General features: G+C 58.6%; 43 protein-coding genes, 2 pseudogenes and 1 riboswitch (1 of these 46 running past the window's edge). Of the genes and pseudogenes, 25 read left to right on the forward strand and 20 right to left on the reverse strand.

Going from position 1 to position 57,671, the window contains the following annotated elements; translation table 11 throughout:
* Window positions 1–853: 853 nt before the first annotated feature.
* The 4 genes from ACVMB0_RS00965 to ACVMB0_RS00980 all read right to left on the reverse strand — a co-directional run bounded on the left by ACVMB0_RS00965 (window position 854) and on the right by ACVMB0_RS00980 (window position 4,530).
* Window positions 854–1,621, reverse strand: coding sequence for an amino acid ABC transporter ATP-binding protein (locus ACVMB0_RS00965; RefSeq protein ID WP_461344997.1), 768 nt, complete (start codon window positions 1,619–1,621; stop codon window positions 854–856).
* Window positions 1,622–1,675: 54 nt separating this feature from the next.
* Window positions 1,676–2,371 carry an amino acid ABC transporter permease gene (locus ACVMB0_RS00970; protein WP_461344998.1) on the reverse strand — a complete coding sequence of 232 codons (696 nt, stop codon included), beginning with the start codon at window positions 2,369–2,371 and terminating at the stop codon, window positions 1,676–1,678.
* Window positions 2,368–3,159, reverse strand: coding sequence for an amino acid ABC transporter permease (locus tag ACVMB0_RS00975; protein WP_461344999.1), 792 nt, complete (start codon window positions 3,157–3,159; stop codon window positions 2,368–2,370). Before ACVMB0_RS00975 ends, ACVMB0_RS00970 begins: the two co-directional genes overlap by 4 nt.
* Before the next feature lie 210 nt (window positions 3,160–3,369).
* Complete coding sequence (locus ACVMB0_RS00980; RefSeq protein WP_461345000.1) at window positions 3,370–4,530, reverse strand: aminotransferase class V-fold PLP-dependent enzyme; 1,161 nt, start codon at window positions 4,528–4,530, stop codon at window positions 3,370–3,372.
* A gap of 206 nt (window positions 4,531–4,736) precedes the next feature.
* Between ACVMB0_RS00980 and ACVMB0_RS00985 the strand changes: the two genes are divergently transcribed.
* Window positions 4,737–5,534 carry an IclR family transcriptional regulator gene (locus tag ACVMB0_RS00985; RefSeq protein ID WP_461345001.1) on the forward strand — a complete coding sequence of 266 codons (798 nt, stop codon included), beginning with the start codon at window positions 4,737–4,739 and terminating at the stop codon, window positions 5,532–5,534.
* A gap of 684 nt (window positions 5,535–6,218) precedes the next feature.
* Window positions 6,219–6,434, forward strand: a pseudogene (locus ACVMB0_RS00990) (hypothetical protein); the annotation flags it as partial.
* Window positions 6,435–6,774: 340 nt separating this feature from the next.
* Here the strand turns inward: ACVMB0_RS00990 and ACVMB0_RS00995 are convergent.
* The gene (locus ACVMB0_RS00995; RefSeq protein WP_456709176.1) at window positions 6,775–7,230 is read right to left on the reverse strand and encodes a hypothetical protein; all 456 of its coding nucleotides are present in this window, start codon (window positions 7,228–7,230) and stop codon (window positions 6,775–6,777) included.
* 617 nt (window positions 7,231–7,847) lie between these two features.
* Entirely contained in the window at window positions 7,848–8,057 is a 210-nt protein-coding gene (locus ACVMB0_RS01000) for a hypothetical protein (protein ID WP_461345002.1), read from the reverse strand.
* A 1,652-nt stretch (window positions 8,058–9,709) separates the two neighbouring features.
* On the opposite strand from ACVMB0_RS01000, the gene ACVMB0_RS01005 reads away from it, so the two are divergent.
* The 4 genes from ACVMB0_RS01005 (at window position 9,710) to ACVMB0_RS01020 (ending at window position 12,881) form a co-directional block, all read left to right on the forward strand.
* Window positions 9,710–9,850, forward strand: a complete 141-nt coding sequence (locus ACVMB0_RS01005) for a hypothetical protein (RefSeq protein ID WP_461345003.1) — start codon at window positions 9,710–9,712, stop codon at window positions 9,848–9,850.
* Window positions 9,851–10,199: 349 nt separating this feature from the next.
* Window positions 10,200–10,475: a DNA -binding domain-containing protein gene (locus tag ACVMB0_RS01010; protein WP_456709175.1), complete on the forward strand. Its 276-nt coding sequence runs from the start codon at window positions 10,200–10,202 to the stop codon at window positions 10,473–10,475.
* A gap of 530 nt (window positions 10,476–11,005) precedes the next feature.
* The gene (locus tag ACVMB0_RS01015) at window positions 11,006–11,644 is read left to right on the forward strand and encodes a hypothetical protein (protein WP_461345004.1); all 639 of its coding nucleotides are present in this window, start codon (window positions 11,006–11,008) and stop codon (window positions 11,642–11,644) included.
* 115 nt (window positions 11,645–11,759) lie between these two features.
* Window positions 11,760–12,881, forward strand: coding sequence for a type III polyketide synthase (locus ACVMB0_RS01020; RefSeq protein WP_461345005.1), 1,122 nt, complete (start codon window positions 11,760–11,762; stop codon window positions 12,879–12,881).
* Between the two features lie 215 nt (window positions 12,882–13,096).
* Here the strand turns inward: ACVMB0_RS01020 and ACVMB0_RS01025 are convergent, their stop codons facing one another.
* Complete coding sequence (locus ACVMB0_RS01025) at window positions 13,097–13,366, reverse strand: hypothetical protein (protein WP_461345006.1); 270 nt, start codon at window positions 13,364–13,366, stop codon at window positions 13,097–13,099.
* Window positions 13,367–13,706: 340 nt separating this feature from the next.
* On the opposite strand from ACVMB0_RS01025, the gene ACVMB0_RS01030 reads away from it, so the two are divergent.
* From ACVMB0_RS01030 to ACVMB0_RS01045, 4 genes and pseudogenes are all read left to right on the forward strand, one after another.
* Complete coding sequence (locus ACVMB0_RS01030) at window positions 13,707–15,044, forward strand: hypothetical protein (RefSeq protein ID WP_461345007.1); 1,338 nt, start codon at window positions 13,707–13,709, stop codon at window positions 15,042–15,044.
* Between the two features lie 722 nt (window positions 15,045–15,766).
* Window positions 15,767–16,201: an SET domain-containing protein gene (locus tag ACVMB0_RS01035; RefSeq protein ID WP_461317432.1), complete on the forward strand. Its 435-nt coding sequence runs from the start codon at window positions 15,767–15,769 to the stop codon at window positions 16,199–16,201.
* 320 nt (window positions 16,202–16,521) lie between these two features.
* Window positions 16,522–16,728: a hypothetical protein gene (locus tag ACVMB0_RS01040; RefSeq protein WP_461345008.1), complete on the forward strand. Its 207-nt coding sequence runs from the start codon at window positions 16,522–16,524 to the stop codon at window positions 16,726–16,728.
* A gap of 2 nt (window positions 16,729–16,730) precedes the next feature.
* A pseudogene (locus ACVMB0_RS01045) lies at window positions 16,731–17,045 on the forward strand (transposase); the annotation flags it as partial.
* Window positions 17,046–17,690: 645 nt separating this feature from the next.
* Here the strand turns inward: ACVMB0_RS01045 and ACVMB0_RS01050 are convergent.
* Together ACVMB0_RS01050 and ACVMB0_RS01055 are read right to left on the reverse strand one after the other, a co-directional pair.
* A complete protein-coding gene (locus ACVMB0_RS01050; protein WP_461345009.1) occupies window positions 17,691–18,998 on the reverse strand; it encodes a type II toxin-antitoxin system HipA family toxin in 1,308 nt (435 codons plus the stop codon).
* Window positions 18,998–19,252, reverse strand: coding sequence for a helix-turn-helix domain-containing protein (locus ACVMB0_RS01055; protein ID WP_050399954.1), 255 nt, complete (start codon window positions 19,250–19,252; stop codon window positions 18,998–19,000). Before ACVMB0_RS01055 ends, ACVMB0_RS01050 begins: the two co-directional genes overlap by 1 nt.
* Before the next feature lie 183 nt (window positions 19,253–19,435).
* Here ACVMB0_RS01055 and ACVMB0_RS01060 point away from each other — a divergent pair, with 183 nt between their 5' ends.
* Window positions 19,436–19,867 carry a hypothetical protein gene (locus ACVMB0_RS01060; RefSeq protein ID WP_461345010.1) on the forward strand — a complete coding sequence of 144 codons (432 nt, stop codon included), beginning with the start codon at window positions 19,436–19,438 and terminating at the stop codon, window positions 19,865–19,867.
* Between the two features lie 647 nt (window positions 19,868–20,514).
* On the opposite strand, the gene ACVMB0_RS01065 is transcribed toward ACVMB0_RS01060, so the two are convergent.
* Window positions 20,515–23,913, reverse strand: coding sequence for an autotransporter outer membrane beta-barrel domain-containing protein (locus ACVMB0_RS01065; protein WP_461345011.1), 3,399 nt, complete (start codon window positions 23,911–23,913; stop codon window positions 20,515–20,517).
* Between the two features lie 904 nt (window positions 23,914–24,817).
* Here ACVMB0_RS01065 and ACVMB0_RS01070 point away from each other — a divergent pair.
* From ACVMB0_RS01070 to ACVMB0_RS01095, 6 genes are all read left to right on the forward strand, one after another.
* Window positions 24,818–26,149 carry an MFS transporter gene (locus ACVMB0_RS01070; protein ID WP_461345012.1) on the forward strand — a complete coding sequence of 444 codons (1,332 nt, stop codon included), beginning with the start codon at window positions 24,818–24,820 and terminating at the stop codon, window positions 26,147–26,149.
* 1,981 nt (window positions 26,150–28,130) lie between these two features.
* Entirely contained in the window at window positions 28,131–29,660 is a 1,530-nt protein-coding gene (locus ACVMB0_RS01075; protein WP_461345013.1) for a Wadjet anti-phage system protein JetA family protein, read from the forward strand.
* Window positions 29,650–30,288, forward strand: coding sequence for a DUF4194 domain-containing protein (locus ACVMB0_RS01080; RefSeq protein ID WP_461345014.1), 639 nt, complete (start codon window positions 29,650–29,652; stop codon window positions 30,286–30,288). The genes ACVMB0_RS01075 and ACVMB0_RS01080 overlap by 11 nt, the downstream gene beginning before the upstream one ends.
* Before the next feature lie 23 nt (window positions 30,289–30,311).
* Window positions 30,312–31,079 (forward strand): ATP-binding protein, encoded by a 768-nt coding sequence (locus tag ACVMB0_RS01085; RefSeq protein ID WP_461345015.1) that lies wholly within the window; start codon window positions 30,312–30,314, stop codon window positions 31,077–31,079.
* A gap of 137 nt (window positions 31,080–31,216) precedes the next feature.
* Window positions 31,217–33,721 carry an SbcC/MukB-like Walker B domain-containing protein gene (locus ACVMB0_RS01090; RefSeq protein WP_461345016.1) on the forward strand — a complete coding sequence of 835 codons (2,505 nt, stop codon included), beginning with the start codon at window positions 31,217–31,219 and terminating at the stop codon, window positions 33,719–33,721.
* A gap of 2 nt (window positions 33,722–33,723) precedes the next feature.
* Window positions 33,724–34,893, forward strand: coding sequence for a Wadjet anti-phage system protein JetD domain-containing protein (locus ACVMB0_RS01095; protein ID WP_461345017.1), 1,170 nt, complete (start codon window positions 33,724–33,726; stop codon window positions 34,891–34,893).
* A 675-nt stretch (window positions 34,894–35,568) separates the two neighbouring features.
* Here the strand turns inward: ACVMB0_RS01095 and ACVMB0_RS01100 are convergent.
* The 3 genes from ACVMB0_RS01100 to ACVMB0_RS01110 all read right to left on the reverse strand — a co-directional run bounded on the left by ACVMB0_RS01100 (window position 35,569) and on the right by ACVMB0_RS01110 (window position 38,794).
* Complete coding sequence (locus ACVMB0_RS01100) at window positions 35,569–36,831, reverse strand: ABC transporter ATP-binding protein (RefSeq protein ID WP_461345018.1); 1,263 nt, start codon at window positions 36,829–36,831, stop codon at window positions 35,569–35,571.
* Between the two features lie 58 nt (window positions 36,832–36,889).
* Window positions 36,890–37,363 carry a hypothetical protein gene (locus tag ACVMB0_RS01105; RefSeq protein WP_461345019.1) on the reverse strand — a complete coding sequence of 158 codons (474 nt, stop codon included), beginning with the start codon at window positions 37,361–37,363 and terminating at the stop codon, window positions 36,890–36,892.
* Between the two features lie 1,224 nt (window positions 37,364–38,587).
* Window positions 38,588–38,794 carry a hypothetical protein gene (locus tag ACVMB0_RS01110; protein WP_461345020.1) on the reverse strand — a complete coding sequence of 69 codons (207 nt, stop codon included), beginning with the start codon at window positions 38,792–38,794 and terminating at the stop codon, window positions 38,588–38,590.
* Window positions 38,795–39,866: 1,072 nt separating this feature from the next.
* Between ACVMB0_RS01110 and ACVMB0_RS01115 the strand changes: the two genes are divergently transcribed.
* From ACVMB0_RS01115 to ACVMB0_RS01130, 4 genes are all read left to right on the forward strand, one after another.
* Window positions 39,867–40,283, forward strand: a complete 417-nt coding sequence (locus tag ACVMB0_RS01115; RefSeq protein ID WP_461345021.1) for a Tox-REase-5 domain-containing protein — start codon at window positions 39,867–39,869, stop codon at window positions 40,281–40,283.
* A 9-nt stretch (window positions 40,284–40,292) separates the two neighbouring features.
* Window positions 40,293–40,631, forward strand: a complete 339-nt coding sequence (locus ACVMB0_RS01120) for a hypothetical protein (protein WP_461345022.1) — start codon at window positions 40,293–40,295, stop codon at window positions 40,629–40,631.
* 546 nt (window positions 40,632–41,177) lie between these two features.
* Window positions 41,178–41,525 carry a hypothetical protein gene (locus tag ACVMB0_RS01125; protein WP_461345023.1) on the forward strand — a complete coding sequence of 116 codons (348 nt, stop codon included), beginning with the start codon at window positions 41,178–41,180 and terminating at the stop codon, window positions 41,523–41,525.
* Window positions 41,497–42,177, forward strand: a complete 681-nt coding sequence (locus ACVMB0_RS01130) for a nucleotidyl transferase AbiEii/AbiGii toxin family protein (RefSeq protein ID WP_461345024.1) — start codon at window positions 41,497–41,499, stop codon at window positions 42,175–42,177. The genes ACVMB0_RS01125 and ACVMB0_RS01130 overlap by 29 nt, the downstream gene beginning before the upstream one ends.
* 11 nt (window positions 42,178–42,188) lie before the next feature.
* Here the strand turns inward: ACVMB0_RS01130 and ACVMB0_RS01135 are convergent, their stop codons facing one another.
* Complete coding sequence (locus tag ACVMB0_RS01135; protein ID WP_461345025.1) at window positions 42,189–42,587, reverse strand: hypothetical protein; 399 nt, start codon at window positions 42,585–42,587, stop codon at window positions 42,189–42,191.
* Between the two features lie 571 nt (window positions 42,588–43,158).
* Here ACVMB0_RS01135 and ACVMB0_RS01140 point away from each other — a divergent pair.
* Together ACVMB0_RS01140 and ACVMB0_RS01145 are read left to right on the forward strand one after the other, a co-directional pair.
* The gene (locus ACVMB0_RS01140; protein WP_461345026.1) at window positions 43,159–44,067 is read left to right on the forward strand and encodes a hypothetical protein; all 909 of its coding nucleotides are present in this window, start codon (window positions 43,159–43,161) and stop codon (window positions 44,065–44,067) included.
* A gap of 585 nt (window positions 44,068–44,652) precedes the next feature.
* Window positions 44,653–44,820, forward strand: a complete 168-nt coding sequence (locus tag ACVMB0_RS01145) for a hypothetical protein (protein WP_461345027.1) — start codon at window positions 44,653–44,655, stop codon at window positions 44,818–44,820.
* 176 nt (window positions 44,821–44,996) lie between these two features.
* Here ACVMB0_RS01145 and ACVMB0_RS01150 read toward each other — a convergent pair whose 3' ends face one another.
* The 6 genes from ACVMB0_RS01150 to ACVMB0_RS01175 all read right to left on the reverse strand — a co-directional run bounded on the left by ACVMB0_RS01150 (window position 44,997) and on the right by ACVMB0_RS01175 (window position 53,328).
* Window positions 44,997–47,231, reverse strand: a complete 2,235-nt coding sequence (locus ACVMB0_RS01150) for a hypothetical protein (protein WP_461345028.1) — start codon at window positions 47,229–47,231, stop codon at window positions 44,997–44,999.
* A 633-nt stretch (window positions 47,232–47,864) separates the two neighbouring features.
* Window positions 47,865–48,218, reverse strand: coding sequence for a hypothetical protein (locus tag ACVMB0_RS01155; RefSeq protein ID WP_461345029.1), 354 nt, complete (start codon window positions 48,216–48,218; stop codon window positions 47,865–47,867).
* A gap of 284 nt (window positions 48,219–48,502) precedes the next feature.
* Window positions 48,503–49,741, reverse strand: a complete 1,239-nt coding sequence (locus tag ACVMB0_RS01160) for a cytochrome P450 (RefSeq protein ID WP_461345030.1) — start codon at window positions 49,739–49,741, stop codon at window positions 48,503–48,505.
* 584 nt (window positions 49,742–50,325) lie between these two features.
* On the reverse strand, window positions 50,326–51,360 hold the full coding sequence (locus ACVMB0_RS01165; protein ID WP_461345031.1) for a ribonucleotide-diphosphate reductase subunit beta: 1,035 nt from the start codon (window positions 51,358–51,360) through the stop codon (window positions 50,326–50,328).
* A gap of 29 nt (window positions 51,361–51,389) precedes the next feature.
* On the reverse strand, window positions 51,390–52,043 hold the full coding sequence (locus ACVMB0_RS01170; RefSeq protein ID WP_461345032.1) for a ribonucleoside-diphosphate reductase subunit alpha: 654 nt from the start codon (window positions 52,041–52,043) through the stop codon (window positions 51,390–51,392).
* Window positions 51,937–53,328, reverse strand: a complete 1,392-nt coding sequence (locus tag ACVMB0_RS01175; protein ID WP_461345033.1) for a ribonucleoside-diphosphate reductase subunit alpha — start codon at window positions 53,326–53,328, stop codon at window positions 51,937–51,939. Before ACVMB0_RS01175 ends, ACVMB0_RS01170 begins: the two co-directional genes overlap by 107 nt.
* Before the next feature lie 97 nt (window positions 53,329–53,425).
* A riboswitch (cobalamin riboswitch) is annotated at window positions 53,426–53,641 on the reverse strand.
* A 1,351-nt stretch (window positions 53,642–54,992) separates the two neighbouring features.
* Here ACVMB0_RS01175 and ACVMB0_RS01180 point away from each other — a divergent pair.
* The gene (locus tag ACVMB0_RS01180; RefSeq protein ID WP_461345034.1) at window positions 54,993–55,874 is read left to right on the forward strand and encodes a radical SAM/SPASM domain-containing protein; all 882 of its coding nucleotides are present in this window, start codon (window positions 54,993–54,995) and stop codon (window positions 55,872–55,874) included.
* 956 nt (window positions 55,875–56,830) lie between these two features.
* Window positions 56,831–57,671 carry the 5' end (the start) of a hypothetical protein gene (locus ACVMB0_RS01185; protein WP_461345035.1) on the forward strand. It continues 1,487 nt past the right edge of the window, so 841 of the gene's 2,328 nt are visible here — the first part of the coding sequence; its start codon is at window positions 56,831–56,833; its stop codon lies beyond the right edge, outside the window.

The raw sequence follows: 57,671 nt of genomic DNA on the forward strand, positions 1-57,671 counted from the left end.
GCCTAGTTCCCGAAGCTGGCAGCGTACGATCCGTTCATCTCATACCGCACATGAACCGGGCAGCGTTCAGCCATGGCTAAATGATAGGCCTCACGAGCCATTTGGCACTACAAAAATGTCAGTTTACGAGTAATTAGATTTCGAAATATGAGAATTCGTTGAAAGGCAATGCCATGAACCCGAAGGGAGCCACCTTCCTCGCTTGTGTGAGGCGCTCCCGCCCATCGGCAATCAAGCTCAATCGGAAAACACGAAATCCGGGCATACGCATTTTCTATATCTTGGTTGCCCAGTTTTTCATGGTTCGCAATCTGCTCCATCGCCGGGCATCAGAGCGTCTTTCCGCAGGACAAAGCTTGTGGTTTTTAGAGCAAGCGGCGCCGACCAACGCTAAGGGACGGTCGAGGCCGAGCCGAATGGGATACCGATCCGAGTCGGCGCGATTTGCAATCACCTCGTTCATGTTCATGTTGGTCGACGTTCTCGCCCCTCTCTGGAAGACGTCCAGCGGAAATTCTCTCCGCAACACTCCTCGCGCAATTTCGCCGCAAAACCGCGCAGATTACATCGGCCTTATCCTTCTCAATATCGCCCGAGGCGCGCATTTGCCCTGGCTGCGGCCATCTTTAGGAATGCCAGCGCCTATATGAAGTTGGGAAAGTGACTAATCGGAATACCTCAGATCGAGAAATTTGCGATCCCGCGCGCGGTCTGCGGACCATAGTAGGCTTTCAGCGGGATCGTCGCCGGGCCAAGCTAGTCGCTTTCGATACGCTCTGTTGGCGATGCGTTGGTCATATCAAACTCTCATGTCTGTCATGGCATTTCAGGGAAACCCGCGTGGGCCGCGATCTCAGTGAATGATCTGATTGAGGAACGCCTTCGCGCGTTCCGTATTCGGCGCGCGAAAGAATGTGCTTGGATCGCCCTCTTCCACGATTGAGCCGCGATCCATGAAGACCACTCGATCCGCAACTTCGCGCGCAAAACCCATTTCGTGCGTGACGCAGACCATCGTCATCCCATCCTGCGCGAGCTCAACTATGGTTTCGAGCACCTCCTTGACCATTTCCGGATCGAGGGCAGAGGTCGGCTCGTCGAAGAGCATGATCTTGGGCTGCATGCACAGTGCACGGGCTATCGCGACACGTTGCTGCTGCCCGCCCGACAATTGAGCGGGATATTTGTTGGCCTGGTCATGGATCCGGACTTTCCTCAACAGCGCCATCGACCGCTGATGCGCCTCGGACTCAGCAAGGCCCCTGACCTTCATCGGAGCCAGCATGCAATTTTCGAGCACCGACAGATGCGGAAACAGGTTAAAGCTCTGAAAGACCATGCCGACTTCAGAGCGAACGTTGTTGATGTCGCAAATCCGGTCTGTCAGTTCGATCCCATCGACGACTATACGTCCGGAATCGTGCTTTTCGATATGATTGATGCAGCGGATGAGAGTCGATTTCCCGGAACCCGATGGTCCGCAGAGTACAATCTTTTCTCCTTTTGCGACTTTGAGGTTGACGTCGCTCAGGGCATTGAAGCTGCCGAACCGCTTGACGAGGTGCTCGACGACAACCATCGGGAACGGGTCAGCTGGGCTAACGGTGCGTTGTTGCTGCATGCTGATCTCCAGGTTGTGGCCCCAGGGAATGACGGGCCATCGGATTATGACTGATTATCGGCGGGCGCCCGCGATCGCGTACTTCCTGCGGAGCGAGGCGACGAATTGGGACGCGGCGCAGCCTATGATGAGATAAACAACAGTCACTGCGAGGTACATCTCGACCAGACGACCATTGAGCTGTGCAAGCTTGGAAGCCGCACCAAGGAGATCAGTGAGCGATAGAACGTAAACAAGGGACGTATCCTGAAACAGGATAATGGTCTGGCTCAGTATGATGGGGCTTGCGACCCGAAACACCTGCGGAAGGACGACATGACGATACGTATCGAACGTCGACAGGGCCAGAGCCTGGCACGCCTCGAATTGTCCTTTGTTCACGGCGCGCAATCCGACACGGATGACTTCCGAATAGTAGGCGGCTTCAAACAGGCCGAAGGTGATGAACGCTGTGTAGGTGGCACCGACTGGAACCGGGCGACCGTTGCCTGACAGGTGCCCCAGAACGATGGGCATCAAGAAGAAGAACCAAAACAGGACCAGAATGAGCGGAATCGATCGCATCAGAGCGACATAGCTACGGACGAGCTGGCTCAGAATGCGGAGCTCAAAGTGCTGCACGAGGGCGAAGAGCGTTCCAAGAAACATTCCAACCAAGAAGGCGGCTGCCGTCAATGAAAGCGAGAACAGCAATCCTGACCACAGATAGGGCCATGCCTGTACGACAATCGAGAAATCGAGACTGTTCATTTCACGACCTCCATACCGTTAGGGACGGGGCTTTCCAGCTTTACAGCGTCGAAATCTGACCCGCCGGCCTCCCTACCGGGTGCGGTACCGGGTATGCGCAGGGCTTTGTCGATAAGCATCATCGTCTGGTAGGCGATCAAAGCCAAAGCGAGATAGATGAGCGTGGCGGCACCGAATGCCGCGAAGGTTTGGAACGTCGCATCGCTGATTTGGCGCGCCTCGGCGGTCAGCTCCATCACACCGATGGTTAGAGCGACGGATGTATTCTTGTAGATGCCCATCACCTCGCTTGTCAGGCTTGGCACGATCAGGCGAAGTGCCTGCGGCAAGATAATATGGCGATACGTTAGATAACCGCTCAGGCCGAGTGCGGCAGCGGCTTCGTCCTGTCCCCTGGGCAAAGCTTCGATGCCTGCGCGAACCTGTTCTGCGATGCGCGCGGCGGTGTAGAGGCCCAGGCACCATAGGGCCGGAAGGAAAGTTCCCCAAGGCGGAGGTATTTGCTTTATCCAGTCGCCCATGGTCGTTGGAAGAAGCTCGGGCAGGACGAAGTACCAGAGAAACATCTGCACGAGAACGGGGATGTTTCGGAAGATCTCAACGTACAATCGAGCTAGGACCCGGAAGAAGGGATTCTGCACAGTTCGACCTATGCCGACGACGACTCCAATTGCGAATGCAATCGACCAGCCGAAGAAGGCAAGCGCCAACGTCCAACCGAGACCCGAAACAAGCCAGTCGATGTAACGCTGGCCATCCACGGTCTTTTCAAGGAGAACTGTGAACATCGCAAACCTCACGATTGCGGGTGCGCACGGCGACTACGCTTGGCATGGTCGCTCATCGTGCACGTTGTGCCGGTACTAATCGACCGCGTCAGCTGAATGCACGATCTTCTCCTTCAGCGTATCGGCAAGCGCAAAGCCATGATCTTCGCTTTGGCTCGATCAGGCCGTCCGCCTCGAGCGCTTTTTCTCGAGCTGCTCCCATGCCTAAACCTACGCAGCCTTGAATGACTTTTGTGACAGCCGTCCGCGGATAAGATGCACTAAGCGATCCACATCGTCGATCGTGTTGAACATGCCGAACGATATACGGATGCCGTCGCGCTCTGGGGAAACACGCACGCCATTCTCTTCGAAGTAGCTGAGCCATTCTGTCGCAGGAAGACCGATGACGTAGATGTGAGGCGACCGATGTTGCCGCTGACGCGGACCGATGAGACTGACGCCGAGTTCGTCCAGCTGGGCGAGCAGATGATCACCTAAATCGAAGCAATGGTTCTGAATGTTCTTCACCCCGATCTGCTCGATCATGTCGAGCGAGGCTCCGAGCGCATGAATTGCAGGAAGGTTGAAATTGCCTAACTCGAAGCGTCGCGCGGTGGGAGACGACGCCAAACGATCGGGACGAGCGATAAGGTCGTCAGGAATTTCCGCCAAACTGGCAGCGGCAAGATAGGCGGGCTCCAGCTCCTTCAGAGTTTGGTCCCAATAGAGCAATCCGAGACCTTGAGGGACGAGCAATCCCTTGTGACTTCCACAGCCCACGAAGGTTGCCTGGATGGCCTTCACATCGATCGGAACGACCCCGATTGCCTGCGTGACGTCGACAACGAAGTAGAGCTTCTTATCCGCGCAAAGAGTGCCGATACTCTCGATATCGAAGCGATGTCCTGCGTGGAAGGTCACGTGCGACAGCGAAATCGCGCGAGTCGTATCGTCGATGTAAGGAAGAAAAGCCTCGGCGTTTACGACATTCGTCATGGGAAGGAAGTCGATCCGGACCCCCTTCTTCTTCAAATTGAGGAAAGCATAGGTGTTGTTTGGATGATCGCCATGGATCATCAAAACGCTATTGCCGGCTCGCAGAGGCAACGCGTTCGCCGCGATGTTCATGCTTTCCGATGTGTTCTTGGTAAAGGCAATTTCGTCGGCCGACACCCCAAGGAAACGGGCTACTTTGGCACGCGTTTGCTCAACCCGGTCGAGCCACACGCCTTTCGGCCCGGCGCTCTCCAAGCCTTCACGAAGAAAGGTTTCGATGGCGGCCATTACGGGACGCGCGAGCGGCGCCTGAAAACCGGAGTCGAGGTAGACCATCCTTTCGGCTGCAGGGAACTCCTTGCGGACAGCTTCCACGTCGTAATGACGAGACATTCCCACTCCCCTTCAAAACGCTTCGCCCGTATTGCCAAATTTGCTGGGCTTGATCGCCATACCGAGCCTGTGCATTGCACAAAAACCGATCAACGACCGACGACGCCAACGATATGAGCAAACCTAAGCCTGATCCAGGTGACTTTTCATATTTCAGTAGCAATAGTTCCGAAAAATGATAATTTTCTTCGATCAGGGAGATTAGGATGGCCGACCAAAAAAGGACTGCTGGGCCCCTCGACCGAGCTTTCGCGATAGTTGGCCATGTCGCTCACCAGACAAAGGCCGTCTCGGTCGTTGAGATCGCGAGCGCCCTTTCGTTACCCGTTCCGACGGCGCATCGACTTGTCGGAAACCTGGAAGAACGCGGCCTTCTTCAGAAAGCGCTTGGATCGAAGCGCTACGTGGTAGGCAATCAGTTGGTGATGCTGTCCGCCAGAGTCATCGGCGCGGCTTTTCGCACGGCGCGACGCCATGCGGTGCTGCGCGCGGTTGCTGGCGAGATCGGCGAACAGTGCGAGATCGGTGTCGTGCGCGACAATCTCGTCACTTACGTTGACAGCGTACGCGTGTCCCAACCACAGGGGCTTCAATTCAATCCCGGCGAGGCGGCTCCACTTCACTGCACCTCGACGGGAAAGATCTACATGAGCCGACTGCCCAAGAGGCCGCGCGAAAAGTTATGCCGCTCACTCGCTCTGACCCAGTACACTGATAACACCATCGTGGATTGCGAGACGCTTCTGAAAATTCTCGAGGAGACGCGCCATCATGGATGGGCCAAGACCAATGAGGAATACGTGAAAGGCGTGGTCGGCTGTGCGGTCCCTATCGTTTCTCCGGACCGGGAGCTGATAGCCTGTCTTGGCGTCTCGGTGCCCGCGGCGCGAGTCAGCTTCGCAGAGCTTGACCGGTTCATTCCCCCACTCCAAAGAGCGGCCGTGCTCCTATCGCAAACCATTCTTCAAACCGACAGCGAGGATGAAACGCTTGAGGCTACTTGAGTTAAAGGATCCCTCGGCTTCGCACCTTCTGGTCGGCCCGGATCTACCTGTTCTCTCTGGCGGGCTCAATCCTAAGGGGACCGCGACTACGCTGTCCTCAGCACTGAAAGTTAGCGGCGACGTGACGACGCGCCCGTCGGTATCGGCGGAGCAGACACCGTCCTTTCCTCATGTCACGCGCCGCTAACCTCAGTGGCCAGCCACGGCCTCAACTTGCGATGGTAGCCATGCCTGAGGGAGGGAGGTCCTCCAGGCACGTCCAAGAACCTGCATTCTTCGTGCCAGCCGATAGTAGCGGGTTCGCTGTGCTTTTGTGTTGGCTTTGGCGATTTTCCGACATGGTCAGGTCCCGATCCCTGCACTCAGGCCTGTCCACAGCCGCGTCAATATCGATGTTGTCGTCTAGGTAAATATCGACTGCGGACGCGAACCCTCGCCGCCAGCCCTCACATGATGAAAAGCGCTTCGGTTACCGTCATCCGCGTGGTTTTCGTTCCGCTCCTTGATTGGACCGGCTTCTACGTCGGCATCGAATGCCGGCGGCGGTTCAGCGCATCGATGCTGGGACATGGTCAACGCCGCGGATCTGATCTTCTTAGAAGCTCCAACGCCAATCTCGCTTTTCATTGAGTCGCCTTTGCTCCGCCCCGGCTACTCACCAACGTCGATCGCGCTCCCGCTTCGATATGCCGAAGATTGGCGCTGAATTGTTGGTGCCTGCTCAATAAGCTCAAGAAATCGCCGAAGAACGCGCGGAAGATGCCGCACACCGAGGCCGATATTGAGGCGCTCGCGGCCAGCATCGCCGCCCGCGGCCTGCTGCAGAACCTTGTGGTGGGGTCGGAGATCGACGGGAGCAAACCGACCGGCTGTTATCCCGTAAACATCGGAGACCTCCGCGCGAAAGGCTTGGCGCGATGCGTCGCGTGAATAGAACATGAGGCGGCCTGCCCAATCAACACGCGTCCCTCGCGAAGATGCCACGCAGTACCGATGGCGACTGCGGGCGGACTATCGTTGCGGAAGGTCCAGTGCCGCTAGACCGCGCCGTTGAGCAGTTCCTAGGAACCGTCCGATCGCCAGTTGAGCCTGCGCGTGAGGACATTAACGGCCGCGCCCATAGGCTTGGCGGGCTTTCTTTCCTCAAGGATCGCAAGAAGCCAATGACCCTCAGCGAAGGGTCTATGACATGCCACCTGGAAAGGCAGAATGGTTGCTGCCGGAACATCGGGCGAACTGTCTATTGTTGGGCAAGGAGTCTGTCGAGCGCGCGAGTGAGTTCATCCACTTCGACGTCATCGTCGCACGACTCGGTCGAGATACTTGCAACACTCTCGTCATCGCTATCGCTGGTGTCCCGTGCTTTAGAAAGGTACAGTTCGGGTTTATTTGCACGCTGCCATTTACCGTCAGCATTCCTAGTCCACTTATCGGGACGCTGGGCAGGATCAAGCACCATATTGGCTTCGTCCACCTCAACAAACCCCATCGCCGCGAGGCGGGATTGCGCTTCCAGACTGACCGGAGTGGAATTGATCAATGGTCGCTCGCCATCGAGCCGAAGTTGATATTCCAGCAGAATATCCCCCGCGTTGTCGACAAGCGGATGACTAACCCGAAGAGCTGTGGTGGATGTGATTTCAGTTCGCCCGGGAAACAGGTCCCGCCACTTTTCGCCTTCGAATACCTCATTCATGCAAAATCCGGCTTCTGTTCTTAGAAGCCCAACGCTTTCGTTGCCTAACTCATAGCTGAAATATCGCGCGTCGTGTGTATGTCTTCTCGCTGTACCGGAACCTTCAGCCAGACTCGCTGTGCGCGCAGCTTTTGAGGATACGAAAGGCGAGTACTCTTGTGAATTCGCGGCGATATGTTTGATTTCAGCGCCATGAAACTCCCTCATTTTTTTCTTGAATTGAGACCGTGTGATCTCGATGACAGGAGGTCGGTGAGCGAGGAAGTACGACGGTGCTGCCGCCGCAGACGAACTGCGTTCGGATTCGGCGTCGACTGAATGCCTGCAAGCACGTCTACGAACCTGGGGGCATCTGTAACAGGTTGCGCGGTACTGTTTAGAGGTTGATCGATTTCATTAGCCTCCGTTGCACACGAGAGCGATTCGAGACTCGACGAGCTGATAGTCCGGTTATGCATGGTAAGTCGTACTCTTATGCGCGGCGTTCTTGTCGCATGGAGCCGTTCCGAGCCCGGCCGCAAACAACGAGTTGAGACTGTACAATATGACGCGACGCACGATTCAAGCCCCTGCAGTGGTTGGTTGCGTGAAAACCTGCGGCTCAACCCTGAGCGCCGTCAGTCGTCGGTGACGGTAACCGTCGATCCTCGAGCATCTTTGATTGCTTCTCCGGCGCTTAGGATGCGCCGTTGATGGAACTCCTCCTCCCACATACGGTCGGAGACAACCCAGATCCACTCCTCGAACGGCGAGACCACGAATGCAACGAAACGACGGATATGCCCGAAGTCAGAGTTAGTGCCGACCGCGCGGAAGAACTCCGCCAAGTGCAGTGCTTGAGTGACTTCTTGTCACCTCGACGATTCCCCCTCTGAAATCGTTGCGGTTTCGCGATCTCGTAATTGAAGGGCCGACCGCTCGATACGCACTCGAACAAATGCAGTTCGTCCCCGATCGTCACTACGGCGTCCAAGTTTCTGGGCGAACCGATAATCGCCTTCTGTCCTCACGTTCAGCGAGGGTAGCTAACCAGCTCCCTCAAGGAACAGCAGCTGGACGCAGGATTTAACCGTCGACGAGCCGCTCATCGCACGAATCGGGATCAGAACATTCGCTAAATTGACGGTTCTCGGTCAGGCTGATCCGCGTGGCGAGATGTACCGGACAAGGCTGGATGATGGTTGAACGGAGCTATAGGCAACGAGAAGGCATTTTCCTCAGAGATGGCACAGTACCTCAGGATGGTTTGTCAGGAGCGAGGAACGGCGGTTGCGCGCGTAAGGCACGCACAAGACGGGGCAACCGGGTCGCCGCGTTGATGGTCGCTTGGCTGTACCGCGCCGCCTTCCTCAGGCCGCGCAGGTTCGAGCAGTATCCCTCACGGCCATGGCTACGAACCGATATCGGCTTGCCCGATAAGACTGGACAATCGGCGGCCGGTCGTGCTGACGAGATGAGACTGAGGTACGGGGGATGGTTTTAGCTACTACAATTGGCTGGCAACTAATTTCGTAACTGCGCTGAAATATTCAGTCGGCCTGATCGCAAGTCTGAAAATCGTCAGCCTAACAACGTTGCTGTATGGGCGGAAGGGATCGCTTCTTCGTCGCTGTGAACGACGTTACACCTGCTTGTCCCAATCATCAGGATATAGTTGAGTACCGCACCGGGTCACACCGATCACATTGGAAATTGGGCAATTGGCATTGCGCAGCGGGTTAATGCGCTCTTCTCTCATCTCTGAATGGTCGCGTAGCTCGGCCTTCGCGCTTGTCCTCTAAAGCAGGCTAGGTTGAGCTCGTTTTGCTCTGGCAGAGGGAATGGGCGGATGGAGTAAAGGCACGCCGATATGCGATAAGAAATTCCGGTTCGTGCCTTTCCAACGGCGACCCGCAGCAGTCGCATCGATAGTTGTCGGCTCGCGACAGGCACTTGTACCGCTCCGATTCCGCGCGTTCGTATGCGGCACCGCATCGACACGTAACATCACAGATCAGCATCGGGCGGCCTACAAGGAAGTTGGGGCCAGACTAAATGGTGGCGCTTTCAATTCCAAGCGCTTTCATATACTCGTCACTCCGTACGAAGCGGACAAACGCGCATGCGCTCAGCAAGTGAATTCCTTAATATGTTGCAGTTCTACGCGCCATGCCCGCAGGCTAACGCGTGTTTCGTACGTTGCGCTAGACGTCAACTCACTTGAATTGGTGCAATCACGATCCAATGCACGATCGCACATCCAGCGATCTGTCCCGTACGGCGAGTTGCCGAGCCTGAACGGATCAACGCGACTGAGCACCATGCAGCCCCTGACTGGTCGCGATGCGACGGCGGCCGCTCTGACCACGGAGATCCGTTCGCTCTTCAGAGCGGTCGCATCTCCTTCGCATTGCTGTAGCAGCCTGCGCGCAGCGCACCAGCCGCGACAGACTCGCGGCGGCCCTTTGCACCACCAGATTTCAGACCAGGATTGAGAGCCATGATGGCAAAACAATCGCGCCGATCTGCCGGGCGCAAATTTGATAGCTCACGCGCTCGCGAACCTCTCGGCACTGCCCGCAAGTATCGCGTTCGCTTTGCGATCGCCCACCAGTATTTCCATCAACTTGAGCAAAATTGACCGCATGTCGTTCTCGGCAATGCTGCGACGATCATTTCTGCCGGGTCGGCGCCGACACGGCGCCATACCTAGCCCACCAGTTTCACTCCGCTTTTCGTTGTTTTCCCCAGCCTCGAGAATCATCACATGATCCACAAGCTCATGATCGATGGCATGCCAAACCGGCCATTCAGTGGAGTGACAATAGGGGCGTAACAGTGAAGCGTTTCAGATGTCGTTGCGTAAAGCGCATCACCTGATGTGCCTCATGCATCACCAAAACTATTCCACAATCGGAGGATACTGCGACTTCGCACCAAGCTCGCGACGATCCCTTCGTTGCCCCTAAAACTGCCCGGGAGACCTTTCAGTGCAGGAACCGCTGCTCGATTTGACCGTCGATGACATTGCACCATCGGGTGCGAGCCTGACCGTCTATGACGAGGAGCACTTGGCCACATACTGGCGGCTGCTTGACGCTGAAGCTGAGGGTGCAGATTGGCGCGAGGTAGCGCGCGTTGTTCTTCACGTTGACCCTGCTCACGACTGGGATCGGGCGCGTCGCGCTTTTGACAGCCATCTCGCTCGGGCAAAGTGGATAGCAGATGACGGTTATCGGCAGCTTCGCAGTGACGCTCGCGACTAGACGAGTGGATCACCTAGCAACCCATGACGCGTCAAGCCGGCTAAACCGCAATGTCGGCCTTTAAAGAGCCGAACTCAATCAATTGAGCTCCAATAAGAACAACAATCACCCTCCCTGGGTGCGCCCTCACACGGATGGGAATGCCTTTACTGTGAGCCCTTGCGGCCTGCACTAGGGACCTGCTCCGGCGGCGTTGCGGATAACTGATTCCTGACAGGCTCACGGCTCGTTGTGGGCATCGCCAAAATACTTGTCGACGACCGAGTCGATTTCGTTCGACATATCAACCTGCCGCGAAATCCCGTCAGTGTATCCGATGGCTGCCGGGCCTATCGACGATGGCAACACGGCTTGCCGCGACGAACCCATATGAGTCAGCACATAAGAAGACGAGCCATTCATTCGCAGAGGGGGATACATTATTTCCAGTCACCTACCAACCCTATGAATTGATCAAGAAGACAGCCACATGGCATGCATCCGGTCTGTGAACCTCTCAAGAACGTTGACCCCGGATTGGGTCGAGAAGAATGAAACGGTTGCTCCTGGGCACGATAGCCATCGTCTTGCTGGCCGCAGCTGTCGCCGGTCTGGCCGCGCGACTCTGCGAGCGAAGCGGTTCTGATGTCGGTCTCAATCGCGGCGATGGCTGTCGATGCTGGGAATTCGTCAACGCCGAAGATGTGGTCCGTGCGCCACCTCCTGCCCTGACGTGTCCTGGTGCAACAGGAAGTCCGCTCGGCGGCGAAATCGGCTTCCGCTGGCAGATCGCCAACTCGGTGTTTGGAATCGCGATGAACGGCAACTGCGCCAGTCCCAAGGGCTCAAACGCTAAACTCATTCTGCCGGGCCTTCGGGATGAACGCAAAATTGCTACCCGCAACCCCGTTAAGGATCCGCTCGGTGACGCCTGGAATGATGTCCTCCTGGACGCAACAGGCGCCACTGCGGTCGTCATCAATAAATATCAGACCTGCGACCTTGCGACTCCGCTGCCGCCCGTCAACGGCAGCGACGGCCAACAGGGCGGTGCAGCAGGCGTGGACATAAAGTCTTCTTTTCTTCCCACTTGGCCGTCAGCGCTGAGTACGACTGCGTGCTCATGGGCCCTCCGATTGTCGGCTTTTGCACAACCGGAATCGCAGGCTTTCCAACGAGCGGCTCAGTAGGAACTGCCCGCGTTGGGCAGAACATCAACGTCGGCTTGGTCCACGTGCACTAACGGCAGGATGTCGCGGGGGTCCTTGTTTGGTGTGAATCCATGTCGAGCGATAAGAGGCACTGATGTCCAGAATTTTGGCTGTTGGGACGGCTTTGCCACCGTTTCGGTTCTCTCAGACCGACCTCAAGGCTTTAGCGGGTCACCACTTCGTATCCAGAATGGAGAAGCTGAAGAGGTATCTCACCGTATTCGATCATGCGCTGGTCGATCAGCGGTTCTTTTGTGTTACGCCCGAATGGCTCCTCCGCGAGCATCGCATAAGTGAAACCAACCAGGTATATTTGGATTGGGCGAAGGAGCTCGCGTGCAAAGCGACCGTGCTCTGTCTCGACCGGGCTCGGGTTAAGCCCGAGCAAGTCGATCGGGTCTTGTTCGTCTCGACGACGGGGATAGCGACTCCTAGTCTCGACGTGGACCTGATTTTCAAAGTCGGGTTGCGACCAGACGTGGGACGGACACCGATTTTTGGCCTCGGATGCGCTGGGGGAGCATCGGGAGTTAATTTAGCAGGAGCCCTTTGCCGAGCAACCAACGAACGTATTCTCCTCGTTGCGGTGGAGCTGACCTCCCTTACATTCCAACCGAATGATCTCACGCCAAAGAACGTTGTCGCCTCAAGCCTCTTTGGAGATGGCGCTGCCGCGTTATTAATCGGGCCAGCTGAATGCGGTACTGGCAAGCTGGATATCGTGAGAAGTACGAGTTTGCTTCACCCGGACTCGACTTCTCTAATGGGCTGGCATTTTGGCGACTCGGGATTTGAAGTCGTGGTCTCCGAGCGCATTCCATCGATGATTAGCGAATTGATGCCACGTGCAATGAGCTCGTTGCTCGCGGAGGCTGGCGTCCTTCCTAGCCAAGTAAGGAGCTTTATCTTTCATCCTGGCGGAAGAAAAGTGTTGGAAGTTTGTGAGCGGGGCCTTGGCAGGTCCTCTGAGAGCTTTTTTTCCAGCTATGAGACACTTCGACTTCATGGAAATATGTCGAGCGCAACTGTGCTATTCGTGCTGGAACACGTGCTAGCGCATGAGGAGCAAGCGGCTGGATCATACGGTATCTTAGGCGCCTTCGGGCCAGGCTTCTCAGCCGAACTGACGCTACTGAAATGGGCTGATACGGAAGCAGCGCAGCCAAAGCCCGTCCACCTCGAGCCGACGGGCAACCAATTGCAGCGGTCTGCCTAGTCGTGATCGGCATCACTAAACTGTTCGCTTGGTGCTGTCGAGCGCTCGCGCGCCCGAGATGCTGCCGCTGGTCAGATCTGCTCAACGGTACCCAGCAGCGTCCGCGAGACCGCTTGCAGTTACAGCATCGCTCCTGAACCGATCTGGCTGTCCCCTGTTAGGTAACCTCAGGCGCCGATTTGATCAATTTCGAATCTTCGTCACGGTTTAGTCGCTCATGCACCGCCCTGATGGGCCTTGAAGACCGGAAAGCGCTTTTGCTCGATTTTCAGGTACTCGCCCGTTCGATGGATGACGCCTTGCGAGTGCAATAATTCAAGCCCGTTCCTGGCGACACGCAACATGTCGCACATCACGTCCACCCACACATCAGTCGCATGCAGAAATTTCTGCACTGTCCGCACCGCGACACGTGCCAAGATTGCCGGATCCGATTCATCCTTTGCGGCCAGAGTCCAGGCCTTCTCGGCAAAGCAGGCGTTCAACGAACAGGTCCGCCTCAGTTTAGGCACCATCCGGTCGGCATCGTCAGAGCACATCCCAACTCAGTACACACTTCATTTTGGACGATTTTGTAGGTCCCATGATGCTACTCAAAATAGAACCTGTTCGTGCCGGCTCCTACTCAGCCGAGCCAGTGTTCCCGAAAAATGCAATCCGGCATCCTTGGCGCGTCCCTCTGGTGAGTGTGGCAGCGGGCTGGCCAATTTGGCTCTCTCTTAAGTCTCTAAGTGCGTCAGCTTGTCGACAGCTGAACCTAATAGAGCGAGAACAGAGAGTGACACTATCTGCTCGGGATTGCGACCGACTCAACCGGGAAGTGACATGGACCCATTTAACAGCATCAACCCATTCAACCAAGATCGCGCTGCTCACAACGCCGCGGAGCCACAACCGCAGCAGCAGCAAGCGGAGTTTGAGCCGTACTTGGATGAAGTGCAGCAGCTTGATACCCGTGCCGTCGCAAGGGTTCCTGTTTCACCAGATCACTACTATCCTCGTTTGTTCGACGAAGACCGTAGAGTCACCGAGGCGTTGGAACTTGTGCACCATAGGGCCCAAGGTCCTCATCCCGAAGACGCAGTTGCCAGACGCCTCGGGGGTGCCGCCGCGCAGCGCAGCGCGCCGCGAGAAGCTCTAAGTTGGCCGAAGGAGCTGACTGCGGAACATCACGAACAGGATCCGCTGCGAGGGATGATGGGCGAAGCCATCCCAGCACCGGCTCTCAACCCAACCGCGCGCGATCACCAGGCGTCGGATCCCGGAGAAGCCGTTCGTCACTTCAACTGGAGCGACGGTTACCAGCCGGCTGCGAATGAACGGACGCGGAGCGCCTCCCTTTCAAGTCACGCGGCCCTCATGGGTGAGGATTTCAGCGGGCAGTTGAGTCCTGCGAAGAGGCAGAGGACGCTAAGCCATGCGGAACTGGATGCTATTGAGCGCCAGCTGAGCGAGCCGGGCAATTCAATGGCTCGTGTGCTGATGGAAAGCACCGGCGCACCGTCGCCTTTCGGGCCAGCGGTCGGTTCGCCATTGGTCCTTGCTGAGGAAGGTTACGATCAGGATCAGCTGTGGGCGATGGCGGAAGACGCCGGCCCATCATCGTCAACCGCGCGCCATCAGCAGCCCCTGGATTTAGGAGCGGTCGTTCGTCCCTTGAACTTCCGGCAGGGCGACCAGCACGCGTCGGCTGCGCTTGACGGTAGCAGCATCCCGCCGAGCCAGGACAGCCGACCCAACAGTTTCGTGGTTCACACTGACCGCTACACCGCGCTGTTCGTGCCCGCGGCGACGATGAGGCGAAGCAGCCCACTCAATCCGCCAGGCGCTGCCATGCGTCCCGGCTTTCGACCGGAAGGCGTTCCGCACCCCAGTGCGCAGCCGGCGAATCGGGCCTCGCAAGCGCAGCTTGGACGGTCGACGGAAACCGCCGCTCCGGCGTCCTCCAGGACTGAGACGACGTCCCCCGCGGTCCGCGAGATTTATGCTGCATCATGGGCCGTTCCCGAGGGCTTTTCCCACGGCACCCAACCCGCCCCGGGCACGATGCTCTCGAAGCTCGGCCACTGGGGCCTCTTGCCGGACGCGGCGCAGCCGGAAAAACAGTACGACATTCGTGGCGAGCGCTACACCGCCCTCTTGGGGCCCGGGAGGGCCCAATGACGTTCGGCTCATCCATCACCCCACGAATGGAGACGCCGACGGACACTCCCGACGCTAGGAGCCCGTCCAGATAGCTCTGGTATCGGGCTTGTTCATGGACGATAGCTCGCTCCAGCGACTCTTACGAGCTTGGCGACCTTTGTGGGCGATGTAGATGAGCGCTACCCGTCCCGATGAACTTGCGCGCATCATCGCTCAGCGACTCCTCGTTCAGCCGAACGGCTATCGCCTCTTATTATTGAAGAGCCGGCCGCCAAAGCTGCGAAGAAAATACCTACGGTGTTCTTGACGGCACGTTTGGCGGCATTGCCCTTTGTAAGGCCCTGCTCAAGCCCCGAAATAAAGGAAGCATCCTCGGAGTAAAGAGGCTGCTTCCTGCGTTCCATTGAAACCCTGGTCGACTGAACTGTTGACAACTGATGACGGCGGGCCTGGTGGTCCATCACCCCCAGATGCGCATCCTGGTCGTGGCCTTGCGTAGCTCCTTCTGGCCAACGCCGTGTGCGGCGTCGTCGATCCGCATCGAGTCTATCAGTGCCGTATCTTCGGGATCAGCAATAGCCGGGATCCGACAGCAGTAGCACCGAAAACAATACAGAGATCGAAGAAAAATCGAAATTGTGGCGGAGGCGCGATTAAACAGCCCTCCCAATTCTTGGAGGAGATTTGCGGGACTTAGGTCAGTTAGCTTGCTGGGTGTTAGTCACCTTTGGAGAATTTCAGTGTTGATTGTTGAAACCATTTTGAAGCCAGACCGCTTTGGCGGCATCGGACTTTTCTCTGCTAATTTTTTACCTAAAGGCACATTAGTTTGGATTCATAATCCAATCGTTGACATTGCCGTGACGCCTCAACAGTACGAAGCCTTACCTCCAACATTTCAAGCTTTACTTGACAAGCATGCCTATCCAAGAGACCGCGATGTTGATGATGGTGTTGTAGAGTACAATGCTGACAATGCCCGTTTCATGAATCACAGCAGTCAGCCAAACACATATCAAGGGGATCATTGCCGAATTTTCACAGCCCGTAACGTACAACCCGATGAAGAACTGACTTGCGATTACTCGTCTTTCGATCCACGGTGCGACTTATCGTGGGTTAAAGAGCTGGCGCCGAATCCTGGAGCCGGAAGGCGCCTGGCAGCGTTGGATTGAGTCTGCGGTCTGGCGACGTTGATTCCGTCGGCAAATTTACACCGGGCAGAGTTTCGGCAGCGGTGTCCCCTTCGAGACGACGCGAGTTGAAGATCATCGTGAGCACGGTCTTGTTCGACGTCCTTGGACGCGCACGAAAGCGCCTTCGATGACGTTGGTAACCCCCGACGTGTAGTTCACTACATCTGTAGTACCAACTTAAGGCTTCGTTACTGATTCGCTTTTTTACTCGCTAATGTCCGCAACGCGTCCTGGCAGCGAAAACACTGGGCTGCTGTTACGATTCCCCCGTGAGTCTTTAAGGAATTGGTGCGGCGTTCATGCAGAAGCAGATCGTGGGAGCCGGACGCTGCTGTCCCGAGTGCCTCGACGACTTGATTGACGAGAGCAGCCCGGTTCGCGTGATCGACGTATTTGTCGATGCGCTCGGTTTGGCTGAGATAGGCTTTGAGGTTGCGGAGCCGGCGGCGGTTGGCCATCGTACCATCCCTCCGGTGCTCATCAAGCTTTACCTTACGGCTATCTAGACCGGGTGCAGTCGGGCCGGCGGCTGGAACGAGAGGCCGGGCGCAATGTCGACGTGATGTGGCTGCTGGTTCGGCTCGCCACCGATCACAGACGATTGCGGACTTCCGCAAGGACGACGGCCTGGCGTTGCGCAAGGCGTTTGCGAGCTTCGTCGAACTCTGCCAAAAAACGGGTCTTCTGGCGGCGGCCAGCCGTCGCCATCGATGGTAGCAAGTTTAAGGCCGCGAACAACCCGAACAGGAACTTCACGCACGCGAAGATGGAGCGACGGCGTGCTCTGTTGGAGGAGAGCGGCGCGCTACCTGAGCCAAATTGACGCGGCCGAAGCCAGGAGCCGACAAGCCGCCGACCACAAAGGAGACGAGGCTTACCCACAAGCTCACAAAAGCTGAAGGAAGGAAATGGACATGCTTGCTTTCTGCGAGAAGCAAATGCTTGCTTCACCGTGCCACTGAAGTTTGATCCAGCAGCGGTTAGGTGCGCCAAGTGGGCTTGCAGCGAGACCGAACTTTGGACCACCCAGAACTAGAGTTTTGCGCCTTAGCACGGTGGCGGGCTGGTTGCGGCCTTAAGCTGGTCTGCGATGTGATCGGAGATGTCGCCGATTTCAGCTTGCAAGTCGGCCTGGATGTTCGGAAACCGAGCCCGTAATAGCGAGACTCTGCCCGTTCGTTGAATATCTAAAGTGCGGCCCGAATCGAGCTCCTCTGGAGCGATCGGGCCATCATAGCGGCAACACCCTGGAGCGCGCGGGGCTGGCGTTGCTGGTGACCATGATCATCATCGGCGCGCCGATCATCGCGTTCCGGCAATTCTGGCGCCGGCGCCGCCGACGGCGATCATGGGCGCGATGATCGCCTGTCGACATTGATGCCGACGCCGACGATCTTCATCCTGCTGGTGCCGGTGTTGGTGCCGCCAGCGCTGGCCCGCTCGCACGCAGCCCCTTAGGCAGAAAGTGTCAACGGTCGTTTATAAGACCGATGCGGCGAATAGCGGCGACTCTTATCGAGTCTGCCAATTCTTTGGGAAAGCCTTTGGGGAGGTCCTTTATCACTTTCGCAAAGGCTGCCTCGAAGTTTTCGACGAGATCCTCAAAGATTGCGTGGACTACGGCCGGCCCAACGCCGGAGATTTCGGCGGTCTGTAGGAAATGACGCGGCAAAATATCAGTCATTCCATAGTGGCGATTCTTGCCGACCGACATTGCAAGTTTAAAAGCTTTGCGCTGAATTTGTTCGGCGTCGAGGCTTGGTTGCGCGCTCAAGACATCATAAAGCGGCGTGAGCCGGAAGCGCCCCCCGGGGCTCAGGAATAGGCTAAAATTCTTGGCGTGCCCGTCGGTTGCGCCGATGAGCCAGAACACGATGCTGGCCCGCAAAAATGTCGCGATGTCTTCGGTCGGTTCATCGCTACCCTTGAGCAGTTGCAGGATGTCTTTCATGCCGGGGCCGCCATCCGATTGATATTTCCGGGTGGTGGGTACGGATAGAGCCTGGCAGCAATCTTCCTGAGGAAGGCGCAGCAACCTTTTATCATTGGTCCAGCGCCTATCGAAGCGCTCGACAATCAACGTGCGGCGACCACCAAAATCGGCGATCTCGACGTTCGCCGTTGGTACGCCAAGCGCGGCCAGCAGCTTAAGGCAGAAATATTCGTTCTCGACGCTGTTCGAGAGATCGATCCCGTTCGGCAAACGACCGATTTGCGGTTTGAGAATGTGCGTCGTCGCCGTGGTACCAGTCGGCTTGTACCATTTGCCATCTCGCCGCAGCAGGGCGGTCTTCTCCTGGGCACCAGCGATGGAAATCCGGAAATCGTCGTCTTCCCCCATCCCAAGTGGAGCGCTCGCAAGGTTCTTGATGATGGCGGCGACATCGCGGTCGGTGACAGCCTTCCCTTCGATCGTACCGGCAGGTCCAGGATCGACACGCTGTGGAAGAAACTGGAGTGCACCAACGCAATCATGCCCGAGTGCAGAGAGCATGCTGTAGGCGTCAGTACCTTTTGCCCCCACCCGCTCCGCGACTCGTTTGCGTATCTGTTCGCTATCGGGCAACAGGTTGTCAAACACGGCGATTACAGGTGCGCCGATATAGCGGTCTTCGCGCAAGGGCAGCGATAGCGAGATTGGGAAGGTCGATTCCCAGGAGAGCCATTGCGGAGTGTAACGAAAGTCGATCGCACCGCTGGACTCGCGCCGGAGCATGCCTGCCAGGCGTGCGTTGACGAACACATTCAGGGGCGCGTTTGCTGGAGGCCGGCCCATCAGAAAATGTCCTCGATGTCAGTCGAGGTGGCCTTGCTGCGGGTACGGACCACCAGTTCAAGATTGAGCGCGGCCAGCGCCTCCATGAGGGTGTGGAGCTGAATGGCAGGCTCGCCCGCTTCCAGTCGGGATACGGTGCCCTGACGCAGATGGATCTGCTTTCCTAAGCCTGACTGGGTAAGTCCGGCCTGTCGGCGGGCCCGCCGTAGAATGGCGCCGAGTTGCTTTTCCGTACGAGCAATATGCTGCGTCATGTGAATCTCCGCGTTCAATATACGCAAATCCGTATAGATTGTCAATATACGCGAATCCGTATATTTTATTAATATACGCGCATGCGTATACCAGACAGATATACGCGATCGCGTATCGGCTATTCTCGATTGCGGGCCGTGCGGGGTGGTGCTTGGCAAGTCAGTGTTCGGCAACATTCCAAAATGTCATCGATCGCCGCCATCAATGCTGCCGTACTCGATGTGTGCTTATCCGTCGTGCCAGATGGTCGCAAAGACGCATCCGCCGTTGGGATCGAAAAATGCGGCTTGCTCGTCCTTCTTGATCTCCTTGCGCTTGGCCCGAAGCAACTGAGCGAGACAGCGTCCCTCACCCGCATTGACCAGAAAGTGGCCGGTCGGTTTGTCCTTGGCGCCGCGTTCGGGTTCGACGACAGGAAATTGCAGCATGCCGAGGATGCGATACTGGCGGCGAGAGCTTCGACTTCAGCCTTTCGAATTTGGCATCTTACGAGCATTCTTGGGCGACTTCTTCAGTTTGCCGCGCGGCACCACCACGACGGGCTGCGACGGAGGTCTTGGTTCTGTTGTTTTTCTCTTAAGGCTGAGGTTGTGCCCGGCAAAAAGCCGCCATAACCCCTGCCTCGCAGCGCGTAGCGAGGTGTGCAAGGCGCAAGCGCTGAAGGAAGTTGGAACAACTTTTTTGGGGCACCGCGGACCGTGGGGGAAGCCAAAACCGAAGGCCTGTCCTTGCGCCGCGCCGAGGGGCGACGCCCCTAAGCTGCTGCCGCGGCAGCGGCAATACAATGCTTTATAGAACTAAAGGCGCGCAGGGCTGGGGAATAGAAGTATTTCCAAAGCCTCGGGGAGAGTGGTGCTCCGGCGGCACCGGCCTTTGAGCGGCACCCGTCTGACGCGGCAGCGATAGCGACGGCGGCTGACCGCCGGACCGCTTCAACGAGTGCCCCCAGCGAGGAGAACCTTATGTCTTGCGCGAGTAATCGTGACCCGAGGCCGAGACAGCATGCTCGGTGAGCTGGCGCATAGACGAAGTCGTCACCGCGTGTAATGGCGATCTGCGCAGCGCGCTCAAGGTCCTCTTGCTCGGGCGGCGCCGCGACGTCGTGGCATGTCTTCGGCTGATGGCGACGGCAAGACCGCTGTGAGGCGCCGGCGGCGGCATTCAGGTGAGCTCGATGGCCGGCCAACTTTTTGCCGACGAGATGTGGACGGAATCAACATGGTTCACTGCACAGCGGCGCCGGAGCCAGCATCCCCATTCATCAGAACTTCACGTTGAAGGTGGCATTCAGTCCGTTCTGGGTGATGCCTGAACCGAACTGACCCTGGTAGGCGATGCCAAGGGTGCTGTTGTTCGAAAGCTGGAAATCCAGACCGGATTCGACGAGTGCCACGTCTTTGCCAATGGATAGGCCTGAAGCTGCAAAAGGGCTGGATCCAGCAGCAAAGCTGGCTGTCGACAGCGGAATGAGGTCGCCTACGGCATGACGCCAGCCAATATCGGCTCGCGCAGTCGTGGCTATCTGGCCAAGTTGAAAACGGGTGGTCGCGTAGACGCCGAGCGTGGAGAGCGTCGTATCCATCGTGCCAGGGTGAACACTAAGCGCTGCTCCGTTCAATCCCCTCTCGCCAAAGCTGTCCGTCGCCGCGCGAACATGGGCGAGATTGGCATAGGGCTCGATCACCGAAGACTTGCCGAGAGGGACTTTGTAACCCAGTTCTCCAAAAATCTGGAAAGTGCCTGCATCGTAATCCGAGATCAAGTTGTCGTTGAAGCCCGGGAACCGAACGTTGCGGGTCATCTCAAGATCGTGCCATGTATAGGCAAGGCCTGAACGGAAGGCGATGGCCCCGTCTGGCACGGCCCACTCGGTGCCGGCATAGGTCCCGAACGTGTAATTGTCGCTGCGGCTTGACGAGGCAGCAGCAGCGACTTTGAAAATGGAACGGCTATAGCCTGCAAGAACACCGACCCGCCAGTCGTCAAATGCCGAGGTGTCGATCCCGGTCATAAAGCCGTTGATGGAGGATCTGGTGCTCGCACCATTGCTATCGCCCGATTGGGTCGTCCATCCGCCAAAGGCAGAAGCCCACGCCGCATAACCTTGCAGGTCATAAGAGGGCAGGTCAGAAGAAGCCGGGCCGACCAGGCCGGTGGCAGAGGCAGAATTGCCGCGCGACCTGTTCTGATCAGGACCATAACCCATCACCGCCATCGCCGAGGTTGGCGCGCCGCCAAACGCCCGTTCCAGACGGTTGTAGACTGCCGAACGCGCATAATAGCTGTCATTGACACGTCTGCCCTGCTCCGAGGCATAGATGGACGGAGAAAGTTGGCGCAGCCCAGATGTCACCGCCGTGCCGTCCGGCGCAGAAAAGTCGAGCGCCGCGAGAAGCGGGTGCAATCCTACAGCCGCGTTGCCAGCTACTCGATCGAGCGCCGTGCCCACCTGTCGGCTGTTGGCATCGGCTCCATAACGCGAATAGGCATCGGATGGGCGGGAGAGTGTCAAGGCGTAGGTGTTGTCGCCCTGAGCCGCTGTACTCGCCAGCAACGTTGGCGATTGCAGGGCTGTCGTCACGTTCGCGAACGAGCCTGTAAGATTTGTTGCGTTCAGCCATTGATTTGAGGAGACGTTGAAGCCGCTGCCATACCAGCCGCGCTGCGGGGTGATCGTGAGCGTACCGTCGACCGTTGCATTTCCGTTCACGATGAGGCGGCTGAACCCGCCAGCATCGTTTACGGCGACCTGCAAGCGACCGGTCGAGGTTTGCAGATAGTCGCCATACACCTTGATGCTGTTGTCAAGGCCGCCGATGAGGGGCGCGACAGCACCGCTGTTGGTGAAGCGACCACTCGCATTGAGCAGATAACTGCCGTTACCGGACAGGGTTGCGCCTTGCGCAACCGTTGCGTCGTACACCTCGTGATTGCCGGTAAAAGAAACGACGCCGCCGGAAACCTGCAGCGAAAGATTGTTGCGTCCAACGATATTGCCGTCATAGCGGGCTGCAAAGCTTGCGTCCGGCTGTTGCGTTGAGTGACCGCTCGCGTCAGGCGTCAAACCGAACGTTAATTTGGTCAGACGCGGAGAACCGTTCTCGTCGACCTGGTTGTAGTCAGACAGGATGTCCCCTGACAGCATTGCGCCACGCATCACATTGATCTCGCCGACGTAACCATTGTTCGACATGTACATTGCCGCATGATTGCCAGCCAGGCGACCGGTCAGATCAAACTTGCTGACGAGCGGACCTGCGATTTCGTCCAGCATCTGGACCGGGTTGTTGCCAATCGTGCGAATATACGAGCCACGATATTCACTGTCATTGCCCAACGCATTGTTGCCAAAGTCGAAACTTGCTGCGATGCCACGCTCGCCGAGAGCCTGCACGTCCCCGCGCTGAGTCAGTGTGTGATCCTTGCCATAGGCGAACATAACCCCGCGCCCATGCGCGCCGTCGGCGTACACGCGGGTCCCGGGCGGAATTATGATCTGATTGTTTTCGCCGTCGACGCGGATGCCGGCGCCACCTGCTCCCCTCGAAAGCAGGTCGGCGCGCTGGACCACAGTGTTGCCGCTGCCATAGACGTGCAGTCCCAGTCCGAGCGTAGCTGTATTGTATGTATTTGGCAGATAGGCGGTACCCTCAGCACTGCGACCGAAGAACGGATTGTCGTTGACCAGATTCTGACCATTGCCGTAGATGGAGTAACCGAAGAGTTTGCGCCGGTCGATGCTGTAGCCCAGATCCTGCAACGCGGCGATCTCCGCCTCCATCAGGACGGTGTAGTTCTCGTATCCCTGATGGCTCATCGTGCCGTTCTTAAGCTCGCTATGCCCAGCGAAGGGGTCATCCAACCGGCCGTCCTCAGTCATCACTCGAACGGGAATACCTGGCAAGGCACCGGCCAGCACTTCACTCACATGCTTCCCGGCGAAATAGCCCCGATCGCGGCGCAGGTCGAAAACATCCTCAGCCGGCAGGTTCACGCACAGCGAGCAATAGATCTTCTGTCCGGGCTTGGCTTGTTTGCCGTTGTCGTCATGCAAATGTTCCGTCCAGGCATTTAGCTTTTCAGGGAAATACGCTGATAGCGACCCGTCGGGATGTAGTTTATAGCTCATAGTGCTGAGCATACCGTGCGCGTGGCCGAGTTCGTGGATCACGACGGGTGTAAGACCAATCTCGGGAGTCCTTGGCAATTGCGAAGGAATGTATGCTTCGGACGAAAACCCCATCTGGCCGATTGTAACCATGCCATGTGCGCCGTATTGCAGCTCACCCGGCTCCTGGCCCGTGAGTGCCGCCTGCACCTTAGTGAGGCCACCAGGGGACGTACCACTATCGGCAAATGCGTTGCGCTCGCTATCTCCACCGATGTTGACAATGGCCGGCAACTGCCCCGGAACAACCTTGATGATTTCCGCCCAATACCGAATCGCCGCCAGTGATTGATCTATTTCTGATTGTGGCAAGCTCCGCGTTGAACGCTCGTCATCTTCCCAATAAGCGCCATCGCCGGGACCAAATATCCGCGCCCGCATGAAGGGCATGCCATTCGGATCCCTGACGTCGTAAGTTTCAACCGCTCTGCTGGGCGTATCCAGCAAGGCACTAGCCGCAAGCACGATGGTCGTTATCGTCTTCGTCTTCATTTACAGATTCTGTCCGGGGTCTTGATTGCCGGCGTGCTTCGCCGTCCAACTTCGAACGCGCGTGCACGCAGATGCGCCAGCGAAGCGCAGCCGTCATTGGTCGGACATCGGCCTTGTGCCTTCGTAGCCCGAGTCTGACGGTAGAACTTCAATTCAAAAGGAAGGCTAGTTCTCTGGAGGGAAGTCAGCCTTGATGAAGTCAAGTCAACTCACAAGTATGTCCCTCATTTCTGGTGGCTTTGATTTCAACGTCCTCAAGCTCAAAGTCTGGCACTTCACGCTTGCCATTTGCGATCCGCCGACCCGCGGCTCGCCTGAGCGAATATGACCGCCCGATGCTTCGCGGCCGTGGCCGATGTCAGCGTTTTCATGGGCCCCGTTAACAATGCGAGCTCCTCTTTTGATCGCAGACAGATCCTGCATTCTGTAGCGCCAATTCCGACAAAGCAGGCGGCTGCACGCAGCTAACAAGCAGCTGAGCAAAAGCCGGGCCAAATCGTGATGCCTTCGCCGTGCGCAACAAGATGAACGCGGCAACGCTGCGCGGCGGCCCTTCGGCGTGAAAATAGGCGATGCCCATTCGTCGCCCTCCAATGTTGTCGCAAACTCGCCAATGCGCAGGAGCAAAACGACTGCCTCGTCCGACAATTGCAGCGCGCCTTGTTCATCTTCGCTGGCGATCACCGTCTTCGATTCAAGGTTTGAATGGGGCGCAAGAGGCAGGCATTTTTGTTGCACTCATCAGCGTGAGCTTCGTCCTGGCATGCGTCAGGCATATGTAAATACCCGGGACGCGCGACCGGCCGCCTCATGCTAGACGGCGTGTAGAGCAGGTCGAATTCAATGCGCGCGACCGGCTGCTCGAAATGCTCAGGACGGCGATCGCGACTCAGACGGATCGAGGATGGTCAAGCAATTTACTCAGGAGAAGGCGGACCCAGTCCTCAATGCCGCAGACGAACGCTTGACCCGCCGTGCCGTGTTAGGTGCAACGATCGGGAATATTCTCGAATTCTACGACTTCGGAACCTATAGCTTTTTCGCGATCCAGATCGGACAAGCGTTTTTTCCGGCAAGCGACCCGTTCGCCAGCCTCATGCTATCACTTGCAACCTTCGGCGCGGGTTTTGTGACCAGACCGATCGGGGCCATCGTGCTCGGCTCGTACTCGGATCGGGCCGGCCGCCGACCCGCGATGACCGTCAGCTTTGCCATGATGAGCGCCGCGATCCTATTGTTGGGTATTACGCCCTCGTACGAGACAATAGGAATTGCCGCCCCGATGCTGGTCATTTTCGCACGTTTGGTGCAGGGCTTCGCGCTGGGCGGTGAGGTTGGTCCGACGACCGCCTATTTGATGGAAGCGGCCCCGGCCGAAGGGCGCGGTCTTGCTGTCTCGTTTCAGCCTGCCAGCCAACAGATCGCTGCGACGGCCGGAGCGCTTGTTGGAGAAATACTCTCGCTGACTATGACAACCGAAGCACTCAACGTGTACGGATGGCGGATCGCGCTGCTGCTCGGCGCCGCTACGCTGCCCTTCGGACTGTGGTTGCGGAACTCCCTGCCCGAAACGTTGCACCGCCCTGAGCTGCCTGCTCTGGCCGTCCAGACTGTAGGGAAATCGCCTGCCGCGCGCCGCATCATGAGCTTGGGATTCGTCGTCCTGGCCTGCTGCACGATTACTACCTACGTCACGGGATATATGACCACCTATGCACTGAACACCCTGCACGTTTCCGCGCCTCTCGCCTTTGGCACTACGCTTGTCAGCAATACGGTAGGAATTGCTGCCGCATTGCTGGGCGGCTGGCTCGCAGACCGCGAGGGCCGCCGGCACATCATGATATGGCCGCAGATCGCTGCATTGTTGATGACCTATCCGGTGTTCTTCTGGATCTCAGAGAGCCGCAGTGCCCTCGCACTTCTCGGGGGTCTCGGCGCGCTCACCCTCATCGGAACGATTCCGTATAGCGCCTTCTATGTGAGCATGGCCGAAGGTTTGCCCAAGAACATTCGTGGTGGCGCCTTCGCGACGATCTACGCCTTTGCCATAGCGATCTTCGGAGGCACAGCTCAACCCGTCGTCACCTGGCTGATCTATCTTACCGGCAGCGCGCTGGCGCCCGCCTGGTACATGCTAATCGCTAGCACCGCCGCGCTCTGTGCCATGCTCACGATGCCGGAGACTGCACCGCTCAAGAATAATAGCGCTGTAAACAAGCAAAGCCCGCCATAACGCTGGACAATATGATCACGAGTGTCTTTCTGCCGATCGCCCGACGCCTCATGCCGCCTGACGAGAACGTCGGAATGCTGCCTTTTACGCAGGTCGATCGCGCGACCATCGAGAGCGCCGATAGCGCGGAGTAATCCAAGAGCACCCATGACCTCGTCGATGGTTACCAGGCCCATCAGACTGTCGGTGCCAGCAGCCCTTCACACGACGCGATCGACGAAGCACCTGGCCGCCACGAAGCGAGGATGGGCTGTTTGTCCGAAAGCCAAGCCAGGCTCCGAGCAGCGGTCCTCAGGTGGTCAAATGATCCTGGTGAGGTCGAATTCGTCAAGGATCTTCGGTTAAGCGTCTCGATCCCTGCGCTGTGCCTGGTCCATTGATACGATCGCACTTGTCAGAAATTCCAGGCCGCAGGTGACCGCGGCAGCCGGCCAAAGCTTGGGTTCCGGCTCACCTCAGGGTTGCTTGGATGGCCATTCCAACAGGCGCCAACGCAAGAAGCGCGAGAGCATTCCGCTAAGGCGGCCGACTATTTAGTCCAATGGGACAACACTTGACGCTCGCAGAGCAATTGACCGTTCACCTAGCCACGCTTCAAACGGGCGGCCAACCTATGGTCGACCCAAAGTGCGACGACACCGTGGGCATCTAGATACCCCTCGCCCTTCCTTGGTCTCGTCGCTGATGGCTGATGAACTCATAAGTGGTCTCGCCACTTGAGCCGCATCGACCGCGAACGCGACCTATATTCTAAGTCCCTCGACCATTGTCGTTAATTGGATCGATCAGGGCGTTCCAAGACGGCTTGGAATTTCAAGGAATGATCGATCTCTCGGGACGACTGCTCGCCCAAATCCGATGCGCAGATTCACATATTACAATTGACTTGCATGCCGATGGCGGGCCCAATTGGTGGATTGCAACGGCTTGTAGAGAGCACCGGTGAATTTTGAAACGCCTGCGCAGGCCAGATTCCTCGTTCGAATGGGGACCTCTGGATGGATGGTTTATGATCGGGAGCGCAAAGGGCCAGCGCTGACCAAGAATAGCCGCCTAGCCGAGAAACTGACGAGGGAAGAGGCGGAACATATAAAACAGACCCTGGCGAATACTCCGCACAACGACCGAACATAGTCGTTGGTCGCGGCATGAGTGTTCTTTCGCGCTCGCAATCTAGTGAGGTCAAGTCCTTGCGCCTCGATTGGGCAAAAGCAGTCGCGCTTCTCATGATCGCTGCTGGCACCCTGCTGGTGCTTGTCAGCCTCATGACCAGAGCGCGGCGCCGACGCTCTGACGGAAGCCGTGAAAACGCAGATGTGTCCGGATCAACAAGCGCCGTAAAGCGTCCTAAGAAAGCGCCATCTACGGAAGAAACGTCCCCGGAGAACCAGGAGGTTTCAACTCGACCGCGAGCCCGGCCGACCAATGAAGAACGAAGTTAAGCGGCGCAAAATATCTAACCTCAGAGCCGAGACCGCCCGCCCCTCGCAGACTGCAGGGGGACGTAGCTCGCAATCGTAGACACCACGATTCTCCAGGGTGCCTGAAGCCAGCCCCGATCCTGGTTAATCGCCGCACGGGTACAGCCCGCGCCACTTGACCTGACCGGATGATCGACGGCGGCCAGCAGATTGCCTTTTTGGTGCTACGCCGGCCGGCGGCGTCAGTAACGTCCGATCTAACAGCTTTTCAATGAGGAGAGCTTGGGCAGCGGGGCTTTTGTCTCATTGGACAACGTAGCTTGCCGAAGCTCTTAGAGCTGCCCTTCTCCGAAGACTGAACCCTGCCTCGAAGCGCCCCCACCCTCAGGCTCGACAGCTTCCCTTCGACAAGCTATACATGAACATACAGGGAACAAAAACCTTCTAGTTGCGAGTGCCTTGAGATACATCTCGACTGAATTATTTCTTTGGTAGATCATAAGGTTATGGACAACAGATCGCCGCCCTTCTGGATGACACCGATGCAGGAGCAATAGCGATTGTCCTTGTTCCGCCATTTGCATGACGAGGCTTTTTTGGCCTTCTCGCGCGATCACAAGCACCTGTACGCGGCTTGTCTGCTCGACCTCCTTGAACGCTTCTTTTCAGGCGCGCCGTCGTTCCCGACTCCGCAGCAGGTCGTCCACGCGATCTATGACGTCATGCGCGCCAACCCGGCCCTCTGGAGCGAAGGCGACGACTTCGGCACCCTGCCGGAAATGATCTCGGCAGGTCGCCGCCGTATCCGGAAGGCCGACGTCGCGCTCGCGTCCGAGAAGGGCGACAAGGCGCTCGGTCTGGCGCGGCAACTCTACGCGCGGCTGCTCGCCTGGGGTTGGCTTGAGGAGGAGGAATACGGGCTCCGTGTCACGGTCGACATGGCTATGGGACCGCTGCTCGTGATCCAGCGGCTCGCGAGCCTCAATAAGGATCTCTCGCAGCGGTTCGGCGGCTTGATCGTGCAGATCCGCCTCAATCTCGAAGCCGTCGAAAAGCTGAGGCCCGAGATCACCGACCGCAAGCAGCGCGAGGCCGCGCTCGCCGTCCGCGAAGCACGCAACCAGGCCGACCAGTTTACCAAGAGCCTGCGCGCCATTCTGGCCGACCTGAAGCGGATCCGACGGACCGTCATGGAATCGAAGACGGTGGCTACCCGGCTGGAAGCCTTCTTCGAGGAGTTCGTCGACCAGCTCCTGCTGAAGGATTTCGAGTCCATCCTCACCGTCAACCATCCGTACCGCTTCCGCGATGCCATCGTCGATCTCGCACGGCGGATCTCCTATACACCGGACACTATGCAAGTCCTCGCCGAGGAGTACACCGCTTCCAGCATGGCCGCCGACGTCGAGGACGGTCGAATGGCGGCGGCGGACGATCTGCTCGCAATCGAAAACATCTTCGAACAGATCGGCGAGATGTTCGAACGGATCGAGGCCTTCCGCAGGCAGCTCGAAGCCCGGGTCCGCAACACCATCAAGTACGCCGAGCGCGGCGGGCAAGGACTAGTCGGCAGGGCCGGCGACCTGGTGCGGCGGCTGGACGCTCTGCTGCGAGACGGCAGGCACGACAAGTCGACCGTCGAGTGGAGCATCGAGCCGCTGCGGTCGCCCTGGTCGGAGCACCATCAGGCGCCAGCCAGGCAGCCGCGCCGCCCGGTCGAGGCAAGGGAGCTCGCCGGCCCGCCCTCGGACCCATTGTACGAGCTGAGGAAGAAGCTCCGTCTCGAGTACATCGCTCGCATCGCGCCCCGGCCCGAGGATGTCAGACGATTCCTTGAGGGCCAGGTGCCGCCATTCGCGACCAAGGAAGCTCGCTTCATGGAAATCGACAGCGTGGACGACTTCCTCGCCTTCGATTGCGCCCGCCGCTATGCGCTGACGGGCGAGGTTCCGCCGCAGGTCGCGGCCGGATTCGATCTGGAGCCGCGCCCAGACACGCCGCCACACGACAGCGAATGGCTTCGTTGCGCGAACTTCCTGGTCAGGCGGTCCGGTAGGCTCCGGAAAGCGGAGGCGCCCCATGCTCAGTGAGTTCGAACACGTCGAGCGCTCCTTCGGTGCGGAAAAGGCGGCCGACCTCCGCAAAGCGCTGCACTTCCTGCTGCGGCGGCAGTTCGTGTTCGCGGGAGATCCCAGAACCGGAACCGTCTACAACATGATCATGGACGGCCGCTTCCGCAATGTGGTCGATGGCTTCTTCGATAGTTGCGGATACCGCCTCCATCGCGATCCGGAGGCGCAGTGGGCCGGCATCGTCGCCATGGACGAGGACGTGCCCCTGCCCCGGATGAAGCTCGACGAAACCATCGTCATTCTGGTGCTGGCAGCGTACTGGCAGCAAGAGGTGAACGTCGGAGCGGTCGAAGACCGGGCCGTCGTGGTCGCCACCTTGAATGACCTGTTCGACCGCTACCGGGAGATGGCGCAACACGGCGGCGGAGGCGCGATCTCGGCCGCCCGCTTCCGCGATATCCTGCGCGAGGCCGCCCAGCGCAGCCTTGTCGAGATCGGGGACTTCGACGACAAGCAGCAGGACTGCGAGGTCAGAATCCGCCCGATGATCAAGCTGATCAGCGGCGGCGACGCCCTGCAACGGCTCGAGCGCTACGTGCGGAGCGAGGAGGCCCGCTTTCCGCAGCAGGCGGGAGACGAGGCATGATGGAGCTACGCCACCTTACGATGGTGAACTGGCACCTGTTCGACGTCGCGGACATCGACGTGATGGGGCACGTCGGCGTCCTTGGCGAGAACCGTTCCGGCAAATCGACGATCCTCGATATGGCCCAAGTCGTGCTCACCGGCGGCAGCCGGCGGTTCCTGCGCCTGAACGCAGTCGCCGGCGACAGCGGAAAGTCGCGTGGTGGCTCGAAGCGCAGCGTCGTCGACTACTGTCTCGGCACGCTCGGCGAGGACCAGCGCCGGCGCGACGAGGCGCGCACTTACATCGCGCTCGGTTTTGAAGACACGGAAGGCGCGCGGCCGCCGGTCACAATCGGCATGGCGCTCGAGGCGCGGAAGTCAGACAGCAGGGAAACCGTGCTGGCGCTGTTCGTCACCGTCGGCGCCGTTCTAAGCTCCAAGGACTTCATCGAACAGCGCGGGAAGTTGCAGTTCCCGGCGCAGTGGGAAGACGTGCGCGCCCGGATCGTCGCGGTGGTTGGCGAAGGCAACTTCGTGAACCACCGCGATCGGGCCGGCGACTACGTCCGCGAGTACATGCGCCATCTCCTGCCGCATTCGCCCTACGGCGAGCAGAACGCAAGCGCGCTGCAGAAGTCGATCGTCAATGCGATGACGCTCGATCACAACCAGACGGCCACGCAGTTCGTGCGGAACTATATCCTCGAGGACAGTCCGATCGGGATCAAGGAGCTGCGCGAGTCGATCCAAACCTACCGCAATATCAGCGAAACGATCCGGAAAATGCGCCTCAGGCTCGAAGCCCCCTGAGGGCACTTCGGGAGGTTCTCGCCGCACTCGAAGAGGCGCTCGAGACCAAGTTCAGGGAGGAGTGGATCGCCAAACGCGCGGCCTGGCTCGCGGCGCGGGCGATCAACCTGGACTTTAAGACAAAACGGCGTACCGAAATGGCGCGCCGAGATGCCGCAGCAAAAGAACTCGAATTCATCGAGGAGGACGTCAAGGCCATCGATCAGGAGATCGAACGCCTGACGGCAGCGATCGCCGAGCACGATGCCAAGACCGGAAGAAAGTCGCTGCAGCAAAGCGCCGATGTGGCCGCGCAGGCGGCGCACCGCGCCTCGGCCGACTTCAAGGCACGCCTGGATAACATCCGCAGCCTGCATCCGCTCCGGGCGATGTGCGCGGACTCTTTCGAAGACTTCGTCCCTGCGCTGGAGCGTCTTCTAACCGCCGCCGTCGGGGCCGACATAGCGGGCGTCTCAGACGAGCTCTCCGCGGCCGAGAAATCCTTCGCGACCAGCGGTGCGAAATGGCTGCCGAAGATCGACGAAGCGCGTCAGGCGATCATCGCGGAGCTTTCCGGGCTGCGAGGCCGGCGCGACGAGGTGCTGGAACGGGTCCGACAGCACGCCTCCGGAGGGGCGCGGGCCTATCTTGGCGACGACACTGAACTCCTCTGCCGAAGGCTCCGGCAGAAGGGAATGGCCCCGCGCGTGCTCTGTGACATCATCGAAGTCGCCGAACCCGAATGGGTGGGGGCCGCCGAGGCGCTCCTCGGCCGCGACCGGGAGGCGGTGTTCGTGGACAGAGCGGACATCAGCGCCGCCACGGCGATGTTCAAGGAAGGCCGCCGCGAGTTTCGCCACGCATCCCTCGTGAGCCTGAACAAGCTCGAGCAGTTCAGGGCCAAGCCGGAGCGCGGCAGTTTCCCCTCCATCTTCCGGAGCCAGGATCCGGACGCGATGGCGTTCATCATGCGCCGCTACGGCACGGTCCGTCTCGCCGACACGCTCGATCAGTTCAATAGGCCCGGCCGGGCCATCATGAAGGACGGCCTCTACGACGATGGACTCGTCAGGACCCATCGCTGGATCGAAGCCGCGCAGCACAAGATCGGAAAGGCGGCCCAGGCGAACGCCCTGCGCTCCCTGCAAGATCAGGCCGAGGAACTGGATCGGCTCCTGGCCGACAAGAGCAAGGAGGCCCAAGCCGCGGAGCAGGCCTTTGCCGCTCTGAAGAACATCTGTGAGGGGCGTGACGACCTGAAGGCTTTCGCTGCGGCCTTCGCGACCGCGCAGATCGAGATCGGCGAAGCCCATGCCAGGCTCCATGCACTCGATGGCGCGGGCGACGGCGGCCTTCGCGACAAGAAGCGAGCGCAGCAGAAGCTGAAGGACAAGAGGCTCGACGAGAGAAAGACCCAGCAGAAGGCGTTTGGCGAGCATGACGGCGAACTCAGATCGGCCGAGAGGAGGCTCAAAGATGGGGAGAACGTGCCGGGCTCCGAGCTCAACCTCCGGGTCGCCCGATCGATCTACCGCAAGACCTTCCCGCTCTACTCCGCCGCGAAAGGCAGGCTCGTCTACCGCGAGCGCCTCGATGCCGCAGCAAAAGGCGGTTTTGCCGAGAAACACCGTGCCATCGCAGACAAGGCGGTTAAAGATGCCGACGCCTCGGAGGTCGAGCGCGTCCGGATCGAGCGCCGGGTTCGCGAGTTCCTCTACGATTACTTCGACCAATTCGGGATGAGCTCGCAAGTTGGCGCCGAAAGCGAGCCGCTACGCGAGGTGAAGCCCTGGATGGAGCAGCTCATCTCGGATATCGAATCCAATGAGCTGCGCCAGTACGAACGGCAGGCCCGAGAAGCGGCAGAAAAGGCCTCGACGCTGCTCCGCGGTGAGTTCATCAACGCGCTCACGGCCCGGATCGGCAAGATGGAGCGGGAACTGCAGTCGTTGAACCGTAGCCTCTACGCACATCCCTTCCACAACGAGAGATATTCGTTCCATCGCACCCAAGTGGTGGAATTCCAGCCCATCCTGAAGATCATCGAGATCGCCAAGACCTCTCCGGAGGCGCTCGACATGTTGTTCCGGGGCGATGTGCCCGATGATTTCCCGCACAAGGATACGATCCTTGCACTCGAGGCGCTGCTCGAGGATCCCGACAAGGACTTCACCCAGTTTGAGGACTACCGCAACTTCTACACCTTCGAGATCCACATGGAGGATGTCGCTACCGGCCGCTCGACCCGCTGGGAGCAGCGGCGCGGCACCGGATCGGGCGCCGAACAGCAGGTCCCCATCTACGTCGCCATCGGCGCTTCGCTCGCCGCCGTTTACGGCAGCGCCGAGCGTCGTACGGGCAAGCCCGCCGGCTTCGCTCTCGCCATGTTCGACGAGGCCTTCTCGAAAATGGATGGCAAGAACCAGCGGCAGATGATGAGCTTCTATAAGAATCTCGGGCTCCAGTTCGTGATCGCAGCGCCGTTCGAGAAGCGGGTCGCCGTGCTCGAGCACATGGATACGATCGTGGAAGTGGACCGCATTGGCGAGCAGTCCAGAGCCACCGTGGTGCAACTGAAAGAGAAGGCCAAGCGCGAGCTGATGGCTATCGATCCGGATCTGATGTCCGAAGATGAGCTCGCCAGCCGCCTGGCCGCCGAGTAGCCATGGCGCGGCGTTTCACGGACGCGAACGGCCTCTTGAACGACCTGCTCGATCGCTTCGAGGCCGGCGCCGCAAGCCCGATCGCCCACCCGGATTATGCCGCCTTCGCCTCGGTCGTCGCGGCGGACGCCTTCCTCAAGCAGATCAGAGAAGCCGAAGGTACCGCCGCGGTGTCCGTTGGCTGGGGCCGAGGCGCCAAGCGGGATCAGGTCGCACACGTGCGGCTGGCCTCGGCGGAGATCCTATACCGATATCTCGACCGCACCCCCGCGTCGCGGATTGCGCAGGACGCTGCGGCAAGGCTTGCCGCTGGATCAGCGCTGCGCGACTCTCTGAAGAACAGCGCTTCCCAAATCGCCGAGGTCTGGGGACGGGGCAAGACGTGGCACGGATTCGCTTCGTCCGACGTCGAGATGCTGCGTGACGCCTTCGTTCTCGCCCAGGCCATCCTGGATAACAAGCATCTCGACGTCGACTACAAGACCTTCTCGCGACGGACAGTGGGTCACAGCAAGACGCTCGAACGCATCGAGGGTGCGGTCGTGCGGCTCCTGAGCGGCATCCTGGAGTTTCCGCCCGGCGCGCGGCCCCGCGAGGCACTGCGGGCAATCGGACTGGAGCGCTTCGCGCCACCGCTGCTGGTCGCGGGAAAAATCGACCTCGAGGGAGCAGACCTCTCCAGGATTTCTCCACATTATCTTGGAATCACTCCCAAGGAAGCAGATCGCGTCCGTTTTCGGGAGCCGCCGGCGTACATTCTGACGATCGAAAACTTCGCAAGCTTCAACCGGCACATTGCCGAGGCGGACCCTCGTCGACTGGGAGCGACGATATACGTCGGCGGTTACCCCTCGCTGGCCACCCAGCAGGCGCTGCGGACGATCGCAGGGTCGGTATCCGAACAGACGCCGATCTTTCATTGGTCGGATATCGATCCCGACGGGACCTGGATATTCCACACCATCGAGCGCGCCATCGGCCGACCGATCCACCCCCACCTGATGAGCGTCGAAATTGCCGAGCGCTCGGGACAAGTGCCGTCCAAAAAATCCGCACCCGCCAGATGCTCACCAGAGTCCGGTATCGCGCGGCTGGCAGCGTACCTGGCAGAAGATGGAGCCAAGACGCTTGAGCAGGAAGAACTCGATCCCGTTTTGCCAGAGCTTCGTTAGAAAATCCGTGTGGGTGTGGGGCCGACATCGCACCGTCCGCAGTTCAAGGATCTCGGCCGGCGATGGTTGAACAACACCTGCGATCCGCAAAGCGGACGCCACGAGTAAGGCGGCTGCTTGTCGGGACAAAAAACGCCGTCGGCACGCGCTCGGCACGCCCCGAAGCACCGCCGGCCCTCCGGAACACATCGCGTCCACGGCTTTTCCTGAGCTGCATACCCACCCTCGTGGTCAAGCGCATGCGTGCAAGGGCGGCAGCTCCGATCCGGGTGACGGCGCAGGACCATGGCCGCCTCGCCAATGCCCGCGAAGACATCGTGGCCGATGTTGGCGTCCGGACGCAAGTATTGGTTAGTGGGTCGACGTCTGCCTTGTCGACGAGCTCATCAATCGCGGCACATAGAATTCCGGTCTGGTGCAGCCTGATTCAGGACGAAGGAGCCTGCTCCGACCGCAAAGCGATCGCCAACTTACGCCCGCCCTGCCGCCTGGCGTCGCAGATTGCCAATCGGCACCTAGAATGCTTCACGTCTATCGGAGCACAGGGCCCCGATTCCTTCATAGATGCCGAGGATCGTCTCTATGACGTGGGTAGCTCCTTGAACGGCGACTGCATCTCGTCCGGCGATGCACCTTCTGTGCGGCGTCAACGCGCCGGCCAATCATTCCCCTCGCCTATGTCACTGACAAGCCGCAGTTGGTCAGATCGACCACGACGTCGCTTGTAGAAACGACGCCCTTGCGGTGAGTGATCGCCAGCACGGTCACGTCTTTGGCTAGCGTACGGATATGGTTCATAATGTCCTGCTCGGTTTCTTCGTCGAGCGCGGAGCTGGCCTCGTCAAGAAGAAGGATCGCCGGCTCGCCATAAAGCGCGCGGGCAATGGCAATACGCTGGCGCTCCCCGCCGGAAAGCTTCAAACCACGTTCTCCAACGGCTGTTTCAAATCCTTCAGGCAAGGCCTCGATCAAGGGGAGAATAGCGGCTTTTTCCGACGCAGCGCGAAGGCGCACTTCGTTGCGGGGCCGCCCTAGCAGGATGTTGTCGGCTAGCGACTCATTGAGCAACATCACGTCCTGCGGTACGACAGCAACTGCGGTATACCAATCCGCGCGTTCGATGCACGCTATATCGGTTCCATCTACCAGAATACGACCGCGGTCCGGTTCAATCGACTTCAAGACAAGCTTAAAGATTGTCGATTTTCCCGATCCCGATTCACCGACAAGGAAGGTGATCCCACCCCGCCCAGCCACAAACGAGACGTTCGTAACACCACGACCGTTGTCGTAGGCGTAACCAATGCCCTCGAAAGAGACCTGGCCAGCGGAGGGCGTGAAATCTTGAGCGTGAGATGGTCGCCGCTCTTCGGGTGCGGCCCATAGTCTAGCCAGGGGGATGAGGTCGGCTCGCGAGCGCGCCGCGTCAGAGATGGCACGCGCAACCATCTCGAATGGCATATTGAGCTGGAGTAGAAGCGTGTTGAATAGCACCATATTCCCGATGGTGACCGCCCCGACCTGGTATTCAGGTATGAGAAGGAGAAACGTGACCGCAAATTGTAGCGCGACGGCAGGGCCGAGCACAGCGATGTAGGCAACGCGTTGCAACACATAGGCGCGCCAGTTATCACGCACCTCCCGCGCCGTCATCGCAAAGCGCTGGCTCATCCAGGAATGACTGCCGAAATAGCGCAGGGTGTCCATTGAGCTCATGACGTTGCCAACGAAGCGCGCATTGTCTTGTCCGGCTTCTCTGGCCCGTTCCAGGAACACGTACGCCCGACGCGTGGAACTCCACGTCAATGTAATCAGGACTGCCCCATAGACGACGACGATTGCAGCGATCTGGATATTGAGGAGCGCGCCGAGAGTAACGAACGTAAGTAGAAGTTGTGTTGCAGCAGGGATGAAGACGACGATCCCAAGTTGGACCAAAGCCGTCAGGGCGCTGCGCCCGCGCGCGGCCGCACTCTGTATCTCTACGGGATTGTGCTCAAGGAAAAAAAGCCGCGGTTTTCCTCAGAATGCGATCAAAGAAACCCGTTGCAGCGATGAAGCCCAGGTTCTCGGCTGTCATGAAGGACAGATACTGCAGCATGCGCTGCAATGCGGAGGCGACCCCGAGTAGGACCGCATAGCCTGCGACCCCCCACGCAAGCACCGACATGTCTTTCTCGCGCGGGAGACGGTCAATGAGAGAGGAAAATACGTAGGGCGCTGCGACGCTGGTCGCGCTTGAGACCAGCACCACTGCGACAACGACGAGAAGCAGCCACCGATCGGAGCGCCAGTACGCATGCAAAATTTCGGAAACCGGTGATAACGTGCTGCCGTTCGACATATCTAGCGGATAGATGAATGGGCTTTGCTTTGGGAAAGAGCCGACATAGCCCTGTTCGCACGATGCTTCCGTGCGAGCGCACATGAAGATGCTCGATGAGGGCTCGCCGGACTTTCCGTTTACCATTGCTTGGCTTCAAATCAATCGATCCAGCACGGTCATTAACTCACCAAGGCTGGTAGGTTGTCGTCCGCCTTCTCCCATGAGAGATCATGGTTTGTGGCGGGGTGGCCGAACGCCGCTGCGAATTTTGCGAATTTTGTTTGGCGATCGTGAACTCGACGGACCGCTATGAGGGCTCAACTTGAAGCGCGCCGAGGCAACATCAGGCAGGAGGTTTGAACTCCGCGATTTTGGTCGCGGTTAAGTCTCGTCCCGGCCTTGGTGACAAAGTGGAGTTCAGCAGTGGGCGTTGCCTGATCGTAGTTAAGCACCCTGTCCTTCCGCGCGATCCCAAATGCTCCCCGTGGCGGGCTTGAACAGCTTCAGAGACCGGAACGCAACGGCTATTGATCAAATCGCAGTTGGTTTGGGCTCTGAACAGATCGGGACGCACACATGTGCTCGGTCAGTTTTGATCTTTACCGGCAGGCGCGCCTTGGAGGCTTACAGCGAGATAAATGTATTCGGGCGTTCTGAAGTTCGCGGCTATATTGGAAAGTAAGGCACCACGAGCGCTCAATCGGGAACACCGAGTAGCGACGTCCGCCTACATCTTCCGCCTGCATCCTTGCCTTTGCCGGACCGATTTCGGAGTTGTCGGGATGCTCCAACGCAATTCTTTTTCCTGTCGACAGTGCTGGTCACAGACCGGCTGACTGCGTCACCAAGGCAGATCCAGCCAGCTCGACCAGGCGAAGCCTCATATGGGAAGCGTCGAGTCGCCGGCGCGTCCCTCGACCAGACCGCGTTCAGCCTCTCAGATGGCTTTGGAGTGCCTGCCGATTGACGACGAGGTTCCTAAGGTTCAGGTCTGGCTGCGGACCTGCCGCTAATCGACTGACCAGTGCCCAGGTGCCATCAACCACGAAGACGCCGCAGTCATACTCATTCCTCTGCTTGCTTATGGGCCCGTCTTGCAGGTTGGCCCCAACTCGTTCAGCGAGCATTGCTGCGGCTCTATCATTATATCTTAAAACTAAGTCATAGTGACAGACAACCAGCCGTCCTCGAACGCGGCGATCGACCAGCAGAAACGACCAATGGGAGCCACGGCGATTGAGGTAGACCTAGCATCATTCACCGGCAAGAACAGTAAGTCGGCTGTAGCAAGAGGAGAAGGACGCGGCCGCTGTTCAGCGAGCGGTCGGCGCCCCTATCCTCGCTCTATGCTTGGTTTGTCTTCCGTCGTTAGTGCCGCACGCACGACGGATCGGTCAAACAGAAAAATAAGTCGCAGATACCATCCAACGGGTCATCCGCGCATTGAGGATATGACGTATCGGCTACCTGCACCTTGGTGGCGACCGGTTGGGCGGCAACCTCAGCAACAAAGGTCGGCACCGCCGCCATTCCCAGCGCGAGGGCGCTCGCAGTCACAATCACGAATTTTTTCATTCTAGAGTCGCTTCCCTAGGTTGGCCCCAGCCGTCCACCACGTCTATATGACCGCACCGCAAGTGGTAAAATTGATTTTCTTGATTGGGTCTATCTACGGAATGGATACGTTCGGATATCTTGGCAAGACCTCGCCTTAAGCCAATCGGAGTCAGCGAGGCTGTTTATGCTCGAGCTCGCGCCCAGCCATCGAAGCTATCGATGCATCTGTCGAAGCAATCGAAGCACCGCGCGTTTGTTGATCATGGCACACTGTGCGTTGCCATGGTTGGGACCGCCTGGGTTTCCCGACGGCCCCTGCATCCCCTTCCGATTAGTGGATACGCGATTTCTTCACCGCCGATACGACCGATTGCGGAGATCGCTCTACTAGTTCCTTTTTCTTATGGCTGCGCTGCAGGCCACACCGCAAGGCTTTCGCCGCTGTGGTGCCAAGTCTGGTGCAGCACCGGGCAAGTTAGTCCCTACGACCTCATCGACCGAATGAAATCGTTGAGGCCAAGATTCACGATCGCGAGGATTGAACGACCGATCCGGGCAAAGCAGATGCCTAGGTGGTGCGGACTCTAAGGATTCCCTTTTGAGGGCAAATCAGATTCAAGGCGTCTTTTTGGGAGGCAGTCTTGGGTGTGATGGATCGTTTTGTGTTGAGTGCGTATTTCGCAAAAACGGGACAGCGGTTTCGCTAACCGACGGACAGCAGTTTCGCTAAATCGCGGACAGCGTGGCGGGGCTGGCTTTTGGTTGCCTGGTTGTTGAAGTCAGTTGGTATTCGTTTCGCTGTTTTCGACGTCGGTCAAGGCGCGCGCGGCTTTTTTCCTTCGCATGCTGTCGCCTTCGAGGGCGATACGGTGGGAGTTGTGGATGATCGGCCCAAAGCGCGTCGATCATTCAGGACCTCGAGACAAGCTCAGCCACCACAGAATTGTCGGCCCCCCGAGCGGCCATTGATACGGCCGCGCATCGTGAAAGCGCGCCCACCGCTGCGTACCCACCCTTTCCGTGCTGCAGGCGTTGGAATTGCCGCTGATCGCGTTGGACGCGTCTGGCGCAGACCAAGGCCGGCGAAGCAGTGGCAGCCGAAGTCGACGAACGGGAAGATGAGAGCAATTGCCCGCCGTCAACGCCCGTCAGTGAATCGATGTCGGCCCGAGCGGCTGCGTACCAGAAGCAGATTACCGGCCTTGATCTGGGTTCGGCCGTGGTGCTGAACAACGACAAGTTCGACGGATGTCGGCAGAGCGACGGTACCATGCTTGAGGCCAAAGGGCCTGGCTACGCGCAATTCATCGTTGCCAGCGCCGATGCGGTTCAAAGCTGGTACCAAGGCGGGACCAGCATCCTTGAGTGGACGGAGAGGCAGGCCGAAACCGCCCTCGCGGCCCGCATATTGGAGTGGCATTTTGCGGAAAAGCTTGCGAGCGAATACTATGCCCGGAAGTTTCGGGCCAGCCCGTATGCGAGGACAATGTACGATCCACCCCTTTAGAAGATGACGATGGACAGGCACTCCTTCCAGATTCGAAGTCAATGGCGTCAGCGGCCGGAAACCGCGCTGCAGGCTGCAACTCATCTTGCGAGATTGCTGCTGGCTCTGTCCAACCTTCATCCAGGACTCAAACGCTGGTTCAAGAAATCCTCAAACCGGCCGTCTCAGGTAGCGTTTTGCCCCATGCCGCCGGAGGCGAGCGAACTCGAAGCCATTCTCAAAGACGGCGCCCAGTTCAGGGGCACAGTCCCGCCAGAGCCGTGGCCGGAGCGCGGTTTCCATGCGAGCGCCTGGAACGGCGTCCGTGGAGACGTCAGCGAGTTTCAGCCTCAAAATCGGTGCGTATGACGGCAAGCTCGCGGCCTCCAATCGTTTCGAACTCGTTTTGACGGACGCTCCAGTCGAAGGTTCGCTAATTCCAGCAGAGGTCATCAGGGTGTTGCTTCCGCTATCATTGCAGAAATGCAGAAATGGAGCCATCCTGGCTCGATGTGATGAGCAACAAATGGGACCTTACCTGCCCGCCGGCGGCTGGATGTCGTACGTGAAAGGCTGACGTGATTTCGATCCTCCGGAGGGCATGAATGTCGAGTCCATGGGGGATGGCATCGTGGTGTCCGTAACCTCCGAAATTTTCTCAGATGCCCAGCCGGAGCACGTCGACGCAGCAAATCGGCTGAACGAGGCTGTTGTTTCAGTGCGGACGGCGGAGAATGAATTAGCCTCCCAACCGGACAGCCGGCGGGTCAGTCCTATCCGGTGAAAAAAGGCGTCGGCACCGGCGAGTTGGCGGAACCTGCCCAACCATGTAAGGGGCCCAAAAGGGCCAAAAACGGCGAAATTTTAACCTACTAGGCCTCCAATGGTCGACTAATCGAGAGGAAAGTCTATATTTTGTCGATGGCTTACGTAGCAACCGAGGAGCACAAGACTGGTACGGCGGGGGGCGTCTCGGCCGTCGACAAGCTTGTTTTGGCCACGGTCAACGCACCGTTCAAGCGGGATATCAGCGCGGCAACGCTCCAGCACTGCATTGCGCGGGCGGAGCTTGGCGAGTGGCCAGTCCACGTCGCGACGTTCTTCACCGACGTTTCGCCGCACTTGATTTTGAGTTTTGCTGCCGGTCACGGTATCTCCAAGTCCAAGCTTGCCGAAGCGTACGTGGTCATGAAGACCAAAACGGGCGAGCAAAATCTGGATTTGGAGAGCGATCTTGTCCCACTGGCGACTGTTGCTCGATAGAGCAATTACCGGTTTAGAGCGCTTTCGATCCAACGGACAGCCTGTTCCTGATTGGGTGCTTGGAGGCGGTACCGCTCTGATGATTCATAGCGCGCACCGCCTCAGCAAAGACGTCGATGCTTTCATCGACGATCCGCAGTTCCTCACGTTATTGTCGCCGCGTCTCGGTGGTGAGGATATCTGGTCGTGTGATGCCTATGACGAAACAAGCCACTATCTGAAACTGATCTATCCTGAGGGTGAAATCGACTTCATTGTTTCCGGCTCGATTACAGACCTCCCGGTCGAGGCGAAAACCATAGACATGGGTGACATCCGGCCCGGTACTTCGCATACGGTAAAGGTCGAGCACCCAGTCGAGATTGCGATCAAGAAGCTGTATTATCGCGGGGCAATGCTCAAAATTCGCGATGTTTTCGACATCGCAGTGGTCGACTCGTTATTTTCGAAAGAACTACACGAAAACCTCCGCCACGTTTCTCATCTGAAGCATGGAATTTTGGAGAGACTGTCGGCCATCTCGGAAGACTTCCTGCGACAGCAGCTCGATGAACTCGCTATCGAGGACAAATGGCGCGAGCTTGCAGCGACATGTCTCCAGCGGGTCAAAGAAATCGCGGACGCGATTCCTGAGCCGAAGTGCGTTCCCTGATAGATTCGACATCAAGCCCGTTCTAAATCTGACTTGCGGTAGAACGTCGCCCCGATCTTCTTCGGATCGAACACGGGCTCCACGCCGGCGTGCAGGAGCTCTTTCTTGACCGCCAAAAAATGCCGTCCTCGCTGCTTGGCGAGCGCGAACAGGGAGACATACTCCCGGGCGAAGCGCTCCACCTCGTGGGCAGGCACGACCACGGTCGGACAGCGGTTGATCGGGGTGATCACGGTGATCGATTTGAGGTTCCCGAGCTTGATGAGGGCGGCGGCGACCTCGGCCGTGGTGGACAGCTTGTCCTTGATCTGGAGTCCGCTCAGACCGCCGTGATCGGGCCCGCGGACCAGCGCACCTCCTCGAGGTCGAGCAGCAGGGACATGAAGCCGCGCTCGGAGGCGAGACGCCATCTGCGCTTGGGCTTGTCGCTTCCACGCAACGCCAACCGGTCACGAGCCCGATGGCTGTGACAAGATCGGCTATTCCGACCAGAGCCAGCGTCTCGAGTGGCACTTTCGGGCATCGATTCACGATCGATGCAAGCCTGGCTCGGCAGCCTTCCTTACGCACCTCAAGCTCAGGATCGTTGCGCCTCCGCCGGGCTGCGTCTGCCAGACTTTCGCACTGCCGGATTTAGCGACGATGGCGCCATGTCGCCAAAATCAGCTCCGCGATGAACAATGGACGGCCAGCACAGTCGCAAGTGCTTCACTTTCTTCAAGCGATGAAACTCGTCAGCTGATCGACAGCTAAACCCTCTAGCATGAGACCGTCTATATCCGGACAAGGCTGGGCTTGATGGGCTCAAAATCTGGAACGGAAGAAGGAGCGGGATCCCCTCAACATACCGCCCCGTCGAGGACCAGATCCGCTCCATTTTATAGCCGTTTGTGCATGTCTCGGTTTCCGACCCTCGCGGCTCGCTCAAATCGGATCAACTTGTCCGATTGATAGCGACAAGGCTACCAAAGGGAAAATGGAATGAACCCGTTTGACAATATCGGCCCGTCTGCGGCTTTTACGAATTGCGTCGAGCAGCAACAGGAAGAAACCGGGCAAGCAGACTTTGAGCAGCGGCTTGGAGAGCCTCAACCGAGCCTCCAAACATCAGATGCGCCCGGGGCCAGATCGTCCCGGACTGACACGGAAGGCAATTTGAGAGCGCAGGCTATTCAGGGGGACGAACGGTGCGCAGCTGCATCCTTTATGAGGACGCGCGCTCAGCTTGCCGCGACGCTGACCTGCGCAACGGTTGCGGAACTCAGAAGAGAAATCGAACTCGCTGCGCAAAAATCGGCACGATGGTCAAAAGCAACTGGGCCATCAGCCGGCGGCATCGATAGTGGCCGCGTTTACGACGAGGTGGTGGCATCGTCGTACGCTGAGCTGCAGCGCTTTCAGAATCACGCCAGCCATTGCAAGCCACATGTACTGGACCGTCAAAGCGCGATGGACCATTTGCGTTCCATGGCGGCCTTGCGTTACGACGCCGCCCCCTGGAATATTTGGGGTGGCCAACAACTTGATCTGGGTCGCGCAGCGGCAGCGCACATGAGAGGGGACACCTATTCTTCGCCTTTTGTATCGCTGTCCGAGGAGGCCTCGCAACTGCTCCTGTCGCCGGACGATGACAACGAGTATGGCGCCAAAGCAATTGCGGAAAGAGCGAACGAGTTGCACACCTACACGGTGCCACGGGTCACCACCTGGACGGCCGAAGAGATCGTCAGTATCCTTGAGGACGGGACTGAGAATGATGAACCCAATCTTGCATGGGTGAGCGATACCCCAACCGAGGAGCGCGAGGTACTGTTTCTGGGCGGGAATCTGGATGACTATCGGACCGCTAGCGAATCGAATCCATACAGAAAGTCAGAGACGAGAGGCTAAGGCTAGAGGGTGCGAGAAAGCGCGACATCTCTTGTTGCGCTGCTCGGAAAAATCGGAAGCAGCGTTCGCGGAATCTATAATGCCTGATCGGAGTGGCCAGCGGGGGAGCTGGTCGGGTAGCGTATGTCGACCATCAAAGAGTCCGCCGAGATCTGTATCGTCTTCAATTCGTCTCACTTGTCGTCGGAGGGAAGCGAGGCATTTCGCTCGCCGATCGCCCAATATGCTCCATTATAATCGCCAAAGCACCACGCTCGAGTCTGACAGCAATGCCAGCAGAGCACGACGAGCTTCCCGCCACGCCGACGCGGTCGTGACCGTCACAGGATCAGTGTTTGCAGAGAAGCAGCTCCGCCCTCACCGGCTGGGACACTCGGAAGAGCGAAAAGCCCCAGCACCTTCTGGGGGGCCTGGAGGCCGTCATGCTGGGGCTTTCGTCGCCTTATCCAAGAGAAGCAAACGGATAGGCAGACTCATTGTGCATTGCGAAGTCGATTCGTCAAACCAGAGCGCATAGTTTTCTATTGGCATGCCAACCATCCGAAGCAATCCCTCGTGAGGTTTACTTGTCAGTTGGCGGCGCACATGCAGGCCTTTCGCGACGAGCGCGACGACATCCGACCGTATCGTCATCGGGATCACGCACATGTTTCTCCGGCTGCCGCGCTCAGCGGCTGGCTTCGTGCCCACGCGCCGATTTTCGGCGTCACCAATGGCCTCATAGAGAGCTTACTTGCCCGTGATCGAAAATGATCCGGCTCTCCGGCCGACGAGCCTCTCGTGGATTTGGTGCGTGTTCTCTTCCTCCGCGCTCCATCCTTTGGGAGATGGAGCCTGCGGAGCCCGGTGCGGCTCAGGTAATCCGCCGAGCCGACCTGGAGGCATGAAAGCAGCCATCGAACGGCATGCTGCCGCAAGACAAGAGCTCACTAGATTCCCAGTCGCCCCATCTGCGCTGACACGTGCCCAGCATCGGGAAGGTGGTGCAACGCCTGGCCGCCAGCTACGGTGCTCAACAAGGACTTGCAAAACGCAGGTGTGATCTTGCCGCGGTGGATCACGACGTTGTTGTGCCCCTCGGCGGCTCGAGCGTTCTGCCAGTGCCGATTATAGCCGCGCTGTTCATCGGACTTCACGTGGCAAGCGGCGAAGTCACGGTCCCCCAGCATTGGCAATTGCCAGGCATGTACCGGCCGCTCGGTATGGATGTGCACCCACATCGGGCTTGGCCTCGCACCACTGCTCAGCGCCTTGGGCTGCAGCTTGACCTCGAACAGCTTCCCTGGCTCTCCCTGCAAGGCGCGCGGTGGATCGACTGGCGCCAATTCCCCCGCCGCCCGCAATTGTTCAAGGTACCTTTGCGACGGAAACGCATAGGTCTTCATGCAATCGCTCGTGATTGCCGCTCTTCGCACGTTCAATGATTTCGCCTGCCCCTGCACCTCGGACTGCATCGCCTTAAGCCGAGATATTTTTTTGTGCACTTCGGGCACTTGCGCCGGCGTGAGCAGGCTCAGGCGAGGCTCCTCCAGCGCGGCTATAGCGGCTATACAGGCCTCAGTCTCGGCATCCTGTGTCTGCAAGCGCTTACTGACGAGATCCAAGACGTGGTCGGCGTCCTCGGGCTTCATCTGGCGCGCTTGCGAGACGGCACTTTGTTGAGCCGGCAGATCGAATTGCACCAGCTCGTCCAGTCGCTCGAGTAATCCCGCCAGCGCTTTCCTGGAGGGCGGATCTTGCCACATCTGGAGGTGCTTGGTAGCAGAGGTTGAGGCGCTCGCGCGTGCCTCCTCCGCGGTCACGAGTTTTTTGGTACCGAGGTCCGAGAGCACGATAACCTTGCCGGTCGGGGCCGTGGCCGCATCGGGCCTGGCGAGTTGCGGCTCGGGTGGGCGGGCCGTCGAACTCCCCTCGCCTGCGGCCGCTGCGCGCCTTCCTTTGCCCTTTCTGCGCGCTGCACTGCTTTCGCCCACCATGGCGGTATTTTCCGGCAGCGCAGGCCGAGCCGGCGGTTCAATTGTGGCCGCCAACTTTGGCTGCACTGCCAGCAACCGCATGACTTCGTTCGCCGTAAGCCACGCACCTTCCACGATCTGGTCCAGCAACTGCAACGGAAGGTCAGCTCCTGATCCGCCTTCCCTCAGCGTGGCAACCATGGAACTCACTCCTGAAGCGAATTCCGAAAGCCGCTCCATGACACCTTCCAGAACGGCGCGATGCTCGGCGTCGAGCGGTGCCCCGTTGCTGTTCAGAACGGCATTGCCGGTCGAGACGAATGCTGGAAAAACATCTTCGATGAAGGTCCCGAGCAGACGCACCTGCCCGTTCTCGTCCATGAGGGCTTCGTGCGCGTCTGGTCCCAACGTGCTCGCTTGCGAGTCAATCAAGAGCTCCGCGAGAGCTATCCGGGTTTGCAGATACATGCACTTCGTATTGAGCGCATGGCCGGTATGCAGCCTTAGTGCGGCCTCTTCGGCCTTGCGCATCGCGGGCGTAGCGCTTGGCAAGCCCGCAGTAGCCGCGCAGACGGATTGCATCCGCTCCAAGCGCAGTGTCTTCTTTCCCCACCACTCCATGTGGGCCGCATAATGTTCCGCCACGCTTGCAACCGAGCGGCTCAGCTGGTGGGGCGTAGCGATGCCTTTCAACCTCTCGAGGCATCTTAGCGCTTCTCTTCTCTTCTTCTCCACTTGGTCAACAATCTGCCTAGCCACGGTGTTACATTGGGTGGCTGCGTCAAGCACGTCATCGCGGAGAAGGCGGGCCCGATCGTCGGGCAGAATGCGACGCGCCAAATTTGGGGGCAGATCGGCGTAGTAGTCCAGAGCTGCGGAGCCTGCCCTGACGACTTGGTCGATCAGCTCTTGCGCCTCGGGCAAGTCCCGGGTCTGCATGGCCGCTCGACGACAAGTTTCAAGCTCCTCAAGGAGGCCCTCCAATCTTCGCCTTGCTGCTCTGATCTCGTCTCGCGTTGGCGCCACCACATCTGAATCCGCTGGCTGCCTCGCGAGCGACAGGGCTCGCTCGTGAGGCCCCGAGCGCATCCGCTCCACGACGGCGTCGAAGGATTGACTGCGTTCCCCAGGGACGACAACGAGTTCCTCAGCACTGTCAGCTCCTGCCGCCCCAACGTGCGAATTCCCGGATCGGCCAATGCCCGTCATCTCTTTATCTCCGATTAAGTCGACGATGTGCAGCCTGTCTGGATAGACCGCTTGGCTGACGAGTAGCTGACCAAGAGCGTTCTCCGGGGATGCCCAAGAAAGCTTATGTCGCCTGCGGTTCCATTTCCCTCGCAGCTCCTGTGTTGCTGCGGGGATAACCGCGTGAGTTGCGGGATAATCAGCTGAAGCACATGACCGCGGACTGACCTGTCCTGGTCGTGATCTGCTTTGTCGAATGCGGCAATACCGGCCGCGAGGCGATCCGTGGTCATCTTGCCTCGAGGCCAGTGGTGTGTTCACACCAACTGGACGAAGCCATCCAAATGCTGGAGAGCACCAGGCAACGCTCGCTCCTGAACAGCGAATTGTGCTCGGGCAGAAATTGGCCAGCGTAGATCGATCAAGACCTACGGCCGCCGCACGCGTCTCACGATCCGGCAAGGAAACTTCGAGCGACGAGTTTACGAAGCCAGCGGCCACGCACCAAGTTCGAGCATGTCCTGATGGAACTTAGAAAGCCGATCAGCAACAAGATTTTGTCCCGTCCGAAGCGAGCAGACCCGACGTTGCGCAGGTCCTTTTCAAACTACATCTCGCCGAAGCCGGAACCATCCAGGCTCAGTCAGATCATCCTCATAGAAATACGGCAGCGAGCGTACCAAGCGCACCGAGCATTAGCCCGATCAGCGAACCGGTTGTCGGAACGTCTCCAAAGAGGAGAAGGGTGAGTATCGGTTCCACCACCAGAATAGCTCCCACTGATATTGCGACAATGATCCAGATATTCTTCAGATGCATGTAGCCCAGCGCGTATCCGAAAACGAGGAGGATGCCACCGAAAGATATCAGCAGAAACATCGGCAGGAGCATTGTCACATCCCCGCCGGCCCTTCCAAACCGCCTTGATGCAATCAACTCGGCGATGATCGAAATCGCTTCTCCAAGGAAAATCGCTGCCACCGCTACAATCTTCAATATCAAGCTCATCGACCTTTACGGTTGCAGCTATCCAAGGCGGCCCGAAGATGGGGCTTTGAGGCGCCGTTGGCGTTGCCCTTTTCGCTTGTCATTCGCCGGCAAGGCCGCCCCGGCCCGCTACACCTGCCGCTCCTTACACGAGCTCCACAACGCCTGCCCGGTTGCCGACCGGATCCCGACATGCAGCGATTGTTTGGCGCCGATCAAACCGCCTTCGCTACCTGCGGCAACGAAAGCGGCTCAAGACAAACCCAACCGCACCGCGTGCCGTCTGCCACCGACGCGATCAGGGACTAGGCTGCAATCTGCACGGGCAGCGCGGAATAGCCGTGAACGAAGTTTGACGCGATTCGCTCGGGCTCGCCGACAACCCTGACGTCCAGCCCTGCACGCAATATTTCCTCCCAGAGGATATTCAACTGCAATTGCGCAAGATGCCGACCAACGCACCGATGGATACCAAATCCGAACGACAGATGCTGCCGCACATTCTTGCGGTCGATCACAAAGCTATCGCCATTCTCGATGACTTCTTCATCCCGGTTGCCAGAGATGTACCACATAACGACCTTGTCGCCCTTGCTGATCTGCTTTCCACCCAGAATGCAATCTGCCGCTGCGGTGCGGCGCATATGGGCGATCGGTGTCTGGTATCGAATAATCTCGGACACGGCGCCCGACACCAGCCGCGGATTGTCGCGCAGCTTTCGCAGCTCGCCGGGGTACTGATTCATGAACAGGACGCCGCCGGTCATCGAGTTGCGGGTGGTGTCGTTGCCTCCGACGATCAGCAGGATTAGATTGCCGAGAAACTCATCCGGCTCCATATGGCGCGTGTCGGGCGAATGTGCCATCAAGGAAATCAGGTCCAGGCGCGGCTCGGCATTAATGCGCTCGTTCCAAAGTCGTGTGAAATACTCAAGACATCCGGACAGGATTGTCCTTCGCTTTTCCCAGCTGTCGATGGATTGGCCGGCTCTCGGAGGTGTGACAGCTACATCTGACCAATAGGTCAGGAGCCGACGGTCTTCGAAGGGAAAGTCGAAAAGCGTGGCGAGCATCTGCGTCGTCAGCTCGATCGAGACCATATTCACCCAATTGAACGGATCATTGCGCGGCAAGCCGTTCAGAATCACCCTGACCCTCGAGCGGATCAGACTTTCAAGCTTCACCAGGTTGTCCGGTGCAACTATCGGACTTACGGTGTTGCGCTGCCGGGCGTGTTTTGGAGGGCCCATCTTGATGAAGCTCGGGGTCCAGTGCTCATCAGGCACGTCGACGATCGTGACACCCTGCTCTGATGAGAATGCCTTATGGTTTGTATCCACCGCGACAATATCGCGGTACTTCGTGACGGACCAATAGGGGCCATAGCGGCTATCTTGGCAGTAGTGAACGGGATCCTCCCTTCGCAGCCGCTCGAAGTACCCCCATATGCTGTCATCCTGAAAGCGCTTGGCTTCGCTTACATCCAGCTTGCTCAGCGGGATACTCGACGCCCCATCGGCTCTACGTGCCGATCTCGCTTTCATGATAGGCTCCGCAGATTTGCTCATTCGAGAGCATACGGGTCCGCATATTCGCCATCCCCGACCGCCCTGGTGTGTTGGTTGCGAGCATGTCCTCGCTCCAACAGAGTATCTCAAAGCGCGAGGCGGCCTCTCCTACCAATTCCGGCAGTCACAACCGCATTGACTTTCCATATCGATCTGCTGTGGCTGGCCGAGAGCCATCATCCCATGGTTCGGCGCCAGGGCTGCGCTGTAAAGGGGCGCAAGCTCAGAACGCAGCTCCGCCACCCGCATGCCGCGAGGCTAAGCTTGTCAAACTCGCAATACATACGCGTTTGAGCGCCCGCCGAGTGCGCAGGTTCACTATCGACTGCCTGCTCTGTCGACGCCAGGACGGCCGATCCTCCACAAGCATAAGGACCTGAGCGACTGATGGTGAATGGCGCCAGATCCAGCGGCTTTGCTGTCACGGGTCTGCGATAACCATTTCGAGCGGACCAGATCGATGTCACGCGATGTGGCCTTCCTGCGCGGTCTCCAGCGGACTTTCGCGAAAAGTCCTAGGTGCACCAGAATCGAAGCGCAAAAGCGTTGTTGCGTTCGTGCTAGATACGGCCGAAAGTAGCCCATACTCCCTCTTCGCCGTCCCAGCTGCCGCGGCTGGCTGCCTTGGAGTACTCCGTAGCGCGCTGCTCGAAGAAGTTGGCGTGCTCGACCCCATTGAGGATCTCGACCAGCCAGGGCAATGGATGCGGCTTGAGCTGGATAAACCCGCTCTGACCAGCCTCAAAAAAATCGAAGACCGGGGCAATCCCGAGCTGGGTCAGCCGCCAATCGGCGACATAGCGGACATAGGCATGGATCTGCTCAGGGCGCATGCCGTCGATCTCGCCGAGACCAAAGGCGAGGTCAACGAAGTTTTCCTCCAGCTTCACCATGGTCCTGGCGACGTCGATGATGTCGTCGCGAACGGAGCGCGTCACCGCGCCAGTTTCGCGGTGCCATTCGTGAAATAGCTTGATGATGCCCTCGCAGTGGAGACTCTCGTCGCGCACCGACCAGCTTACGATTTGTCCCATGCCGTTCATCTTGTTGTGCCGCGGAAAGTTAAGCAGCATGGCAAAGCTCGCGAACAAAGCCATGCCTTCAGTGAAGGCGCCGAACATGGCCAGGGTGCGAGCGACGTCGGCCACAGTATGGACGCCGAATTCGTGCATGTAGTCAGCCTTGGCGCGCATCTGCGCATAGCCGCGGAATGCCTCGAACTCGGCCTTGGGCATGCCAAGCGTCTTGAGCAACAGCGCATAGGCGTCAATATGGACGGTCTCCATATTGGTGAAGGCAGCCATCATCATCTGCACGGTGAGCGGCTGGAAAATCGGAACGTAGCGCTTGAGATAATTGTCACCGACCTCGATGTCCGATTGAGTGAAGAAGCGGAATATCTGGGTGAGCAGCGCGCGCTCGTTGGCAGTGACACGATCCGACGCCCAATCCTTGAGGTCGGAGCCGAGCGGAACCTCCTCGCCCATCCAATGAGTCTGCTGCTGGCGTTTCCAGAACTCGTAAGCCCAGCCATAGCGATCAACGTCATAGCTTCCGGTCGAGTCCAGGAGGCCGACCCGTCCCTTGCCGATCAACGTGCGCGGATCGACAGCCGAGAGGTCAATCACTGACATGCAAGGCACTCCTCATAGTCGGTGCGCTGCGGCTGCGGTCGCTCCGCCTCGTCACGGCCGCTGATTTTGCCGGCGAACGCTGCGCGCGAGATCGACTTCGAACGGCAGTAATAGAGGCTTTTCAATCCGCGCTCCCATGCCGTCCAATGCAGCATATGGAGATCCCACTTATCGACGTCGGCCGCCAGATAGAGGTTGATCGATTGGCTCTGGCAGATGAACGGCGCGCGGTCGGCGGCGAGCTCGATGATCCAGCGCTGGTCAATCTCGAAAGCGGTGCGAAAGATCGCTTTCTCGTGCTCCGAGAGGATGTCGAGATGAGCGACCGATCCCTCGTGCGCTATGATCGACTGCCATATCGCCGGGGTGTTGGCGCGCTTGGCCGTGAGCACCCTGGCGAGATGCGGATTGCGCACCGAGATGGCGCCAGATAATGTCTTATGGGTGTAAATGTTGGCCGGGACTGGCTCGATACAAGCGCTCGTGCCGCCGCAGATAATGCTGATCGAGGCGGTCGGCGCGATTGCGATCTTATGGCTAAAGCGCGCCATCACGCCGCGTTCCAGCGCATCCGGGCAAGGGCCGCGCTCGCGAGCGAGAATTACCGACGCCGCGTCGGCATCCCGCCGGATTTTCCGGAACATGTTCAGATTGAACGACTTGGCCAGGACGCTCTCCATCGGAAATGCCCTTGGCCTGAAGGAACGAGTGGAAGCCCATGACGCCTAGGCCGACGGAGCGCTCGCGTAGGGCAGCATAGCGGGCACGCCTCATGCCCTCCGGCGCCACCGTGATGAAGTGGGTGAGCACGTTGTCAAGGAAACGCATGATGTCTTCGATGAAGCCCGGCTCCTCGCTCCACCGGTCCCATGTCTCGAGATTGAGCGATGAGAGACAGCACACCGCGGTGCGCTCCTCGTCGCGATGATCGATGCCGGTCGGCAGGGTAATTTCGCTGCACAAATTGGAGGTCGAGACCTTGAGGCCGAGGTCGCGCTGGTGCTTGGGAAGGGCGCGGTTCACGGTGTCGATGAACAAGAGATAAGGCTCGCCGGTCTGCAGGCGGTTCTCGAGGATACGTTGCCACAGCTGGCGAGCGTCGATCTCGCGAACCATTTCGCTGGTCTTTGGACTGCGAAGCGCGAACGCTGTCCCGGCTCGCACGGCATGCATAAATTCGTCAGTAACGTTGATGCCGTGATGCAGGTTGAGGCTCTTACGATTGAAGTCGCCGGACGCCTTCCGGATCTCAAGGAACTCCTCTATCTCGGGATGTTGGACATCGAGATAGACTGCCGCCGAGCCGCGCCGCAACGAGCCTTGACTGATCGCCAGCGTCAGGCCGTCCATGACGTGGATAAACGGGATGATGCCCGAGGTGACACCGCCCTTCACCTTCTCGCCGATCGAGCGAACATTCCCCCAGTAGGTACCGATGCCGCCGCCGTTGGAGGCAAGCCAGACGTTCTCGTTCCAGACGCCGACAATACCTTCGAGCGAATCCGAGACCGAATTGAGGAAGCATGAAATGGGTAGACCACGCAAGCTGCCGCCATTCGAGAGCACCGGCGTCGCCGGCATGAACCACAGTCGGGACATTGCATCATATAGACGCTGAGCATGTGCAACATCGTCCGCAAACGCGCACGATACCCGCGCAAACATGTCCTGGACGCCTTCGCCCGCGAGCAGATAACGGTCGGTCAATGTCAGCTTGCCGAACGATGTCAGGAGGCTGTCGCGCGATCGATCAAGGGCAAGGTCAGACGGCTTTGGAGCTGGCGCGAGGGGACGCGGCAGCGGGGCCAGCGATGGAGGCTGCGCAACAGACCGCTGAAGCGGGGCAAGCTCTGCCTGTGCTTGCGCTGCCCGCACACTGGATGGTGTAACGAGATGACCCTGCTGATCGAAATCAAAAGACGGCGACATCGGCAACCCCGCGATGTTTGGAGCCGGGGCCGCGGACGACTTGCAGGGAGACAAACGTCCCTCAGTGCAAGCGCTCCACCGGGGCACCCCGCCCGAGGACGTTTGTTCTGTCGCGGCAGGTCTCCTGGCTCGCGGGTCGCTGCGGCTGTCGACCTTCCCGGCGCGTTTCTGCGCCAGTGGCCCATGATGACAACCGCTCACCGCTTACAGTTGCGGGGGCAGCCCCGGAGTAGCCGTTCGGCGCACCAGGTTCCCTCTTAGCTTCCTGTCCTACAAGATAAAGGATGGAAGAACCATGACAGATCTACATCTAGGCGTCACATGCCGAGATTCGTCAAGTCTCGTTTGGGGTACATGAAGCTTCAGAAGAGGACACCGCGAAGTCAATGAATGGAGCGGCCGGCGCCGAGCACCGGTATGTTCCGCTATCCATACACGCTATTCAGGCAAATCAATCCAGAAATCCGGCCGACCATTCATCAGTCTATGCTGATCTGGAACGTAGACCCTACCAAAGGCTCTGAGACCGTTTTTTCCGTTCCGATGAGTATGAGCGGATCTTCAGCTCAAGATCTTCGAAGCTATCAGCGTCAACGATCCAGATGAAATCGTGTCTAAGGCGCTGGAAAGCTATCATGGACGTAGCCGACGCAGTCAGCTCCTCGACGCACGACGCTCCCCGCGCGATCTCGCTGCTCGAACGGCTGAGGGCCCTGAAGAACACGAAAGCTCATCGAGCTCGCAGCGGCTAAGCCGCTGTAAGCGCGACGAAACCGGCTCCCTTCGTGAATTTACCGTCGGCGCAAGCCTTGTCTCACAATGAAGGAGCAGGTCCGTCCCACCGAGATCGCCTGGTCAATATCTTTCTAGCCAGTATAGCTGCTGTTCGGCGCGCATAGCAGATCGATTTGGTCGCGGCGCATCTAGGTCGCCGCCCTTCTGATCAATTCGGCACGTGCCCGGTGCATGTTTGTAGCGGACCAATTGTCTGGCCCATTCTCGCGATCTGCCGATAAAGGCTTCGCCTACTGTTCGGTGCCCAAAGAAGTCAGGTTGGTCCTACTCGGCCGCGTCCATCAGGATTTCCGGATCGTCGCGCCTCTCATCGCGACCCAGAGCACTCTTCGCAGCACGCGAAAGCCTCCAGGGCCGTGCTGGATCACGCCCGACGCGCTTGAATCGTACCCGACGTCATGTTGCAGGATTCGGCGCAAGCCACGACTGTTTGGCAAACAAGCTTGGCATTTCGGACCCGATCGGAACAACGTATGTCGCCTCTGGGCGGTCCCATGTCGGCGATTGACTGCCCGGTCCGGCGACACGGAGATGATGTGGTCCTCAGGATCGAGCACCTCCCGGAGCCCGATTTGCGGCTCTCCTCGACAACATTAAGAGCTGTCGAGCTGACGTGTTTCTGGAGGAAAGGAGGATGCTAGGCGCAGACATGGTGGTAGGCGGCAATCGACGCCCAGAGAGAGGAGCGCCGGACGGGTCCTCCTGTACCCTGTTGTCGAAACCAGCGTGGCAAGGCACGGGCTTCATTCAAGGCATCTGGCCCAACGTCCAAACTCCGGTTGCGATCGTTTCAGGCAAGGCGCGACGCTGCGTTAGCTGCGCTCGATCTGCGGCAATTGCCTGCTCCGGCACCTGAAAGGACCAGATACATGACGGCATACCCTAGGGTCTTACAAGAGTTGCGTGTGGTTGAGCCCGGCCATCGGGTATTGGAGATAACCACGACCACCGGCTGCATCGTCAGATGTTCTTATTGCTCCCAGGACAAGTTTGCAGATCGCCAAAGGCCCGTATCCCAAGCCAAGCATCTGGGTGTTCAGGATTTCAAGCAATGTCTCTCACGCGTACCGACAGCTACTGGCATTAGTTTTTCCGGATATTCGGAACCCTGGTTGCATCCGCATTGCAGCACGATGGTTGAGCATGCTTACGCACGCGGCCACGACGTCCGGATCTTCACGACCCTTGTTGGAATGAACAGGACTGACGTTCGACGCCTGCAAATGCTCCGATTCAAGACTTTCGTCGTGCACGTTCCCGACGATGGCACTTATATGAACAGCCGCCTCGTCGGAAAAAACTACATCAATGTCATGCGCCGACTGATTGAGGCAAACATTCCCTCGATTCAATTTGTGATCCTGGGTAAAATCCATCCTGATCTAGCCGATGTAATCCCCGCCAAAAAGCTGCAACGCTTGCGGCCGCTGAGTAGCAGGCGAGGACATATAGATCCGAAAATGATCACCCCGCGGCAGCCGATCGCCGGCACTCTGACATGCAATGGGAAACAGCAACATCGGAATGTCCTTCTTCCAAACGGCGATGTTACTTTGTGCTGCATGGATTTTGAGCGGCGTCATGTCATTGGGAATCTTTTGCGCGACGAGTACGAAGATCTGTTCGAAGGCCGGATCTTTAGCGAAATCGCCGACCGCATGAACGGTACGGATGGCTTTCTACTTTGCAGGACGTGTGAATTTGCCAAACCGGAGCCGGAATGCTGTAGGGCCCCTGCCCGCGCGCTGTGAGGAATGGCCATACCAATGGAAGCTCGCCGCACCAGCTGGACTAGTGCCAGAAGGCGGATCAGAGCGCGCTTCGGCGAAATGCACGAGCCGGGGCCCGCCCGTAAGAGAGCCCCGAGGATCGCCTATGTTCAACTGGTGCGACTGGAGGTGGTAGATGCTTTTCCGGCAGGATGACGAACGATTCGGCCTCGCGGTTGATCTCGTGCCTCTCGATTGATCCAAAAGCCCTTGCCGTGTTCAGTAATTCAACGAGCCGCTCTCCAATGGAAGTTTCGAGAGTACAAGAGAGCGTAACGGGCCTGCCCCACATGCCCGCCTTGACCCGACCAACGTTGCGCTTGCAATTCAGCAAGGTGAATAGCTACAGAATATTCCATCCACGATCGATCACAACGACATCGACTTGCGGATCGTCCCAAGAAGACCCGCACACGGCGGCGCCGGTGCCGTCAGCTCCCACAAACCGTGCGATGTGGGCATCCGACAACTCGTTCCCCGGAAGGTCATCACCTGCGCATCGTGAGATGCTGCCGCAGAATCAACTGCGACATTGTACGCTGATCTTCCGCTCAATAGGACGCTCATAGCGCAAACAGTATTGGCCGACGACCGTTCTCATGGGGGGAGGGATTATCCGGCTGAAGGAGCGATACGCTCTCCTCTCATCAATCGCGAACTCGGCCAATGGCAGACCGATCATCACGATGACAGGCCTGGGATCGTCGCGATCGCGAGCTGAGCGTTGGATCGAGGTCCTCGCATCGCATTTCAGTTCGAACCTCAGTTGAAGGATTTGTCATCCTGCGCTCTCCTTTTCGCGACGCGAACACACAGCATCGCCTTGGGTGCCGCCCTTGTTCGCTATCATTCTCTGTCGTGCTTGGGGGCCACGTCAGGTTTTGGACAGCCACCGCTAGTACCGAGGCGCCGAGACCGATGCAAGCGGAGACGCGACCATGAACCAATTTGACAATATCAACCCTGCCGGTAATCGTCCCGCTGCGTCTGAGACAACCGTGGAACAGCCGCAACCGCAGCAAGTCCACTTTGAGCAGCAGCTCGCAGACGTGCAACAGCTGGGGCCTATATATGATCACAGGCAGCTTTACGATGTTAGTGAGGAAGACGATCGCCTGATCCAGGCAGCGTCTGGTGTGGCCCTCGAGCGAGGAACACTGCCCGGGCCGACAACCATCAGCATTTACGATCGCCGCCTTCGCAAGTTGGCTGAGGCTCTGAAGGAGGATGGCAAATCCATGGCAGCCCTCGATGATGATACGTTGCTCGATTGCGCCAAGAAGCTCTTGCCAAACGATAAGGTTATCGCCCCAGCATTGTCGATGGTCAGCCGCTACCGCAAGCCTGGCGCCGCCGCTCGGATCACCGCGACACATTACCGTCCATCGAACGAAGACGAACGCCTCATTAGGAAGGCCACCGAGGCAGGCTTCGGTCGAGGGATCGACGCGAAAACGGCCGGAAATTACGCAAGCAGTCTTCGGAAGTTGGCCTCAGCTCTCCGCCCCCTGTCCATTGCCAGGCTCAGTGCCGACAAGTTGCGCGGTCACGCCGATACTTTGTTCCCGAAAGACACGAAACTCCGCTACGCTTTGAACAGACTCCGCGACTATCGCGCGGGCGTCAGGCAGGACAATTTAGAAGGACAAGGAGGTGGCTCGCATCCGCCAACTCAGCCGGCCGCGCGTTCGTCCATGCTGACTGTCGAGAACCAGCTTTTGGAGAATGCTGCGGATCAGGGCGTATTGCTGGCTGGCAATCTCAATGCTCCGGAGGTTT

The sequence above is a fragment of the Bradyrhizobium sp. USDA 4451 genome (genome assembly GCF_054822585.1).

What these genes read in the sequence shown, in the direction of transcription:
- ACVMB0_RS01160 (WP_461345030.1), bottom strand. Translation starts at nt 49,741, where the DNA reads ATGAAAGCGAGATCGGCACGTAGAGCCGATGGGGCGTCGAGTATCCCG.
- ACVMB0_RS01020 (WP_461345005.1), top strand. Translation starts at nt 11,760, where the DNA reads ATGTCCAGAATTTTGGCTGTTGGGACGGCTTTGCCACCGTTTCGGTTC.
- ACVMB0_RS01175 (WP_461345033.1), bottom strand. Translation starts at nt 53,328, where the DNA reads ATGTCGCCGTCTTTTGATTTCGATCAGCAGGGTCATCTCGTTACACCA.
- ACVMB0_RS01120 (WP_461345022.1), top strand. Translation starts at nt 40,293, where the DNA reads ATGGACAGGCACTCCTTCCAGATTCGAAGTCAATGGCGTCAGCGGCCG.
- ACVMB0_RS01105 (WP_461345019.1), bottom strand. Translation starts at nt 37,363, where the DNA reads ATGGTAAACGGAAAGTCCGGCGAGCCCTCATCGAGCATCTTCATGTGC.
- ACVMB0_RS01070 (WP_461345012.1), top strand. Translation starts at nt 24,818, where the DNA reads ATGGTCAAGCAATTTACTCAGGAGAAGGCGGACCCAGTCCTCAATGCC.
- ACVMB0_RS01090 (WP_461345016.1), top strand. Translation starts at nt 31,217, where the DNA reads ATGGCGCGCCGAGATGCCGCAGCAAAAGAACTCGAATTCATCGAGGAG.
- ACVMB0_RS01150 (WP_461345028.1), bottom strand. Translation starts at nt 47,231, where the DNA reads ATGACGGGCATTGGCCGATCCGGGAATTCGCACGTTGGGGCGGCAGGA.
- ACVMB0_RS01140 (WP_461345026.1), top strand. Translation starts at nt 43,159, where the DNA reads ATGAACCCGTTTGACAATATCGGCCCGTCTGCGGCTTTTACGAATTGC.
- ACVMB0_RS01040 (WP_461345008.1), top strand. Translation starts at nt 16,522, where the DNA reads ATGCAGAAGCAGATCGTGGGAGCCGGACGCTGCTGTCCCGAGTGCCTC.
- ACVMB0_RS01170 (WP_461345032.1), bottom strand. Translation starts at nt 52,043, where the DNA reads ATGTTCCGGAAAATCCGGCGGGATGCCGACGCGGCGTCGGTAATTCTC.
- ACVMB0_RS01110 (WP_461345020.1), bottom strand. Translation starts at nt 38,794, where the DNA reads ATGAAAAAATTCGTGATTGTGACTGCGAGCGCCCTCGCGCTGGGAATG.
- ACVMB0_RS01145 (WP_461345027.1), top strand. Translation starts at nt 44,653, where the DNA reads ATGCAGGCCTTTCGCGACGAGCGCGACGACATCCGACCGTATCGTCAT.
- ACVMB0_RS01050 (WP_461345009.1), bottom strand. Translation starts at nt 18,998, where the DNA reads ATGGGCCGGCCTCCAGCAAACGCGCCCCTGAATGTGTTCGTCAACGCA.
- ACVMB0_RS01030 (WP_461345007.1), top strand. Translation starts at nt 13,707, where the DNA reads ATGGACCCATTTAACAGCATCAACCCATTCAACCAAGATCGCGCTGCT.
- ACVMB0_RS01180 (WP_461345034.1), top strand. Translation starts at nt 54,993, where the DNA reads ATGACGGCATACCCTAGGGTCTTACAAGAGTTGCGTGTGGTTGAGCCC.
- ACVMB0_RS01155 (WP_461345029.1), bottom strand. Translation starts at nt 48,218, where the DNA reads ATGAGCTTGATATTGAAGATTGTAGCGGTGGCAGCGATTTTCCTTGGA.
- ACVMB0_RS01005 (WP_461345003.1), top strand. Translation starts at nt 9,710, where the DNA reads ATGATGGCAAAACAATCGCGCCGATCTGCCGGGCGCAAATTTGATAGC.
- ACVMB0_RS00975 (WP_461344999.1), bottom strand. Translation starts at nt 3,159, where the DNA reads ATGTTCACAGTTCTCCTTGAAAAGACCGTGGATGGCCAGCGTTACATC.
- ACVMB0_RS00985 (WP_461345001.1), top strand. Translation starts at nt 4,737, where the DNA reads ATGGCCGACCAAAAAAGGACTGCTGGGCCCCTCGACCGAGCTTTCGCG.
- ACVMB0_RS01135 (WP_461345025.1), bottom strand. Translation starts at nt 42,587, where the DNA reads ATGGCGTCTCGCCTCCGAGCGCGGCTTCATGTCCCTGCTGCTCGACCT.
- ACVMB0_RS01055 (WP_050399954.1), bottom strand. Translation starts at nt 19,252, where the DNA reads ATGACGCAGCATATTGCTCGTACGGAAAAGCAACTCGGCGCCATTCTA.
- ACVMB0_RS00970 (WP_461344998.1), bottom strand. Translation starts at nt 2,371, where the DNA reads ATGAACAGTCTCGATTTCTCGATTGTCGTACAGGCATGGCCCTATCTG.
- ACVMB0_RS00965 (WP_461344997.1), bottom strand. Translation starts at nt 1,621, where the DNA reads ATGCAGCAACAACGCACCGTTAGCCCAGCTGACCCGTTCCCGATGGTT.
- ACVMB0_RS01060 (WP_461345010.1), top strand. Translation starts at nt 19,436, where the DNA reads ATGTCATCGATCGCCGCCATCAATGCTGCCGTACTCGATGTGTGCTTA.
- ACVMB0_RS00980 (WP_461345000.1), bottom strand. Translation starts at nt 4,530, where the DNA reads ATGTCTCGTCATTACGACGTGGAAGCTGTCCGCAAGGAGTTCCCTGCA.
- ACVMB0_RS01065 (WP_461345011.1), bottom strand. Translation starts at nt 23,913, where the DNA reads ATGAAGACGAAGACGATAACGACCATCGTGCTTGCGGCTAGTGCCTTG.
- ACVMB0_RS00995 (WP_456709176.1), bottom strand. Translation starts at nt 7,230, where the DNA reads ATGAATGAGGTATTCGAAGGCGAAAAGTGGCGGGACCTGTTTCCCGGG.
- ACVMB0_RS01015 (WP_461345004.1), top strand. Translation starts at nt 11,006, where the DNA reads ATGAAACGGTTGCTCCTGGGCACGATAGCCATCGTCTTGCTGGCCGCA.
- ACVMB0_RS01080 (WP_461345014.1), top strand. Translation starts at nt 29,650, where the DNA reads ATGCTCAGTGAGTTCGAACACGTCGAGCGCTCCTTCGGTGCGGAAAAG.
- ACVMB0_RS01095 (WP_461345017.1), top strand. Translation starts at nt 33,724, where the DNA reads ATGGCGCGGCGTTTCACGGACGCGAACGGCCTCTTGAACGACCTGCTC.